We start from the raw sequence: 55,990 nt of genomic DNA, 5'->3' as shown, positions 1-55,990 counted from the left end.
TTCAGCATCCGGCTTTCAAACATCTTCTCCCGCCGTCTGGATTACCAAACCGACAGCTTTTTTATATCAAACAAACGGCGAACCGGACTTGGAAGTGAGTTTCTTAACGCGTCTTCCGGCATCAGGACGTGAAAAAGGCTTTTTTCGTGTGATGACGCCGCTCGGGGAACGGCTCATAAATGAAGCTGACGCAGACGAATTTCGGCATACAGAAGGGCGGGCCGCAGATGTCATCGAAACGGCAATGATGTTTCTTGGACTTCCGTATTTATGGGGAGGACTGAGCGGTTTTGGGTTTGATTGCTCCGGATTGATGTATTCGATATTTAAAGCAAACGGCTATACCCTTCCCCGAGATGCCCGGGACCAGGCAAAAGCGGGACGCGGCGCAGAAGTAAACGATATCCGGCCGGCTGACCTTTTGTTTTTCGCCTATGAAGAAGGAAAAGGCGCGATTCACCATGTCGGTTTGGCGCTTGGAGACGGCAGGATGCTGCACTCCCCGAAAACGGGAAAAGCCATCGAAGTGCTGCGTTTGAAAGGAACCGTCTATGAAAAAGAATTATGCACCGTACGCCGCTGTATAAGCGAAAAGGGGGAATGAATATGACGGCATCTCCGCTCCTTGAAGTCAGCGGGCTGAAAATGCATTTTGACGCCGGAAGAAAGAAAGCCGTCAAAGCAGTCGACGGTGTCAGTTTTCACATTCAAAGAGGGGAAACATTCGGACTCGTCGGAGAATCGGGATGCGGTAAATCGACGCTCGGAAGGGTTATTCTCCGTCTGTATGATCCGACGGCCGGGTCGGTATCATATGAAGGGACGGACATACACCGTGCCGCGGCAGAACAGCGGTCCGTCCTCTTCCGCAAGCTGCAGATGATTTTCCAAGACCCTTACGCCTCGTTAAATCCGCGTTTGACCGTACGGGAAATTATTATGGAGCCGATGGAAATCCATAATCTTTACAATACACGTAAAGCCCGGCTGATGATGGCCGATGAACTGCTTGAATCTGTCGGGCTTCATCCGGATTTCGGCAGCCGGTATCCCCACGAATTCAGCGGCGGACAGAGGCAGAGAATCGGGATTGCCAGAGCGCTTTCTCTGCACCCCGAGTTTATCGTGGCGGATGAGCCGATTTCCGCGCTTGATGTGTCCGTACAGGCCCAGGTCGTCAACCTTTTAAAAAGGCTTCAGAAAGAGAAAGGGCTGACATTTTTATTTATAGCCCACGATTTATCAATGGTTAAGCATATCAGCGACCGGATCGGCGTGATGTATTTGGGGCGCATGATGGAAATCACAGAAAGCGCTGCGCTTTATAAGGAACCGCTTCACCCTTACACGAAGGCGCTTTTATCCTCAATCCCGATTCCTGATCCGCTTCTTGAGGACAAGCGTGAACGGATCATTCTGAAAGGGGAGCTGCCGAGTCCCCTTAACCCGCCGAGCGGCTGTGTGTTCAGGACGCGATGTCCTGAAGCGATGGAGATCTGCGGCAGAATAACGCCTGAGCTTGAGGAAGTGAAGACAGGGCGTTTTGTCGCCTGCCACTTATACAAAAAAGAAAGCTGACCTTATGCCGTCAGCTTTCTTTTTGATTAAACCTGATGGAGAAATGACACGCAGACCGGATACGGAACCGGTACGTCGGATTGAAGCAGAGTCAGTCCGCCCGTTTCGGAGTCACGTTCAAACAAAACCAGATTTCCCGTTTCTTCATTTGACGCGACAAGGAATGTTTCGGACGGATCAAACGCGAAATCACGCGGCCAGTTTCCTTCTGTCGGCACCCATTCAAGAAGAGACAATTCACCGGAATACTGGTTGACCTTAAAGATGGCGATGCTGTCATGTCCGCGGTTGGCGGCATAAAGAAATCTGCCGTCTTTAGATATGCGGATCGCGCTGCCCTGCGATTTGTCCGTGAATCCTTCAGGCAAAGCGGAAATGACCTGCAGCTCTCTGAATTCACCTAAGGTCGGGTTGTATTCAAGCACAATGACTTCATTGCTGATTTCCGTCATGACATAGGCATATTTCTCCGCCGGATGGAAAACGATGTGGCGCGGCCCTGAACCGGGTGCGAAAGAATGGGTTTTCACCTCAGTGAGCGCACCGTTTTTCATTTGGTACGTATACAGCGTATCCGTCCCTAAATCGAGGGCTGCAATGTAGTTATGCTCAGGTGTATAGCCCGCGAAATGGGCATGCGGTTTCTCTTGTCTTTCATGAGGGCCAGTCCCCGTATGAGCGGCTTCGGCTGCCGGCTCCCGCAGGCTTCCGTCCTCATTGACCGGAAAGGCGTGCACTTTTCCGCTGTGGTAATTCGCGGTTAAAACGTATTCGTGTTTCTCATCAATGCTGACGTGGCACGGTGACGGGCCTTCAATCAGCTGATGGTTCACAAAAGTTAATTCCCCGCTGTTCTGATGAATCTGATAGGCTGCCACGCCGCCTTTACCGTCTGCTTTTTCAATGGAATACAGCATGCTGTTATCAGAGTTCGGTGTGACGTACGTCGGGTTGCCGAGCTTTGCAGCCAGCTTCGGCCGGCTGAGCCGTTTCGCTTCTGTATCAAGTTCAAAACAATAAATACCTTCGCTTCCGCCTTTTGTATATGTTCCCGCATATCCTATGTACTTAGCCATTCGGTTTCCCCCTTTAAGTCTTGTCTTCTCTATATTAACGTATCTTGAAGGAAACTGCCTTGTAAATGTTTAAGATGTTCTGACAAGCGGAAGGGTGCAGCAGCGGAAGGAACCGCCTGATTTAATAATTTCGGAAAACTCGGTTTCAATGACTTTATATCCTCTTTTTCTGAGCTCGCGGTTCGTATGACGGTGCTGGGGCAGGCTGATAATTGTCTGATTCCCGATAGACAGGATATTCGGGCCGAGCGTAAATTGCTCTTCTTCAGGCACTTCTATCAGCTCAAAACGTTCGGCGAGAAGATCAATTTCTTTTTGCCCCAAGCCATTTTTGCAGTATAGCGCCTCCGTTTCCGAGATCATATTAAATACACAGTCCAAATGTAAGAAATCCTCCTTGAGAGGGATCGGCACAACGGTCATCTCCGGCAGCGCTTCCTGCAGCTCCCGGACAGCCGTTTTATCCGTGCGCTCGCTCAGCCCGGCATAAACGGTGCCGTCTGCGATCATGACGTCGCCGCCTTCAATGTTCGCTTTTCTGAGCCGCGTATAAGGGATGTTCTCCTCGTCAAGCAGGTTTTGAAATACTTTTTCTTCTCCCTGCCTGACTGAAGCCGCCATGCTTGAAATAAACGCCGTCTCTCCTAAGACAAATCCGATATCCCGGGTGAATACCTGCTCGGGCAAACCGGGATCGGCGGGAAGCAGGACGACTTCAATCTGATGGGATTTTAAAATGTCAATAAATGCATCATGCTGTTTGAGGGCGGTGGGGATGTCAATATTTTCTTGTTTGAAATGTTTTTGTGTTCCGTTAATAATATCTTTGATGGCCATGTGTTCCGGCCGGCATAAGATAACGGTCTTCAAAGCATCATATTCACTTCGGCATGCCGGTTTCTGTGTGAATTTGGGAATGGATACGTCCATGTGACAGCCTCCTATCAGTAATCAATGTGCGTTTATTATTCCCGGATGCGATGAATAATGAAACATTTCTGATAGAATATCTAACCAACTTAACATTTAAAATTTTAGACAAAATGGTCAAATTATTGTTTAATAAGGTACAGATGCAGTACGACCAGACACAAAGGGGAGTTTAAATCATATGAAGTTGCCAGAATCAAGGTTTTGCAAAGAAACAAGGGTTGTCAAGACAAGCAGGGTTTTTCCGCTCGATACGAATAATCACAATACACTGTTTGGCGGAAAGCTGATGAGCTACATAGATGACATCGCCTCAATTTCCGCGGCCCGTCACTGCCGATGTGAAACAGTCACGGCCTCAATGGACTCTGTAGATTTTTTGCGCCCGATCGGCCAACAGGATTCCGTATGTCTTGAATCCTACGTCACATGGGTCGGCACATCGTCTATGGAGGTGTTTGTCAAAGTCATTAAAGAGCATCTGATGACGGGTGAACGCGAGCTTGCGGCAACGTCGTTTCTGACATTCGTCGCGCTCGATTCAAACGGGAAATCGGTGCCCGTTCCGCGGATCGTGCCTGAAACCGAGGAAGAAATTATGCTTCACAAGACGGCCGTTCAGCGCGCCGGAGAACGAAAAAACCGCTTAAAACACAGCAAGGCCCTGGCTGAGGCGCTCGGAACAGATAAGCCTTGGTAATCAATCGCCAAACCGCTTTTAAAAAAGCGGTTTTTTTACGCTGAAAAAGGACTTTTCCCGCCGGATCCATAATCTATTACAGGGAAAGGAGCGTGGCGTGTATGATGAAACATAAATCTTCCGGCACCATCCTGACAACCGGGCGTATCCGCCTGCGGACCATGCGGGATGACGATGAAGAAAATTTGTACGGGCTGTTTACCGACAAAGAGGTCATGAAATATTATCCTTCTCTTAAAAGCAGGCGTGAAACAAAGGAATGGATTGCCTGGAACAAACGTCTGGCCAAAGGATACGGCGTCAGTCTTTGGATCGCAGAGGATAAAGAGACGGGCGCATTTCTCGGTCAATGCGGAATCGTTCCGCAGACGGTAAACGGAAACACATTGATGGAAATCGGCTATATGGTTGCCCGCAGCTGCTGGGGATGCGGTTATGCGACGGAGGCTGCGAAAGCCTGTCTGAAGTATGGTTTTCACACGAAACAATACGGACGTATCGCGGCGCTGATTGACCCGAATAATCTTGCTTCCGTCCGCGTCGCGGAAAAAATCGGCATGGTGCCAGGCGAGACCGTTAATAAATGGGAAAGGCAGCTGACGGTTTTTGATATTACATCTGACATTGAACGTTTCAGCGAAGTGTAGTATGATACGAACAGACATGTTTTCTAGGGTTCCGCATGTTCATACATGGCCTGGTCCGAGAGAAAACACATATGCGGACATATTCCCGCATATGCACACGGAGGGAAAAAAGCCCGGGAGAGTCAATCTCATGTGAGACGACTATCCGGGCTTTTTTGTATTGTCCGGAACAAGAAAGGGTGAAGAACATGAAATGGGGTTTAGTGGTCATAGCCGCCGTATTTGAAGTGGTATGGGTCACCGGACTGAAACATGCTGATTCGGCACTGGCGTGGAGCGCCACGATTACGGGAATCATCATCAGTTTTTATCTATTAATCAAGGCGACAGACAGCCTGCCCGTAGGAACGGTATATGCGGTCTTTACCGGGCTCGGAACAGCCGGCACCGTGCTCAGTGAAATTCTGCTTTTCAAAGAGCAGGCCGATCCGGTGAAAATCGTGCTGATCGGCGTTTTGCTGATCGGTGTTATCGGATTAAAGCTGGTTACGCAGGATAAGCCAGAGACGAAGGAGGAGAAGGCGTAATGCATTGGATCAGCCTGATAGCCGCGGGTCTTTGTGAAATGCTCGGGGTCATTTTGATGAATCAATTTCAAAAAGAAAAGAAAGTCAAATGGATTCTTTTCATTATCGCAGGCTTTGCGGCTTCTTTTTCCTTGCTTTCTTATGCGATGGAGACGATTGCGATGGGAACGGCCTATGCGATCTGGACCGGTATCGGCACGGCGGGCGGCGCTTTAGCCGGCATTCTTTTCTACGGCGAGCAGAAGGATGCGAAGCGCATCTTTTTCATTGCGCTTATTTTGTGCGCAGCCGCAGGGCTGAAAATTCTTTCGTAAATTGATTTTTATCAAATTTTCAGTATAATCTATAATAAGTTACGAATTATGAAGATACGAGGGATTAAAGCATATGAATTCATATATGACACAGCGGCTGAAAGAATACCGCGACGGGAATGAGGAAAAAGGGCGCCTGCTTGTCAGCTGCCCCGATCAGCCGGGAATTGTATCGGCTGTGTCCGCGTTTTTGTTTGACCACGGCGCGAATATTATTGAATCAAATCAATATACGACTGACCCTGAAGGCGGACGTTTTTTTCTCAGGATTGAATTTGACTGCAAGGGCATTCGTGAGAAAAAAGAGGATTTAAAGCAGGCGTTCGCCTCAATCGCCCAGACATTCGGCATGACATGGAGCCTCTCTCTGGCAAGTGAGCTGAAGCGCGTGGCGATCTTTGTATCCAAAGAGCTGCACTGCCTTCATGAACTCATTTGGGAATGGCAAAGCGGCAATATGATGGCCGAAATTGCTGTCGTCATCAGCAACCATGAAGAGGCGAAAGAAGTGGTCGAGCCGCTGAATATTCCGTTCCATTACATGAAAGCTAACAAAGACATCCGCGCCGAAGTGGAGCGGCGCCAGCTTGAGCTGCTGGAGCGATATGAGATTGATGTGATCGTTCTTGCCCGCTACATGCAGATTTTGACGTCTGATTTTGTATCTGCCCATCCGAATCGGATTATTAATATCCACCATTCATTCCTGCCGGCCTTTATCGGCGCCAATCCGTATAAACGGGCTTATGAGCGCGGAGTGAAATTAATCGGGGCGACATCTCACTATGTGACGGACGATCTTGACGAAGGCCCGATTATTGAACAGGATATCGAACGCGTCGATCACAGAGACCACGCGGAGGATCTGAAGAATATCGGCAGAACCATTGAGCGCAGCGTGTTGGCGAGAGCTGTAAAATGGCACTTGGAAGACCGTGTCATCGTTCACGGAAACAAAACGATCGTATTTAATTGATAGCGGTCCGCCGGGGAGGCGGGCTGTTTTTATGGATAAAAATGTCTTGACAAGAACCTTTTTTCTTTGCATAATATAAAAAAATCATTGAGCGTTGAAGAGGATCAGTACGCAGAAATTTCTGTGACAGAGAGCAAAATGGCCCGCTGAAACATTTTGCCGCATGAAACCTGCCGAACCTGCCTTGGAGTCCTGAGGGGAAAACTCAGGCGCGATAACCTGGCGTTACAGGAAAGCGGGACGCGTGCAAAACGCGTTCAAACAAGGTGGTACCACGGAAAGCCCATTTCGTCCTTATTTTTCAGGACGGAATGGGCTTTTTTTATTGAAGAAAGCCGGTTTGGATTGATTGCCACGGAGGAGAAACGATGAAAAAGCAAAGAATTGTTGTGAAAATCGGGAGCAGCTCGCTCACCAACAGTAACGGAAGCATTGATGCAACCAAAATCAAAGAGCATACGGAAGCCATTTCATTATTAAAAGAAGACGGGCATGAAGTCATTCTCATTACCTCAGGCGCTGTGGCCGCGGGTTTTTCCGCTCTCGGCTATCCGTCGCGCCCCGTTACGATAAAAGGAAAGCAGGCGGCTGCCGCGGTCGGCCAGACGCTTTTAATGCAGCAATACATGGACCATTTAAAAAGATACGGACTGACGCCGGCGCAAATTTTATTAACAAGAAATGATTTCTCAAAAAGAGAGCGGTACAGAAATGCGTACGCTACGGTAATGGAGCTGCTGGAGCGGGGAGTCGTGCCGATTATCAATGAAAATGATTCCACATCTGTCGAAGAGCTGACGTTCGGTGATAACGACATGCTGTCGGCGCTTGTGAGCGGTTTGATTCATGCAGACCAATTAGTGATTCTCACAGACATTAACGGCCTGTACGATGCCAATCCGAATGAAAACCCGGACGCAAAGCGGTTTGACTATCTGAATGACATCACACCTGAATTGCTCGGATATGCCGGATCAACAGGCTCAAAAGTCGGCACAGGCGGCATGAAGTCAAAACTTCTCGCCGCCCAGACCGCATTGTCGCTCGGAGTGAAGGTGTTTATCGGAACCGGCTCCGGACGGGAAAAACTGAGGGTGATTTTAGACGGAAAAGGTGACGGCACATATATCGGCGATAAAGAGCTGTCCTCAGTGAATAATACACGGCAATGGATCATGTTTCATTCTCCGATATCAGGGGAAATCATCATTGATGGGGGAGCGGAGCAGGCGATGATCCATAACGGGTCAAGTCTGCTCCCGGCCGGTGTCGCCGATGTCTGGGGCAGTTTTCCGAAAGGGGCTGTGGTGGAAGTCAGAGGGCCCGGCGGCATCATCGGAAAAGGCCAGACGCTTTACTCATCCGATGAGATTTTAGAAGCTAAAGGGAAGCGGAGCGATCAGCTTCCGGGCACGAAGCAGGTGGAAGTGATTCACAGAGATGATTGGGTGAATTTATTTGACGAGGGGGAAAACAAATGAGTGAAGTATTGCAAAAAGCAGCCTTGGCAAAAGAAGCCGCTGCCGAAATGGTCATGAAAACGACGGCTGAAAAAAACGAAGCGCTCCAATGTATCGCAGACGGACTCAGAAATGAACGGCAGCTGATTTTAACAGAGAATCAGAAAGACATTGAAGCAGGACAGAAAAGAGGATTGACAGCTGACATTATTGACAGGCTGACTCTTGATGAAAAACGCCTGCTCGATATCGCGGACGCTGTGGAACTGTTAATCGGTCTTGAAGATCCCGTCGGTGAATCATTGGAGACCATTCAAAAAGAGAATGGATTATTCATTGAAAAAATCCGCGTGCCCCTCGGAGTAGTGGGTATGATCTATGAAGCCAGACCGAATGTTACCGTAGATGCTGCTACACTCTGCCTGAAAACCGGAAACGCGGTTGTCCTCAGAGGAAGTTCTTCAGCCATCCACAGCAACATAGCGCTTGTCAGTGTGATGAAACGCGCACTCGGGCTGTCAAAGCTTCCGATTGATGCCATTCAGCTCATAGAAGATACAAGCAAAGAAACCGCGAAACAGCTCTTTACATTAAATGACGGTCTGGATGTATTGATCCCGCGCGGCGGCAAAAATTTAATTGATCTTGTGGTCAGGGAATCCACCGTACCCGTGTTAGAAACCGGAGCGGGAAACTGCCACGTGTACATAGATGAGTCAGCAGATCCAGATATGGCAAGAGAAGTCGTCATCAACGCCAAAACACAGCGTCCTTCCGTCTGTAATGCGATTGAATCTCTTTTGATTCATGAAAAATGGGCGGAAGAACACGGGCGAAAACTGCTGCGCCAGCTGACAGAAAAAGGGGTGGAGCTTCGCGGAGATCAGGTGATTTGCGGACTGGAGCCTGCAGCGAAACAAGCCGAAGAAGCCGATTGGGGAGCTGAATACCTGGCGCCGATTCTCAGTGTAAAAACGGTGCAGGACGTACAGGAGGCGGTCCGCCATATTCAGCAGTACGGCACAAACCATTCAGAAGCCATTCTGACGGAAAACGGCGAGCATGCCGCATACTTCCAGACGGCCGTAGACGCCGCTGCCGTGTATCATAATGCTTCAACCCGGTTTACAGACGGCTTTGAATTCGGATACGGAGCCGAAATCGGCATCAGCACGCAAAAGCTTCACGCGAGAGGGCCGATGGGGCTTCCGGCGTTAACCTCTACAAAAATCATCATCAAAGGAAACGGACAAATCCGAGTATAGTCTATTAAGCTTATCCTGAAAAAGGGGTAGGCTTTTTTTTATACAGAAAGATTGACGAGTTACTTTATATTGTGTAAAATTAAATTGCACAAAATATAATAGAGGTGAATTCACATGACAAAACCATTATTTACAGCAACAGTATCAGCCGCCGGCGGACGGGAGGGAAAAGTCACGTCTTCTGACGGTGTGCTGAATCTTGATGTGGCCATGCCGGGAACGCCAAGAGCGAAACGTCTCGAACATGCGACAAACCCTGAACAGCTGTTTGCTGCAGGGTACTCAGCCTGCTTTGACAGCGCCCTTCAGCTCGTAGCGAGAAAAGAGCGCCTGAGTATTGAAACAGAAGTCACTGCGCATGTCAGTCTGCTGAAAGATGAAGCAGATCAAGGATATAAACTCGGCGTTACGCTTGAGGTTAACGCATCCGGCATTGAGAAACAGGAGCTGGAAGCACTTATCCAAAAAGCGCACGGTGTCTGCCCGTATTCAAAAGCGACGGCGGGAAATATAGAAGTAAAGCTTCTGGCAGCAGAATAAAAATAAGGATGCCCATTCGGGGCATCCTTATTTTTCGCTGTGCAGCGTTCTTAAAACCTCATAAAGCGACTGCTTTACCTGCTTTAATTCCTCTTTTGACAGTCCCGTCTGTTCCAGCATGGCAATGGGAATATCCGCCGCCGTTTTCTGCATGGCCCATCCTTCATCTGTCAGCCTGATCGTCACGGAGCGCTCATCTTCAGGCGACCGCCTTCTTATAATGATTCCGCGCTGCTCCATCCGTTTCAGCATCGGTGTCAGCGTTCCTGAATCCAGGTGCAAAAGCTCACCCATCCGTTTTACATTCAGTTCTTCATGCTCCCATAATAAAAGAAGCGCCAAATATTGCGGATAGGTCACATTGAGCTTATCAAGCAGCGGTTTGTACCGTTTCGTCATTTCCCTTGAGCTTGCATACAGCAAAAAGCAAAGCTGATTCTCCAGTTTCATATGTTCAAATTCTTTTTCTGCCATAACTTCTTCACCAACTCTTTGTTTGTTAACGTTACCCCTATTGTAGCCGAAAAACGGCCCATTTCCTATTCTAATATGTTTAAAAATATGAGCATGGGTAATATAAACAATAAGTACAATGAGGAGGCTGATAATTATGGCATTATTTACTGCAAAAGCGACCGCAGTCGGCGGACGGTCAGGACATATTAAATCCGAAGACGGAGTGCTGGATTTTGACATCATCATGCCGAATGCAAAAAAAGACGGAGAAACGGGCACAAACCCTGAACAGCTTTTTGCGGCAGGATATGCTGCCTGCTTCGGGGGAGCGCTTGAGCTCGCTGCCAAAAAACAGAATATCGACCTGACTTCTGAAATTGAAGGGCAGGTCAGCCTTTTAAAAGATGAGAGTGACGGAGGATACAAAATCGGCGTAACGCTCGTCATTGATACAAAAGACCTTGATAAAGAAACGGCGGAAAAGCTTGTACACGCCGCTCACGAGTTCTGCCCGTATTCAAAAGCAACAAGAGGAAATGTTGACGTAAAACTTGAACTCAAATAAATAAAGAACGAATATCCCGGATATATAAGATCCGGGATATTTTATTAACGAAACATCAGTAATGAACTCTTCTCTCCCGGAATAAGAATACGATATAGCACTTTTGCATAATGACACCAAGAGAAACGAGGGAGAAAACGATGTCTCTTCCAAATATCCCGAACATCACCCCCGACATTACACTTTCCAAATGTGAGACTGTGAACTTCCTTCTTTCATCTGTGGCTATGGAAGAAATCGGACTATCCCATATTCTGCAGGCGGAAGCAGATCGAATTCAAACGTTTCTCGGCGCTTCCGGCGATCCTTCTCTGGGGGAATTGTCAGCAATCAATCGAAGCACCGAACGGCTTCTGCGCACAGTCATGAAATCCCAGCTCCTTTTGCAGACAAAGCTTGAGGACATTATCTACTTACAGGATTCTGAAGCCTGCATGGATCCTGATGACCGAAGCGATCCTGATGATCCGGATGACCCGTGGGACCCAGATGAACCCTGCGATCCTGATGACCCGGATGACCCGTGGGATCCAGATGAACCCTGCGATCGTGATGATTCTGATGACCCGTGCGACGGTCTGTTTTACGGCCGCATTGGCTGCTGTGAGTGCGAGGATTGTGAGGAATGCGAATGGAGGAGGAAAGGCGGGGAGCGTTCATAAAGGAAGAGATGGGTGAAGCATATGCCGTATCCAAGCCTCTCAAAAGCGAAACAGACATCTTTTGAAGCGATGCATTGTCTCACGATTGCGCTGTTACATATATTAGCTGTGACCGTTGAAAAAAGAAAGGATTCAAATTACAAAGAAGAAATCAGGCTGTTCTCCGCATTGTGCCGCTGGCAGGCGGAAACAGGCGGGCGGCTGTTTTTAATGATCAGCATGGAAAGAGAGAAGAAGCGGATGTATGAGCGGCACTTTCACGAAATGAAGACAGTGACGGAACGAACGAAAAAATTCATTTCTGAAAGCCCGCCAGAATTCCGGACGCATCCCATTACGAAACGGGCGGTCAGGCAGCTTCGGGAATGGGATCCGGAATCATCTGCCGAACCTGCCGTCAGATGGGTGCGGCCTGTTTTCGTAACGATGAACGGCACTCCTGAGAAGCCTTGGTTCAATCAACAACTCCAAAAGCGGGAAAGGTGAGAACATGAGCGGAAATGCTGAATGTAAACTGACGCTTTGCATGATTGTAAAAAACGAGGAGAGATATATCTCCCGGTGTTTATCAAGTGTACAAGATATTGTGGACGAGATCGTCATTGTAGACACCGGGTCACAAGATAATACAAAAGATATCTGCAAAAGCTTTCAGGCCAGAGTGTTTGATTTAGAATGGGAGAATGATTTCGCCAAGGCGAGAAATTACGGCCTGCAGCATGCCGATGGGGATTGGATTTTAATGCTTGACGCGGATGAAGAGCTCGATCAGGAGAGCGGCCGCTTTATCACTTCGCTGCTTCATGATGAATTACCGAGCCGGGGTCTTTTAAAAATCATCAATTATACGGGGAAGCAGCTGGATGAAAATGAAGCGTTTGAAAGCATGCAGCCGAGACTGTTCCGCAATCATGAAGGCCTTCTGTACCGAGGCAGAATTCACGAAAATATCACCTCTTCCAATGAGGAAGAAAACAATGCGTTTTTTACGCTTCCTTGTGTGATTCATCACTACGGTTATTTGGAGCAGGAAGAAAAGATCAAACAAAAACATAAACGAAATATCAGCATTTTAAATGAAGAGCTTTCAGAAGAAAATCCGGATCCGTGGCTTATTTATCATTTGGCAAGCGAATGCTGCAGAATAAAAGACTATGAAAAAGCATTACATCTTGTCAACGGATCAATTTTTCAATTTTTAAGCGAAAAACGAATGCCTCCGTCTCTCTTGTATCATTTAAAATATACAATGTTGCTTGAACTCAAACGGTATGAAGAAGCGGAGCAAGGGATTGACAAGGTGCTCAGGCTTTATCCTGATTACAGCAATCTTCATTATTATAAGGGCCTTATATTATATCATTTGGAAAAGTACAGAGCGGCTATCAAAGCATTTGAAAACGGAACGAAGATTGAAGAAGAAAATGCTGGCCACTTACATTTAAAAGGTGCCGGCGATTTCAGAGCTTTTTATCATATGGCGAAATGCCATGCTGCATTAAACCATGATATGACGGCCGTCGCTTACGCCAAAAAATCCGTGAAATCTAATCCTCAATTTAAACCTGCACAAGAACTTCTGACACAATTAAAAAAGGATCAGCGGACAAACGCCTGATCCTTTTTTTGTTCCGTTAAGATAATCGAATAATGTTCAACGCCGCACCGGCACTTCCCCCAAGCAATGCCGCCTCACCTAATAATCCGAACAGCTGAAGCTGGATGGTGCTGCCTGCTGACAAATTCACAATGAAGGAGTTGTTGAAGTTTGCCAATGACACGGCAGGTGCAATAATTGAACTTGCAGGCGGGGTGCCGTTAATCAGGACCCGTGAACTTACAAGCTGGCCCGCTGCTAAATTAATCTGGTAGGAGATATAGTACCGTCCTGCCGGCGCAACGGTAAACACAGTATTAGCAGCATTAGCCGTAATATCCGGGGAAAGGTTTTGATCATTCGGCAAGGAAATGGCTGTGCCGCCGATAACAACAGCGACAACACCGCCGCCCGTATTACTTGCAAATCAGGAAGTCGCCGTTAAACTTGTTCCGGTGACACCCGCAGCGCCGGTGGCTCCAGTGATACCAGTGGGTCCAGTCGGCCCTGCCGCTCCAGTGGCCCCAGTAGTACCTGTGCCTCCGGGCGGTCCGATGGCTCCGGCAGCACCAGTGATGCCTGTGGGCCCCGAGACCCCTGTAGCTCCGGTAATTCCTATCGGTCCATTTTCTCCAGTAGCGCCAGTGGCCCCGGTAATCCCGGTCGGTCCAGTCGGCCCCGCCAGTGCAGAGATATTTGTGATACTGTCCAATTTTGAACCGAGAAGAAGCTCCTGTTTCATTAAACTGTCAAGCGTATGACGGACGCTCTCATTCAAGTTCAAAATATCCGCAAGACTTGACGGCGGCCCTGTTAATCCGGGAATCGTTCCGAGCGCATATTGGATTTTTTCTCCTTCTGCATCCAGAATATGGGCCATTCCCAGCTCTTCCATCGCAATTGATGAAAGAAGAAGGTCAATGGTATCGTCTCTGGAATGGATCACGACAGGGGTGATGTTAGGTACATTAGGCTGTGACACAATGTCCCTCCTTATGTGTTGACAGAAAATGTCTTCATTACGTATAAAGTCCCCGAAAAAAAGCGTAAAGCAGTACTTTATCAATATATTCACTTATGCTGTCCATTTTTCTGAAAGAATGATCTTAATTAACCAATTGCGTTCACGAAAAATAAACCTGCGTTGTGAGCAGGTTATTCTGGATTAATATACTTTTTTGCGGGCGGAAATTTTCCAGGCGTCAAAGGGGGCGGTATGATCGGAGAAGCTGAGATGATAAAAAGGAATTGATCTCTCCGTCCGCTGTTTCTTGATTTCATCATATATGAAGGTGTCATCAAAGCCTGCGTCAGAGGCATCTGAGTGGCTGGATGCGTAATATACCGCTTTTGGCCTCGCCCAATAAATGGCGCCTAAACACATAGGGCAGGGTTCACAGCTTGTGTAAATCACACAATCGTCAAGCTGATATGTTTGAAGCGTCCGGCACGCATTCCGGATCGCCGTTACTTCAGCATGGGCTGTCGGATCGTTGCAGGATGTCACATTGTTCTGCCCTTCGGCGATAATGACGCCGTTTTTAACGATGACGCAGCCAAAAGGCCCTCCGCCTTCATCCACGCTCTCAACTCCCAGCGTGACCGCCCGCTTTAAAAATGAAGTGTGCTGATTCATTTCAAATCCCCCTCGGTTGATCGAATACTTTAACTATAGCGGAAGATACATCGCAAAACATTGGCAAATCGGTCAAAATAACAGCTGGAAATGGGATCATATATATAAAGAAAGCTTTGTCTATATATCTTGTGCATGTCCTGCAAAAACTCTCTTTTTCATTTCCAGTTTTCTGTATAAAAGGGCAAGAAGCATAGAGGGGATCGTACAAACAACCATTCCGATAAAGGCATACCGGGGTTCAATTTCATATAAAAAACCTCCGAAAATAGTAAATACCGCAGTGCTCCAGCTGAGCGCAAGCGCTGAATATATGCCTTGGGCTTTCGGGACTTGCGCAGGGGAAATATGTTTAATTAAGTATTTCATAAATGCATAGTGTCCCATCGCGAATGAGCAGGCGTGCAGCGTCTGCGCGATGCAGAAAATGATGACATGCGGAAAGGCAAAGACGAGTATCCAGCGTACGGTAGCACCAAGCGCCGCCAAAGCGAGCAAAGCACCAGCCGTAAATTGATGAAAGCATCGGTCAGCGATTGCGAAGAAAATGATTTCCGCAATAACGGCGATGTTGATGATGATTCCGATTGCATATGCGGGTGCATGAATTTCCTGCAAAAAGAGATAACCGTAATTGTAGTAAGACGCATGTGCCGCCTGCAGCAAGATAACGATTGCGAGCACCAGACCGAAATGTTTGATGCGGAATAAGGCAAGCATACCCTCTTTTTTTGTGCAATCTGTTTCCGGCCGTTTTGAAAGAACAGCAGGCGCATGCATAAAGCTGAGGCATACGAATATCAGAGTGCCCAAAAGCAGTGCCCATAAAATCACTTGATCTCCAAATATACCTGTAAAGACGGACAGGATGACGCCGGCTGAAACAAATCCGGCGGACCCCCACTGCCGGCTGGTCCCGTAATCTCTTAATTCATTATGCTGTACCAAAACGCCGCAAGCGCTGTCCAAAGCAGGCATCAAAGCCGGATAAAACACATGCAGCCCTAATGTGACAAGAAGCAGGCTTAGAAAAGAGTCAGCCGGAATATAACATAAAAGCGCAAGAAATGTACCGATTCTGGCTCCGTTCAATATGGCTCTGCTGCTGAATTTTCCGGATAAATAAGGAAAGAAAAGTAATGTGGAAATTCCTCTTGCCGCCAGACCTAAGCTCATAATGAAACTGGCTTCGGATACGGAAACCCCTTTTATATGGACCATCCATCCCGTCCAATAGGGCAGAAAAATCCCCCATGTCATAAAAAAGCTAAAAAAATGCAGACTCATCCAGCGATATGCGTTCATTCCCGTTCCTCCTTTTCATTGGCATGTTATCATGTAAAACGTAAAGATAATATGAGATATCTCATATATTTCGGGGTGGACGATGGAAATTTATAAAGGTGAGAAAAAACGGCATCAGATAGAAAAACACTCAATCGCGCATTTATTTTCTTTTCCCGCTGAAGAGTATATGGAAGTGCGGGAATATCAGCGGGATGAATGGATTATTCAAGAGGGCATGAGGCCGGACTTCCTGTTTTACGTGATTGAAGGAAAAGCGAAAATATATGTAACCCATCAAAACGGAAAAGTATCGTTAATTAATTTTATCAACAAAAATGATTACATTGGAGAGATGGAACTATTACATGAAGTATATTACACAAAAGGCATTCAGGCCTCAGCGAAGACTGTGTGTTTCGCTCTGCCGATTTGCCGCTGCCGCGCGCAATTGCTGCAGGATGCGAATTTTCTGCGTGAATTGGCTAAGTTTTTAAGTGATAAAGCAACGCTTATGGCTTCAAAGTATTCACAAAGTCTGGCGTTCCCGGTTGAAAACCGGCTTGCTGATTTCATTTTGCAGACGGCTTATGAAGGATTTTATAAAGAGAAGCACGTAACGGTTTGTGATTATTTAGGTGTATCTTACCGTCATCTCTTGCATGTGCTGACGCAATTCTGCCAAAAAGGGTATTTGCAGAAAGAAGGGCGGGGCTATCAAATTAAGCAGCATGATTCACTAAGTGAACTTGCAGAGGCGCTGAAGAATAAGTAGCAAGCCCAAAAAAACAGCCATCCGCACATTAGGGATGGCTGTTTCTTTATTATACAAGCTGAGCTTGTTTTTTTCGCGCCTGTTTCGCAGCGTCGACCATATTTTTTAATGCCGCAACGGTTTCTTCCTGCTGTCTTGTTTTCAGCCCGCAGTCCGGGTTTACCCAGAAGCGGTCTGTCGGACACACTGCAAGCGCATCATCGATAATTTGATAGATTTCTTCAGTAGCCGGCACGCGCGGGCTGTGAATGTCGTATACACCGAGTCCGAGGCCTTTCACGTAAGGATGATCTTTCAGATATTCTAAAAATCCTCCGTGGCTTCGGCTGTGTTCGATTGTGATGACATCCGCATCAAGGTCATTGATCGTATCGACAATATCTTCAAAGTTGCTGTAACACATATGCGTATGAATCTGCGTCTCATTTTTCACAGAAGACGTCGTTAATCGGAAAGCTTCTGCGGCCCAAGTTAAATATTCATCCCAATCCTGCGTTTTTAACGGCAGTCCTTCGCGGAGCGCGGGTTCATCCACTTGGATAATCTGAATACCGGCATCTTCAAGCGCTTTTACTTCTTTTCTGAGGGCAAGCCCGATCTGGAAGGCGATTTCTTTTCTTGAAATATCCACGCGCGGGAATGACCAGTTTAAAATGGTGACAGGTCCCGTCAGCATGCCTTTCATGTGCTTTTCTGTCAGCGATTGGGCATAGACCGTATCTTTTACCGTCATCGGTTCGATAAATTCGACATCTCCGAAAATGACAGGCGGACGTACGCAGCGTGAACCGTAAGACTGCACCCATGCATATTTCGTAAAGGCGAACCCGGCCAGTTTTTCACCGAAGTATTCGACCATGTCCGTCCGTTCAAATTCTCCGTGAACGAGCACGTCTAAGCCGATTTCTTCCTGAATCTCAACCCAGCGCTTCGTTTCCGCATTAATAAACGCTTGATACTGTTCATCCGTCCAATCTTTTTTCCGCCATTTTTGCCGTGCGCTCCGCACTTCTGCAGATTGGGGGAAGCTTCCGATCGTCGTCGTCGGCAGAAGGGGAAGACCGAGTGATTCATTTTGCAGCGCCAATCGTTCTTCAAAGCTTGCAGGGCGGGAGAAATCTTTTTCTGTCAGCTGATTCAATTCTTCTTTTTGAGCTGAGTTCGCTCCTGTTGCGAATGCTTTCAAAGCTTTAAGTGCCGCTTTTGACTCTTCGATCTGCTCACTGACAGCCGCTTTGCCGGACAGAAGCCCTTCTTTTAAGACGCCGAGTTCCGCCAGTTTTTCTTTAGCGTATGACAGGCCGTTCAGCAAATCCTTTTCAAGATGCTCGTCAGGGTGTTTCGCCACCGGCACGTGCAGAAGGCTGCTTGAAGGCTGAATCCATAACTCCTCAACATCAGCGTGGCTGAGGATATCCAAAGCCGCATCAAGGCGTTCTTCAACATCGATTTTCCAAATGTTTCGGCCGTCGATCACACCGGCTGCCAGCACTTTATCTTTCGGGAAGCCGTGCTTTTTCAATTGCTCAAGGTTTCTGCCTTTATCATGCACGAAATCAAGCCCGATTCCCTGTACAGGATACGAAACGAGTTCTTCATATGCATCAACCGAATCGAAGTATGTCTGCAGGAGGACATTCAGCCCTGAAAGCTCTTTTGCAATAGATTCATAGAGTTCTTTTGCGGCGCGGACATCTTCAGCAGAGGCTGTCACAAGGGCTGGCTCATCAATCTGAACCCATTTGACGCCTTCTGCTTCAAGCTCTTTCAGCAGCTGCACATAAAGAGGAACAAGGCGCTTTTGAATCGCTTTCGCCTCTGATTCTTCGTATCCTTTCGCAAGCGTGACGAATGTGTACGGACCGACGATGACAGGTTTCGTTTCCGCTCCGAATTCTTCTTTGATCCGGCGGTAGTCGTCAAGCTGTTTGTTTCTCGTCAGACGGAATTCAATGCTTTCGTCATATTCAGGAACGATGTAATGGTAGTTGGTGTTGAACCATTTTGTCATTTCACTGGAAACGGCGTCTTTAACACCGCGGGCAATCGCGAAATATGTATCAACGGGATCTGTGATGCTGCGGAATCTTTCCGGAATCCAGTTAAAGCTGACAGCTGTATCAAGCACATGGTCATAATGAGTAAAATCAGAGACCGGCACGATATCGATATTTTGGTCAAGCTGTGTTTTGACAGCCGATAAGAATAAACCGTCAAGCTCTTTAAGAAACGTTTCTTTATCAGTGTTTCCTTTCCAATAAGCCTCAAGCGCTTTTTTCCATTCTCTGTTCAAGCCGATTCTCGGAAAACCGAGATTTGAAGTTTTGATTGTAGTCATTAAGTCTCCTCCTTTAAGTGAGATGTAACAAAAAAGCCTCTTTCTCATGAGAGAAAGAGGCTTTAACATCAAAATTCAAGCCTCTCTTATCTCTCAGATCATGTCTGATGGAATTAGCACCGTGCCTTATGAGACAATCGTCTCGGCGCAAAAATCACGCGCCCCATTTCACAATGGAATTACGGTCGGTTGCTGTTGGGGTCAAAAGGCCAATCCCTCGCCCAACTCTCGATAAGAGAAAATATTTCAATTTTTTTGAAAAGTTACATCATTTGTTGGTTATCTTATCAGCTTATTCAGATCACTGTCAATAGAAAATCTCACATTTTAAAAATTGGTGATTTTGACAAGCGGATCAATCATTATATGAGAAAAATATCAGAAAGACAGCAGCTGTGCCTGTTCGGCTCTTTCCATGAGCACATCAGGCGCGTCTAAATACAGAAACCCGTTCCCGGCCAATGTTTTGGAGATGTTCAAAGGAAGAGTACGCCGCACAAGCTGGGCATAAATTTCGGCTTCAGAAAGCGTCCGCTGAAACGAGTCCTGTTCAAGCCCTTTTATTAAGGCCAGCGCTCCGCTCACGTGCGGGGCGGCCATTGAAGTGCCCGTCAGCTTCCCGTATTTATGGTTGGGAAGGGTGGAGAGAATGTTTTCTCCGGGCGCCACGAGGTCAATTTCTTTATTTGCGTTTGAAAATTCTGACGATTTACGGGCGATTGAGACTGATCCGACGGCGATCACTTCGTTGTAAGCGGCCGGATACGACAGTTCTTCTGTCCGCTCGTCTCCGTCACCTTCATTTCCTGCTGCGCAAACGACCAGTACACCGCTTTTTACCGCATTTGAGACGGCTTCTTTCAGTTCAGGCACATCGTTCGGTCCGCCGAGTGACATGGAAATAATGTCCGCCTTTTGTTCAACGGCGTAGTTGATGCCGTTAATGATCCATTCGTATTTGCCGCTGCCGTTTTGACCGCCGAGAACTTTAACGATTAAAAGGCTCGCTTCCGGCGCAACACCTGAAATTCCGCCGTTTGAATCATTGGCGGCAATCGTTCCGGAAACATGTGTCCCGTGGCCGTTGTAATCGGAAATCGCGTCTTCTTTGCCTTCGTCATCATCGGTGAAGTTTTTTCCGCCGATAACCCGGTCTTTCAAATCAGGATGATTAATGTCGCAGCCTGTATCAAGCACCGCGATTTTAATATCCTTTCCTTTAAACCCTTTTGCCCACAATTCTGGCGCCTTAATCACTTTAATACCCTCAGGAAGCTCGTTCACATCCATGATCTGCTCATCCGTGACATAAGGAATCAACCGCATTTCACCATTCATAAAAAAGCCCTCCTTTTTTATGCTTGCGAGTGGATTCAAGGGTGTTGCTACTATTTTATGGCAGATTATGCCGTTCGGAAAGAGTCATTTGAAGCATTTTCATAAAAAAGGCGCAATCTATTGCACTAAATAATTTCAAATAATTGGATGGTTCAACGGCTTTTATTTTGATTCGGCACCAGCTGACGCTATAATTGGAAATGGGAAAGGAGAAGAGGTATGAAGATAAGTGAAGCATTGTACGACTATTTTTCCGAACGGGTGGATCAAATTGCGAAAGAATGGATTGAAACGATGGAAGATTCGGATCCGAATTCGATTTACTCTTTGACAAATCCCGTCATCATAGAAGAGCTGATGGAGCAAGATAAAGAATTTTACCGGCATATTAATAAAATGTATATCATGCCGGAAAAAGAATTTTTAGAAGAGTTCGAGCGATGGGTGATTGAGCTTGCGAAAGACCAGAAGCATCTGGATACCCCGGTCCAGTATGTGGTCCGTGAATTCATGAGAAACCGGAGACTGTACATCAGTTATTATGATGCGTTTGCCGATAAACATGAATCTTCGTTTGCCGAGGGAGAAAGGAAGAGATGGGAGAATTTAATCGTTCAAGTATTTGATTTTACGATTTACACCTTTGTCGATCACGCCGAATATAATTCGAAAATGCAGCTGAATGCGCAAAGAGAAATGATTTTAGAATTAAGCTCGCCGGTTATTACGCTGAGCAATCGGACGGGGCTTCTGCCGCTTGTCGGCAATATTGACACGGAACGCGCCAAATACATTCTTGAAAATACGCTGAGTACATGTGCAAACCGGCTGATTGAGCATCTGTTAATCGACTTGTCGGGCGTAGTGGTTGTCGATACAATGGTGGCGCACCAGATTTTTAAATTAATTGAAGCGCTGAACCTGATCGGCGTTTCGTCCACTTTATCCGGGATCAGGCCGGAAATTGCCCAAACCGCCGTACAGCTCGGCATTAATTTCTCGGATATTACGGTTAAATCCAACCTCGCCCAGGCTCTCAATTATCATCAGTAACATACATATAAGAACAGGCTGCCGAATCACTCCGGCGGCCTGTTTTTATACAAACAACAGTGAAATGAGACAGCTTGCGCCGAATAAAAGGAGCACGAGCATGAAAAAGAACCAGTCGGCGCGGCGCACAGTAACCGTTCTGTAAAACGTGCGGTTTCGGCTCCCTGTAAAGCCTTTAGATTCCATTGCGATCGCTGTGCGTTCCGCCTTTCTGATGGCGCCTGCCAAAAGCGGGATGGTAAAGCGCCTGAAGGCAAAGAGCTTTCCTTTCAGCCCGGAATCAGATGCCGCGCCTCTGATTCTGTGCGCCTGTCTGATAATCAGGATTTCATCTTTCAGAAGAGGAAGAAACCGGAACCCGGCGATCACGCCGTAAGCAAGCTTCGGCGGGAGCTTACATTGCTGAATCAGACTGAGCATAAACAGAATCGGATCGGTTGTGAAAAGAAACATCATCGACAAAGCGGAAAAACATAAAATACGAAACGCGATAGAAATCCCGAGCGCCGCATTATCACTGTTGACGGCAATCGGTCCGAGCTTAAACAGCAGATTGCTTTCGGTTGTCGGGACGTTTCCGAATACGACGGCTGTCCATAAAGAACCGAAGGCAAGAATGACAAACGGAACCGTAAACAGCAGCCATTTTTTCAGCGGCACACGTCCCGCCAAGAGGACGCCTCCGGCAATGATAATATAAAACAAAGCAGGCGTGTACGGGTTATAAATAAACGAAAGCATAACAACGCATAACAAAACAGCCGCCGCCTTAATTGACGGGTTAACAGCCTCCAGCCGCAGGTTCATTTCTCCGCCTCCTGTCGTGTTTCATCCATTCATACCGCAGGGGCAAAGCTAAATGCGCCCGCTCCGCGATTCCGATATGATCAGAAAACAATGAGTCGGGCGTTCCGCGGTACACCAGCTTCGTGCCGCAGAGCACAAGGATCGTATCGGCATAATCTGAGACGAGCTCCATATCATGTGTCACCATTAAAACGGCCGTTCCTTCCTTTTGGATCTCCTGAAGCATCAGCATGCACTCACGCGCCGTTTTTGCGTCCTGCCCGAAAGTCGGTTCATCAAGCAGCAAAACTTTCACCTGATGCATAAGCATCGTGGCGACGCTGAGCCTGCGTTTTTGTCCTTGGCTTAAAGAGAATGGATGCTGTGAGGCATAGCGTCTCAGGCCGAACCGGGTTAAGAGCTGAAGAGCTTTCTCCTTTGCGGCTTGACCGTTTTCAAAGCCGAACAGCAGCTCTTGAATGACGGAATCTGTGACAAACTGGTGTTCAGGATTTTGGAAAACATACCCCATCAGCCGCCGAAGCTCTTTTTCCGAATAGGAATCTACCGGTCTGCCGTCTATTTTGATGTCTCCGCTCACAGGACGGATGAGCTTGGCCGCGGCGGACAGGAGCGTTGATTTTCCGGTTCCGTTAGGGCCGGCAATCGCGGTGATTGACCCTTTTTTTACGGAAAAGCTCACGTCCTGAAAAATGATGTCTGTTCCTCTTATGAATGACAGCCCGTGAACACTCAGCGCGTCCTCTGCCGAAAGCGCGGCGGGCCGGGGGCCGGGAAAGGGCGGTACAGGTTCTTGAAACAGTCTTTCTTTGCACAATGTAAAAGGAATGCTGACGTGCTCCTGCAATGAGATCACCCGCGGAATCGGAATGCCGAGCTGCGTCAGCTCTTCAAGTTTTGTTTCAAAGATCGCGCCCGTCTCTCCGTCCATCACTTTCTGACCCGTTCCGTCAAGGACAATTGTCCTGTCCATCCACGGCGCCCAATGATCAAGCTGATGCTCGATAACAAGAAGTCCGAAGCCTTTTTGGGCCTGCAGTTCTTTGATCAGCCGCACCAATTCACGCACGGAATATGGATCAAGCTGTGCCGTCGGTTCGTCTAAAATAATGAGTTCCGGTTCCATCGCAATGATACAGGCGAGCGCGACCTTTTGTTTTGAACCGCCTGACAGCGAGGCGATCGTCCGTGTTTTCAGATGAGTGATTTCTAATTTTTCCAAAACGTCCTCAATAATTAAGTCCATCTCTTCTTTTGTATATTGCAAATTTTCCAGACCGAAGGCTATTTCATCTTCAACCGTCAGCATGCAAAACTGCTGATCCGGATCTTGAAACACGACCCCGATGGATCGGGCGGCGGGTTCTGACAGGTCCGAAAGAGGTGTTCCGTATAAGGAAACGGTTCCCGTTTGAACCGCATCGCAAGCTTCCGGGTACAGACCGTTTAAACAAAGTGCGAGCGAGCTTTTGCCGCATCCGCTCGGCCCGAGCAATAAAACCCGTTCTCCTTTGCGGAGCTGAAATGACACGTCTTGAAAAACCGGCTTCTCATCCTGCTCATAAGAAAAGGTAAGACGGCGGGCCGATAGAAGGGGTTCAGATGCCTGCATCTTGATTCACCTGTTTCTTTTTCTTCTTGAATTCTTTTCCGAGCGCCATGCCGTTCAGCACCCCTGTGTAAGCCAGCGCATCACTGATTGCTTTGCCGAGAAGGCCGGCAAGAAGCGCACCTGAGACCAGGCGGATGAGAAGCATGACGGCTAATAAACCCGGATTCAAAACAGAGTATCCGGAAATGAACAAGTCATAAATGAAGCTCGCAACAGAAGACCCCATACCGGATAAAAGGAGCACGGGCAGGGTATACACCCGCCAGCGTGTCGCAAAAAAGACCGCTTCCGCACCGATTCCCTGCGCGATGCCGATCAGAATTACCATCGGCCCTGACGGATTTCCGAGTAAACACTCCACAAACGCGGCGATGATTTCAGAAATGAGCGCCGCTCCCGGTTTTTGAATAATGTAGGCGGCAATCACCGAGACGATAAACCAAATACCGTAAATCGGTTCGTAGCTCATCCGGCCGAAAAACCCTGCCGCTATATTGCTTGCATGAGTTGATAATAAATAAACGACAGCAAATACAACACTGATGACGGACATGACGACAATTTCTCTCATTTTCCAATTTTTCATTGTGATCTCCTGCTTTCTTATCGGATAGTCGTATGTATGAAAGAGTTGATTTTACGAAAGACGATTGATCGTAAGTTTCATATTGCAGTGTCCTCCCCCGTTTTTTAATGAAAAATAAAAAACTGCATATCCGAGGGAATATGCAGCAGCAGAACGAAAACGCATGGAAAAAACCCTGCGCTCCGGTCAATCTGCACTTCCCCACGCTGGTATTATCCAGATCGGGTTATAAGGGATCAAAACACGCCTGCCGCATGTTTTATCTCAGCCGATAACAGCACCCCTAGTGCGTTTCCTATACAGTTTTTTATGATGACATCATCATAGTTGATCATGTCTGATTTGTAAACAGCCTTTCTCTAAACAGAGTTTGGAATCGGACCGGAAGATCATTCATAAAGATAAGAAGAGCCCTTTTGATCAAAAGGAAACGGAGGACATCTATGTTTGTTCATACAGTGCAGTCTGGCGACTCATTATTTTCCATCAGCAGAAAGTACGGATACCCTGTTGACAGCATCAGAAGCGTCAATGGGCTTGAGGAAACGAATATCGTACCGGGGCAGGCGCTTTTGATCCCTCTTAATGAATATACGGTTCAGCCGAATGATACGTATGCCGTTATCGCAAGTAAAACTTATGTGCCGCAGATGCAGCTGATGCAGGCAAACCCGGATATTCCGCCGAACCGGCTGCGGCCGGGTTTGAAAGTGAGAATTCCGGATATCTCCAACTATCTGGCGGGAACCCTGCAATTTTATGTCATTCGGACACCTGAAGCGGACAGAGAGCTCATTAATGATTTTGCACCCTATTCATCGGCGATTTCTTTGTTTGAATATCATTTTGGCCCGAACGGAGATATCATGAATGATTTAAACGACAGAACCGCGATAGAAACCACATGGCAAAACAGGGTGCGGCCGCTTGCGGTTATCACGAATCTGACAGAAGGAGGGTTCAGCCCGGAATTAGCCCATCAAGTCCTGCAGAACCCGACGGCGAGAACGAACCTCGTCAATAATATCGTCTACCTGACCGTAAGAAAGGGATACGGCGGTGTCAATATTGATTTTGAACGGATCAGGGAAGCCGACCGGGACCTGTTTACAGGATTTCTCCGGCAGTTAAAAACCAGGCTCTCAGAGCATCAGCTCGCGCTAACGATATCGGTTCCGGCGAAAACAAATGAAGCGGTGCCGTGGCTGAGGGGATATGATTACGGCGGAATCGGAGCCGTCGTCGATTATATGTTCATCATGGCGTACGACTGGCACCACGCCGGCAGTGAGCCGGGACCCGTAGCGCCTTTGACGGAGGTCAGAGAAACCATCCATTTTGCCATCAGCAGGGTGCCGAGAAGAAAGGTGATTCTCGGTGTGCCGCTGTACGGATATGATTGGGTGATTCCGTACAGCCCCGGGACGATCGGATCGGCGATCTCCAATCAGCGCGCCATGGAAACCGCCATGAAATATCAATCAGTGATCCGCTACTCTCAGAGGGATCGCTCCCCTTACTTCCGGTATACGGATGAAAATGGAAGAACGCATGAAGTATGGTTCGAGGATGTGCGAAGCATGAGTGAAAAAATGGTTCTCGTGCGGGAATTCGGACTGCAGGCGATCGGCGCGTGGCAATTAACGCTCGGCTTCAAACCGGGTCCGTGGCTGTTGCGGAACTTTTTCACCATCCGAAAGATATGACTGCATTGCCCCGCTTTTGCGGAGAGTTTTTCTTTCTTATGATAACGGATCTTCTTTTGGACAATCTAAAGTTGAAAAGGAGGTCTGTTCTGTGAAGAAAAGGGAAGAGCAGTATATCAACGAGGCTGAGTATGTACCGCACCCGACAAAAGAAGGGGAATACGCGCTCATGCTGCATGAATCATATCATTTACTTTCAGAAGAAGATGAAAGCAATTTGCCGGAATAAGGGCTTTATGCCTTTATTCCGTTTATTTTATAGGCATATGCTGAAATAACAATTTAAAGGTTGACACATTCCTTTTTTTTCTGTAATCTCAGTGTGTCAATTCAAATAACAACTTCGTTAGGTGAGGCTCCTGTATGGAGATACGCTGCTGCCCAAAAATGTCCAAAGACGCCAATGGGTCAACAGGAATCATCGACATAAGGTGATTCTTAACGCAGCTGGATGATTGTCCTATGCCATACAGTGCTAAAGCTCTACGAATGAAGGCCCCGCACGTTTATTTGCCGTGCTTGTTTTCGCCTTCATTTCGGAAGGTTTTTTTTATGCCTCAAAACGTACATGACTGAGCATGATAAGGAGGTGCGGAGTATGGATTCTCCCCATTCGAGTATGTCAGAAGAAGTACCCATATACAGCCAGATAACCAGTGACGACATGATGAGGAGACAAACCGCCGCACTTCCCTTGACGGACGGCGCGTCTCCGTAAAGGAGGTACGAGTCCCGATGGTCCAAAACATGACCTATGACGAACTCATATTACGCATTATCATTTTATTGCGGGACGGAAAAATAAAAGAATTCCGAAACATGATAGACGAGCTTCAGCCCTATGATATGGCCTTTTTATTTAAAGAAATGCCGGAAAAGCACCGGGCACGCTATCTGTCATATATGACGGTTGATGACATCACCGATATGATCGGAGAGCTGGAGCGGGAATTTCAGCTTGCCGTTCTCCATAAAGTCGGTAAAACGAAAGCCACTCTCGCAATGAATAAAATGGATAACGACGATCTCGCCGCTTTGCTGGAAGAGATGGATGAAGAGCTGAAAGAGCAGCTTTTGTCCAGCATGGAGGCCGAGGAATCAAAGGCCGTACAGCTTTTGATGAACTATCCGCAAGAATCCGCGGGCCGGATGATGACGAACCGCTTCGTCTGGATTCCCCAGCATTATACAGTAAAAGATGCGGTCGTGAAGCTGAAAAGCTTTGCGGAAATCGCAGAATCAATTAACTACTTGTACGTGATTAATGACAGCAAGCAGCTTGTCGGGGTGCTCTCTTACAGAGATTTAATTCTCGGCGAGCCTGAAGATAAAGTGCAGGATCTCATGTTTACGCGTGTCATCTCGGCCGGGGTGCTCCAGGATCAGGAAGAAGTCGCCCGGCTGATCCAGCGGTATGACTTTTTAGCCATTCCCATCGTTGAAGAAAATAATGTGCTTGTCGGCATCGTCACTGTCGATGATATTATCGACGTCGTGATTAAAGAGGCTGATGAAGATTACGAAAAATTCGCCGCCTCCGGTAAGGCGATTACATTTGATACGAAAGCGTACGTGGCGGCGTACCGCCGCTTGCCGTGGCTCATTCTCCTTTTGTTTATCGGATTGATTTCCGGAAGCATCCTGAATTATTTTGAAGATACATTGCAAAAAGTAGTCGCCCTCGCATTTTTCATGCCGATGATCGCGGGAACGACGGGAAATACAGGCACACAGTCGCTCGCTGTCGTTATCAGAGGATTGGCTAAAGAAGAAATGAATAAAAAAACCATCTTTAAACTGATTTTCCGGGAATTAAGAGCCGGCATCTACATCGGTATTGTCTGTGCGATTGCGATTACAATTGTCGCAACCGTCTGGCAGAAAGACTTAACGCTCGGTTTTGTCGTCGGTTCATCGCTGCTTGCAACGCTGATTATCGGTACGATGGCCGGAACGATCGTCCCTATTATTCTTCATAAACTGAACATAGACCCGGCGATTGCATCCGGGCCGCTGATTACGACGCTGAACGATATTTTGTCCTTATTAATTTATTTCGGCATTGCAACTGCATTTCTTCATGCTTTATAAAAAAAGGTCCGTCTCATTAGGAGGCGGACTTTTTTTGTCAGCGGTTTTTATATTTAAAATGGGCATTAAGCTGTCCTTCCAGCATTTTCTTGCGGAGCTGCGGGTCGTTTTTGAGGGCCTGCTCTTTTTTGCGCATGTCTTTTAAAATCTCAGCCGTCTGCACGCCGTCCTCACGCTTGTTGGCAATATCCATCAGCCGCTCAACGTCCGCGAAGGAATATTTTCTCGTTCCCCGCGATGAGCGCTGCGGGTAAATTAATTTCCGTTCTTCATAGTATCTGATCTGCCTGACTGACAATCCGGTTAATTCGCTTACAATGCCGATCGAGATTACTTTTTTATCTTTGTAAGATTGTTCGTCTGTCGTCATTTTTCCACCCCTGGATGTCTTTTACTCATATTATATAAGAAAAAAAGAGAAAAAACCTGACGCTTGTCAGGTTTTCTGACGTGAAATAGAAGATTTTAGAAAAAAAGCGTCAGAAAAATTAACAAGGTTAATGCATGGCTCTGTATCCCGTTTTATGCTTACTTTACAGATACAATGAGAGGAAGGATATGAATGGAGAAAGAAAAAGCGGTTTCGCTGGCAAAAGAAATCATTGAATTAGATATGAAACGCGATGAAATGCTCGAGACGTTTATGCAGATTGCCGGGGAACATGCTTTTCCGCTGCTCAGAGCTGTCCAGAACGGACTTTACCGAAAAACATCATAATTCCACATAAGTTTTACAATGGCTTCATACGTCATTGAAATAAAAGCGGTATTCTGATCATAGAATAACGGAAAACAAAGGAGGGCGTCATGAGTCATTTGTTTCAAAATGCACTGGACAAAGAGAGAAACCATTATTCCAAAAAGCTTCTTCAGATCGGAGTCTATACGAAAGAAATACTGAACTCCATGACAATCACGGAGCTGAGAAAGGAATACGCGTATTTTTTCCGGAACATTCCCTATAAAGAACGAAACCCTTATACAAATTAAATGATGTATAAGGGTATTTTTTTATATAAAAAAGAAGGAATTCTGAAAAACGGCACGAATAGAATATAAAACAAAGAACGACTCTTATGAATTGTAAGGGTTTACATTATTTTTTTATAAAAATCTTAAATACGGGGTAGATATGATGAGATTATCATTTAATGAAGAAGAAGTGATGCGTTCGATGAATTTGTACAAAGTTTTTGCAAGGGCTTTCAAAAGTGTATCTGAACACAGCATCCGCGACAGTAAAGAACACGGTTTTAATCCGACTGAATTTGCCGTTTTGGAGCTGCTGTATACGAGAGGCCCGCAAAAGCTCCAGCAAATCGGGTCGCGTCTTTTGCTTGTCAGCGGGAATGTCACCTATGTCATCGACAAGCTTGAAAGAAACGGGTTTTTGGTCAGAGAACAAGACCCGAAGGACAAACGGTCTGTTTACGCCCATTTAACTGATAAAGGAAATGAGTATTTAGACAAAATTTATCCGATTCATTCATTGAGAATTGCGAGAGCGTTTTCAGGACTTATGCCTGAGGAACAGGAACAGCTGATTGCCTTATTGAAAAAAGCGGGGATTCACAGCCAGCACTTGCTTTTCCGTTAAAAGAAAGCGGATACAAACACTCTTCTTCAAGGAGAGTGTTTTTTTCTGTCCGACGGTAGAGCCTGAAGCCGATTTTGCATATGCTGATACAGGGCGGCATCATTATTTACCAATCATAATGTGACATGCCCCATGCCAAAATATGAAAGTGCTTTGAATATAAAGAAGGTGAACGTGTGAGAAGCTGTCTGCTGACTATATGGTACTTACTTGATCCGCTTTATTTCTTCTTTACCCGGCTGACGCTGATTGATAAACAGCAATCGAATGTATTCCGCGTTCGTTTGACAAGATATAAAGGGAAAGAGGTCATCCTGAGCGACGGAACCAGAATTAAAAAAAATGACGTGTTAGTCAAGATTCATCTTCATAACGTCAAACTCCTGAAAGAGCTGCAGCCTATTGAAAGCGCGGTCAGAAGGGGGATTATGCTATATCAAAAGGTTTATCAATCCATGCCTCATTTAGCTGATTATATTAATCAGCATAAACGGAAAGACGAGATTAAAGGCGTCGTCGGCATTACGATGCTTCATAAAGGGGCGGCAAGACTCGGATTTGATGTGATAAAGCCGTCCAGCTGCTGCTACAGGCTGTTTAAAAAAGCGGCACATATTCCGATATTATATTTTACTGAAAAACAGCTCACCCTCAAAAACATTCCTTATTCCTGCTATTTATTCATTTCCAAAGAAAAACTGATGTGCACGTATCAGACTGAAAAGAGCTGACGAAAAGCGTCAGCTCTTTCTCTTGATTTGCTCAAGCACGTTTGAAAGCGGGCCGTCCTGCGGATTCCGGTAAAAATCATAAAACGGATCTCCCTCTGTCCTGACCCGATTCACCACTGTATCAATCGTATAATCATCGGGTGTTAAAGAGGAGTTGACTTCGTTCCAATAAAGAGGGGCGGCAACCGTTCCTAGTTCATTGCCCCGGGTCGAATAAGGAGCGATGATCGTTTTTCCTTCGGCATGCTGCAAATAATCAAGGTAGAGCCTGCCGTTTCGGTTTTTGATAAACCGCTCTGTCGTAAAAAGATCCGGACGCGTCCTGACGCAATAATCGGCGATGAGCATTGTGAACGCGCGGGTCTCCTCATAGGTGAATGCTTCCGGTGAAAGCGGGATGTAGAGCTGAATGCCTTTATTCCCGGAAAGTTTCGGGAATGATGTAATGCTGAATGAGTCAAACAGCTGTTTCAGCACATGCGCCGCCTCCACGGCCATAGGAAAATCGTTCCTTGACGGAGGATCAAGGTCAATGACGATTTCTGCGGGCCTTTCAGAATGCACGGTCTGAAACGGAACGTGAAATTCCAGCGCCAGCTGATTGGCGAGCCATAAAAGAGACGGTATGCTGCTGCATACGATGTGTTCGTGGCTCCCGTCAAATACGCTTGAGACAAAGTCCGGTGTGTAATCCGGTTTGTTTTTTTGAAAAAAAGATTCGCCCGGCGCCCCATGCGGATAACGGATCACCGTGACGGCCCGATCTTTGAGAAAGGGTATAAGAAAATCGCTCATCTTCACCATATAGCAAAGGAAATCCTCTTTCTTTTTTTCAGCCTTCTTAAAAACGGTCTTGTCCAGGCTTGTGAACTGCAGTTTCGGCGGCAGCGTTTTAGAACGGAGGATAAGCTGCTGATACGTACATTCAGTCCAATCCATTTCAAACTTAAAAGAAACAAAAGACACTTCACGCAGCGTGTCCTGCAATATGGTTAAATACTGCACGGTCATACAGATGGAAGGCTCAAGTATATACTCGCCGCTTTTTTGTTTTTTGCCGTGAGTCTCCATAATGGTTCTGACGGCGTTTTTTTCTTCCGCCTGCATGCCGTGGGAAACGGAAGCGATCGGGACAATGGTGCCGTCTTTTAATACCGAGGCCGTCACATACCCGTTCTTCGGATTAAACCCGGTTAATAGCACGTGAGCCGTTTTCATATGTTTATACTTCTGCCAGTCGGGAGACCGTTTATTTTCCGCCCAGCCGCTTGATGCTTTTTTTGCTACTATTCCTTCTCCGTCATACCGGACGACCTTGTCCCAGAGCGCTTCAAAGTCAGTGTGCTCTGGAATGTACTGAATCGCTTCCTCCGCTAAGTGATGGGGGCTTTTCGGAAGATTGGCTTCTTCAAACAGTTTGAAAAGGGCGCGCTTCCGCTTCACATACGGCAATGAGACGATGCCGGCACCTTCCAGAACTAAGAGATCAAATGCCAGAAAGCGGCACGGCCGTCTATGGGCGGTGGTTTCAATGGCTTCTGCCCGTTTTAAACGCCCGCGGATTTGAATATGTTCAAAGTCCGCTCTGTACGGATTGATTAAATAGACAAGCTCTCCGTCAAGCGTAATGGGGAACCGGTCTTTCATGTGCTGAAAACACCGTGCCGCAAAAGCCGTGATTTCCGGAAATTGATTCGTCAGCGTCTGGCCGTTTCTGCTGGTCAATGTGACGCCGCTTTCGTCTATGCGGAGAAGACAGCGGAATCCGTCATACTTTACCTCATAGCGCCACTCACTGCCTATGGGCGGTGAAGAGGTCAAAATCGGCTGCATCGTCAGCACCATGATTAAGACGTTCCGGCTTTTTGTCTGGTCGTCTTCCGCTTTTTGCCTTCGCCGCCTGCAGGTGCGGCGTCTTTTGTCCGTGCCGGTGCAGCCTGCTCGCGATTCGGCCGCTTCGTCCGGTCGATGCTTGCCTGAAGGGCGCTGACAAGATCAATGACATCTTCGCGCGGGCCGGCAGCAGCCGGTGTTACGCCCGCTTCTTCATGTTCAAGCTTATCATTAATTTTGGCGAGAAGGGCTTTCCGGTATGTGTCTTCGTATTGCTCTGGCTCAAACTCGGTTGTCAGCTCATTAATTAACGTAATCGCCGTCTGCAGCTCTTTTTCATTAACGGCTGTCTGCTCCGGAACGCCTGGCACATGTCCGGCGTTTCTGACTTCATCCGGATAATGAATGGATTCCATCACGATGCAGTTGTCATACACCCGAAGAATCGCAAGCTGCTGCTTAGAACGGATCGTAATAGAGGCAATCCCGATTTTACCGGTCGTCCTCAGCGCTTCCCGCAAAAGTGTATAGGCTTTTGTGCCGTTGTCTCCAGGGCCGACATAATAAGACCGGTTAAAATAAATCGGATCAATCTCTTGCAGCTGGACAAAGTCAACAATCTCAACCGCTTTTTCTTCGTGTTCCTGTTTTACGTCTTTCAGGTCTTCGTCTGTCAAAATGACGTATTTTCCCTTTACATACTCATAGCCTTTAGCGATTTCATCCGGCTCCAGACTCTTTTCACACCCGGTACAGATCTTTTCGTATTTAATCGGCGCATGATCTTCTTTATGAAGACTGCGGAATTTTATATCTTTATCTTCAGTGGCCGCAAAGAGCTTGACCGGGATATTGACGAGGCCGAAACTGATCGAACCCTTCCACATCGTGTGCATGAATAAAAACTCCTTTTTTCTTTATTGTGGATAATCGGGTCCGTTCCATGTGTAGAAACTTATGGGTGGCGCGGCGCTTCATTGAGGAGCCGTTCAATCTCCTCAGGAGGCAATGGCCTGCTGAAATAGTATCCCTGAAGAAAATCGCATCCTTTTTCATCTAAAATCTTTTTTTGCATCGCCGTTTCAACCCCTTCAGCAACGACTAGAAGAGAAAGCTGATGGCCCATGGCAATAATGGCGCCGGTGATCTGCGCAGATTTAGGATGTGTCTGGAGATCATCTATAAATGATTTATCTATTTTCAATCTGTGAATCGGAAAGTCCTTCAAGTAGCTGAGAGAACTGTGACCCGTTCCGAAATCATCGATGCTTACACTGATTCCCAGCTCAGTTAGTGCGGTAAGCACTTTTTTGCTGTGCTCGTGATCCTCCATTGTCATGCTTTCGGTCACTTCTGCTTCAAGCAGCCGGGGAGGAAGCTTGTAATGGGAAAGTGTTTTCTGAATAAACGGAACCAGTTCTTCTGATTGAAACTGTTTGGCCGAAATATTAATGGCGACTGGAAGGTGGTATCCTTTTTCATGCCACTCCTTCGCCTGCCGGCACGCCTCGGTAATGATCCATTTGCCGAGGTCAATAATCAGCCCGGTTTCTTCGGCGGCCTGAATAAAGTCTCCGGGATTCTTCAGTTTCCCATCCGCGCCGGCCACTCTCAGAAGCGCTTCAGCTCCCGTGATGAGCTGATCAGAAGAGCTGTATTGAGGCTGATAATGAAGGACGAACCTTTTTTTCTCAATCGCTTCTCTCAGCTCCATCTCAAGCCGAAGCTTTTTCGCTTCTTTTTCTCCGATTTGGGCAGAGTAATATTTGTATTTGCTTTTGTTTCGGTCTTTACAGGCGTACATCGCCATATCGGCTTTTTTCATCAGTTCCATCCCGTCCGACCCGTCTTTTGGAGAGACAGCGATTCCGATGCTGACGGAGGTGATCAGCTCATGCTCCTGAATGGTAAACGGTTTTTCGAACTGCAGGATGATCTGTTTTGCTAAATCATCAATGTCATCGTTCTCAGAAGGGACGTCAGTTAAAATAATAATAAATTCATCACCGCCAAGACGGGCGATAAAACCATTATCCGGGATGATGGAGGAGAGCCTCTGAGCCGCTGATTGAAGAAGTCCGTCTCCGGCATTGTGCCCGAGCGCATCGTTAATAATTTTAAACCGATTTAAATCGAGAAAGAACACAACGGTCAAGCGTCCGAATGAATGATCTCTTTCCAGAACTTCTGTCAACCGCTGAACGGCATGCCGGCGGTTCGGCAGGTCTGTCAAAGAATCATAATGCGCCATACGGTGAATGTCCTTCTCGGCTTTCCGCTGTTTGGTCATGTCTTTGCAGATGACATATACACTGTCCAGTCCGTTATCGACCAAAACGGGGATAAAGGTAACATTAATATAAAATAAGCCGATGTCTGTTTTCAGATCAGCATCAATATGCAGGGCCTGCTGTTCTTTTTTTACCTGTTTAAAATAGGTTTTCAGCTGTCTGCTGATATGCCTGCGCCAATTTTGGCTGTCCAGTCCGAAATTGTGTTTCATCTCGGCTCCTGCTTCATTAGAGTAAAGAATTTTACCGTCAGGAGATAGGATGAAAATAGGGTCAATATTATGATTGATTAATGATTGGAACCGCTGTTCATGGTCTTTCATCCGTTCATTGTGGCGGAAGAACTGACGATCGAAATGTGAGCTGAAAAACAATAACATCTGAAAACAAAAGATGATCAGCGTAATAAAAACGGACCAATGAAACGAATGAATTTCCATATCGTTTTCCGGCTTTCTCATGTCTTCATAAAATGAGGCAGCCATCATTCCGGTATAATGCATCCCTGAAACGGCCGCGCCCATGAAAACAGAACCGATGATTTTGTGAAAAGTAAAAGGTTCCGTCGGTTTTTTCGCTGCCAAACCGAAAAATACTTTCAGCGAAATGAAAGAAGAAGCCATGGCAATCAGAATAGACATACAGAACAAAAAGGGATTATACATAATCATTACCCGGGAAATGGCCGACATTCCCATGTAATGCATGAGAGAAATTCCCGCGCCCATAAAAACAGATCCGGTAATCAGCCGGCTGAATGTTAAGATTCTCCGGCTGACAATGTATAAAGCCGCAAAAGATCCGGAAATCGCGGCGGCTGCAGAAAAGAACATCGGCACAGCTTCATAATTCATATGCATGTTCATATAAACGGCAAGCATTCCGACAAAGTGCATTGACCATATGCCGAAACCCATGATAACTGAACCCGCAAACAGCCACAGCTTACTGTGAATCCCCGTTTTGAGCGTTATTTTTCTGGAAATTTCAAGTGAAGTAAACGCCGCCAGACAAGCAATCAGGATGGATAGCCCGACAAGCGGGACATTGTATTGTACATGTAATTCCAAAAGATGATTCCTCCTACTACTACCGATCTGAAACGATCCTCATTTATATCGGCGCGGCATAAAAATATTTCAGTTTCGAGGTTTTGTGTTAAAATGCTTCTTAAGATTCAGAATACAAATGCCTGGAGTGATAAATCATCGAAGGTTTTATCATATCAATAATAGAAGCGTTTAAAAGCTTATCCTACGCCGGAATTTTTTTGGCGCTGAGTATAGAATTCATCCCGGCGGAAATTGTACTTCCGCTTGCAGGCTACTGGGTGTCAAAAGGGGATATGACGCTTGCCGGAGCCGTGATTGCCGGATCGCTCGGCGGTGTTTCGGGTCCGCTGGTCTTATATGGAATCGGAAGGCTGGGGGGCCGGCCGTTTTTGCTGAAGTATGGAAAGTATATATGGATAAAGCCCGAATCTCTTCAGAAATCAGACCATTTCTTTCAGAAACACGGAGGTTTGGTAGCGTTCAGCGGCCGTTTTATACCGGGGGTCAGGACGCTGATTTCTCTGCCGTGCGGAATTGCGAAAATGAATGTCTGGGTGTTTTCTCTTTATACATATGCAGTGATGCTCCCGATTACGTTTGTTTACGTATACCTCGGAATGAAGCTCGGGGAAAATTGGAAAAGCGTCGGTTCCATTCTTGATCAATATATGCTGCCGCTCGGTATATTCATTGTCTTGCTTCTTGTCTTTTATCTGCTTTTAAAGAGAGGAAAGCATCGGGATAAAACAGAAAAAATTTCTCAATTTGTTAAAAAAGTTAAGCGTTGACAAATGATGAAACAGGCTTTATCATGAGCGTATAAACAAAATATTTCTTGAAATCCCAAAGGGGAGTAGCGTCCGGATGTTCCGGAAACAAAGTCGTCAATTCATGGATCATATCCATCGGCTTTGTTGGCATGCCAATCATTCATGTCTAGCAAGACCTTTGCCTTATATCGGCAAAGGTCTTTTTTGCGTAAAAAAACGCCGGTATAAGCTCGGATGATAGAAATGAAACGGAGGGAATGGATTGGACTTTGCATTATTATTGGAGTATGGATGGGTTCTTCTCGTTTTAATCGGGCTGGAAGGGATTTTAGCGGCGGATAATGCGCTGGTGATGGCTGTGATGGTGAAGCATCTTCCGGAAAAACAAAGGAAGAAGGCTTTATTTTACGGATTGGCGGGCGCATTTATTTTGCGTTTCGGGTCGCTGTTTGCCATTTCTTTTCTGGTGAATGTCTGGCAGGTTCAGGCCCTGGGCGCCTTATATCTCCTTTACATCGCGGTCAGTCATTTGCTGAAGCGGTATGTATTCAAACATAGCACAGAGCAGAAAACGCAGAAAGAGAGCGGATTTTGGCAGACTGTATTGAAAGTGGAGCTGGCTGACATCGCTTTTGCCGTTGACTCCATTTTAGCGGCGGTCGCGCTTGCCGTAACGCTTCCGGAAACGCCGCTTCCTGCCATTGGCGGCTTGGATGGCGGTCAGTTTCTCGTTATTTTAGCCGGCGGTGTTATCGGTTTAATCATCATGCGCTTTGCGGCGTCTATGTTTGTTTCCTTATTAAAAACCAGACCGAGCCTTGAAACGGCGGCATTTGTTATTGTCGGGTGGGTAGGCGTGAAGCTCGCTCTTTATACTCTGGCTCATGAGGAACTCGGCGTAATTCCGGCGGATGTTATTCATTCTGCGGCTTGGAAAATCATTTTCTGGACGGTTTTGGCAGCCATTGCGGTTTGCGGATGGTTTATGTCAGGAAGAAAACAAATAGAGCAGGACGCGGCATCGGCGGAAAGAGAACACGCATAAAAGGAATCTTAGGGGACTGTTTTTTTAAAAAAACAGGTTCCCTTTTTTATTTGAAACGCTTACATTTAAGACATATGATAACAATTTTATAACAGCCTTGTTACAAAAAACACAGAGAAAACCCCCTTAATTCTGCCCGAGCGCACGAAATCATGTATAGTACGTCTTATTGGCTTGTCATAATTGAGACAAATGAAATCGATTTCTCTTTTTCTTCCTTTGCGAATCCCTACTAAATTAGCTATGATTATGAGTAGTTATAGGGAGGAACTGAGGTGAAACCAGTGCTTAGCCTTTTGTTTAAATTGGGAAAAAAGAAGCAAACGCTTGAAACATCTGTTGAAAAAATACAAAAAGGCGACAAAGATCTGCAGAACGATTTAATACAGCAATATAAGCCTTTTATCGCGAAGACGGTTTCATCCGTTTGTAAACGATATATAGATGAAAAAGACGACGAATTCAGCATCGGGCTGATCGCGTTTAACGAAGCCATTGAAAAATATTCGGCTGAAAAAGGTAATTCGCTGCTTGCATTTGCAGAGCTGATTATAAAAAGAAAAGTAATAGATTATATCAGAAAAGAAGCAAGAGCCGCCCAGCATATCAATATGGATGTGCAGGAAGGCGACGACCAGGAGTCTTCGCAAAGCCTTATTGAAGCGGAGCTTTCCATTGATGAATACCGCAAACAGATAGAACAGGAGCAGCGCCGGGAAGAAATTCTTTTTTTTCAGAAGCAGCTGCAAGAATACGGTCTGTCCTTTAAAGAGCTGCTGGAACAATCGCCGAAGCATACAGATGCGAGGCAGAATGCGATTAAGGTAGCCTACACGCTTGTGGAAAATGAAGAGCTGGCGTCTATTTTGCACCAGAAGAAACAGCTTCCGGTCAAACAGCTGGAGCAGCTCGTGTCGGTGAGCAGAAAAACGATCGAACGGAACCGAAAATATATCATCGCCATGAGTATTATTATTTCCGGTGATTATATTTATTTAAAAGATTATCTTAAAGGGGTGTTGCACTCATGAGAAGAGGGATCATAGTAGAGAAAAATAAAAAATTCGTCACGTTGCTAACCCCTGACGGACAATTTTTGAAAACAAAAAATGATCACCGCGCTTGTGAAATTGGAGAGGAAATTACGTTTGAAGGCGAAACGCGTATGGGAAGAAGGGCCAGCTTTTTTGATCTTCTGAAACTGCGCCCTTTTAAATTGGGAGTGTTTACAATGACTGCTATTATCCTATTTATTTTAATCATGCTCCCGGTTTTTTCTGATAACAAAGCTTACGCGTATATGACGCTTGACATTAATCCAAGCATTGAAATGGCTTTAAACAGCAAATACGAAGTCATTGAACTCACACCGCTGAACCATGACGCCCAAAAGGTCATAAGTGACATCGGAGACTGGAAAAGCAGCGATTTTAAGGAAGTCATCAGTAATATTATTACCGATTGCAGCAAGCATGGATATGTAAAGGAATCAAAAGAGATTTTAATTTCCACGGTTTACGAAAATACAGATGACAATACATATAAAAAAGGCGTTAAAAAACAGCTGGCTGACATGACTGAAAAATATAAGGGCACCTACCAGCTTCAATCTCTTGAATCGGATATGGAAACAAGGGAAAAAGCAAAACAGGAAGGGATGTCAACAGGCAGCTACATAAGAAGAAACGAAAAGAAAACAGAAGATAAACAGCCTGAAAAGAAAACCGACGATAGTGAAAACGAACAGAAAAACACTGAAACAGATACCGATCAAAATAAGCAGCCGGACACAGAAAAACCGGCGGCTGATGACAACACGGCTCCTGATGAAGAAAAGGCAGCAGAGCAGCCGGAAAACAATGAAACAACGCCCGGCACGGAAGATGCGAAGCCGGACAGTCAAGACGGCAATCAGCAAAATGAAAAAAATGCAGTTTCCGGATCAGAGGAAAATACTCAGAAGGAACAAGATGGGGAAACAGAGCAGCCCCCAACACAAAATCCTCAGGAAAACGGAAATGACAAAGAGCCTAAGCAGAGGTATAACAATCATTACTGGAATCATGAACGAAATGAACATTGGGAATCCTATCGGCGCCATGAAGATCCGTCAGACCGAAGGAACCCGAACGGCTACCGGCACGGAAGGGAGAATGCCGATAAACATCAAAATTCGCCGAGAAATCCCGGCGAATAAGCTGCATTATTGAGTTTTGCCGTTTAATTGTGATTGAGCCTGCTGTACAAGCCGCTTTGTCATTTCCCCGCCTACAGAGCCGTTTGCGCGTGCTGCTGTATCAGAGCTAAGGTTCACGCCGAATTCTTGAGCCACTTCGTATTTAAATTGGTCAAGTGCCTGCTCAGCCCCTGGAACTAAGAGTTTATTTCTGCTCGCCATCTTTTTCATCTCCTTTTCTCTGGCAAGATGTTTTTACGCGTTTTAGTTTCAAACGGAACGGTATTGATTATGCTGGCAATTGTTGTGCACCTGAAAAAACCCCGGCGCAGACACCGGGGCAAAAAAACGTATGAATTATAATAAATGGCTGGTCATTTTGTAGGCGGAGGCTTGGATATGGAAAGTCAAAACGGAGAGCACGGTAACCGCGAGTATGGCCCTGATATTGTTCCATTGCCCGCTTTCGAGTTCTTGAAAGCAGCCTCTGAGCTTGTCCGTCTGCTGTTCAACAAGCTCCTGCAGGCTCGTTTCCTTCATCGGCGGGTTTGTCTTATGATGAAGATAATCAATTACCTGGGCGCAGCTCTCATAATAGCTGATCGGGCTGATGACGTCATCTGATCTGTCGGTGATCGTGTTAAAAGCGATTTTTAATATGGCGCGTATATGTTCGAAGTCATAAATTGATTTTAAATCACGTACAATGAGAAGGATGACAGCTTGTTCAATTGTATATTTTTTTCCGAGTAAAGGGTGTCCGATTAAATCTTTAATATCGCGCTTCACCCAGTTTTGAACAGCGGTTGATTTTAAAGACGTCAGCTCGCACAGGTTTCCCAGCTCGACAATCTCGTTTGTTGAAAGCCCGTATTCCTTTTTCTCTTTTTTTCGTTCGAATCTCGTCAGAAATTCAGGGATGTGCAGCCGGCTTTCCGCTTCATCCAATGTCATGTCCGCTGATTGCAGTAAGATTTGGAGAGGGGTTGCGTCTCCTTGGCCTTTTAACGCGTAAAGAAGCCGCACCATATCGGTTCGGGTCAGTTTAAACGTGTTCATAATTCACCTCTGATTGATTACGTGTTCACTTTCTTATATCACTGAGAATTACATTAACATCATACGTCGAAATTGTTGCATTTTCAAACAGATCATTTATAATTTAATTAAATAAGTTCTTTTGATCTTAAAAAAGACGGAGGTAATTATGGCGAAAAGAATATTTCTGTTTATTTTAACGAACCTTTTGGTCATTACGACAATCGGAATTGTGCTTACGATTATTACAAGCGTTACCGGTGTCGGCTCGTATATACAAAATGGCCGCGTCGATCTGATGGCATTGCTCGTGTTCAGTCTTGTCGTCGGTTTTGTCGGTTCTTTTATTTCTCTCGGTATGTCCAGATGGATGGCAAAAACGATGATGGGCGTCCGGGTGTTAAATCCGAAGAAGCAGTCACTCAGCTATGAAGAGCAGCAATTGGTTGACCGTGTACACAGATTGTCCCGTGCAGCGGGGATGACAAAAATGCCTGAGGTCGGCATTTATCATTCACCTGAGGTTAATGCCTTTGCGACCGGGCCTTCTAAGCGCCGCTCGCTTGTCGCAGTTTCCTCAGGTTTATTACAGCAGATGGATGATGCTGCGGTGGAAGGGGTTCTTGCCCATGAAGTCGCACACATTACAAACGGTGACATGGTCACGATGACGCTGCTTCAGGGAATCGTCAATACGTTCGTCGTATTCCTTTCCCGTATCGCTGCATGGATTGCGAGCCGCTTTGTCAAAGAAGATCTCGCGCCGGTCGTGCATTTTATCGCGATAATCGTGTTTCAGATTATTTTTTCCATTCTCGGCAGTCTTGTCGTCTTCGCATACTCGCGTCATAGAGAGTTCCACGCTGACCGCGGCGGTGCCGACCTTGCCGGAAAGGATAAAATGATTCACGCCCTGCGTACGCTGAAGTCTTATACGGGACATGTGAATGAAGAGGACCAGACGGCGGTGCAGACGTTAAAAATTAACGGCAAAAAGCATTCGTCACTGTTCTCCACACACCCTGATCTGGATGAGCGCATCCGCAGGCTGGAAGCCAAATAATCAACAAAACCTCTGACAATCGTTTCAGAGGTTTTTTGTTTAAAGATCGGCAAATTACATAAGGTAATGAAAAATCTTTCTAAAAAGCCCTTTAAAAAATCTCCCAATATCATTAGAATAATTACGTACTACATTTGAGAGGCAGAAGGAACTATCTTATGAAATTAAAGCTGAAGAAATTCATACAGGTTTTGTCGCCTGCACAGCTGATCGCGTTATATTATTTTCTTGCTGTGACGGTGGCATTTATTTTGTTAAGTCTTCCGGCCGCCCACAAACAAGGGGCCAGCTGGTCGTTTATAGACGCGCTGTTTACGGCGGTCAGCTCAGTCAGTGTCACCGGTTTAACGGTCGTCAACACGGCTGACACGTTCAGTACGGCCGGAATTGTCATTTTGGCTTTCGTGCTGCAATTCGGCGGAATCGGCATTATGACGCTCGGAACATTCGTCTGGCTCATTATGGGCAAACGGATCGGTTTGCGGGAACGGAAGCTCATTATGGTGGACCAGAATCAATCGCAGTTTTCCGGTATCGTCAACTTGATGAAGCAAGTGCTGTTTTTGATTTTATTAATCGAGTTTTTAGGCGGCATCATTTTAGGAACATATTTTTTAACGTACTATGATTCGTTTGAACAGGCGTACTTGCACGGCTTCTTTGCAAGCGTCAGCGCCACGACAAACGGCGGTTTTGATATTACGGGAAATTCACTCGTTCCGTTCAGGCATGACTATTTCGTGCAGTTTATTACGATGCTTCTGATTGTTTTCGGTGCGATCGGGTTTCCGGTGCTCGTAGAAGTGAAGGACTTTTTGTTTTCAAAACAGCGCAGATACTCATTTACGCTGTTCACGAAAATCACGACCGTAACGTTCGGACTGCTCGTTTTGTTCGGGTCTGTCGGAATATACGCGCTTGAAGCCAGCCATGTCATGAAGGGAAAAAGCTGGCATGATGTTTTATTTTTATGTCTCTTTCAATCAACCGCTACGAGAAGCGGCGGGCTTGCGACGATTGATATCAGCCAGCTGTCCGCGCCGACATTATTTTTCATTTGCGCCCTTATGTTCATCGGCGCATCGCCGAGCTCGGTCGGCGGCGGAATCCGTACGACGACATTCGCGCTCAATCTTCTTGCCCTGTTTCATTTTGCCCGCGGAAATAAAGCGGTCAAGGTCTTTAAGCGTGAGCTTCATCAGGCTGATGTCATAAAGTCGCTGGTTGTTACGATGATGGCGATTCTGCTCGTGTTTGGGTCAACGCTGATTTTGGCAGTGACGGAGAAAAATCAGACGCTGCTGGGCCTGCTGTTTGAAGTTTGTTCCGCTTTCGGAACGACCGGGCTTTCGCTGGGAATCACTCCGCATTTAAGCGACATCGGAAAATGCGTGATCATGGTGGTCATGTTTATCGGCCGAATCGGTATTTTGACGTTCCTTTATTTAATCGGCAGAAAAGAAATCGAAGCAAATTATCACTATCCGAAGGAAAGAATCATTATCGGCTGACACCGCTTTTTGAAAAGCGGTGTTTTTTTATTACCGGAAAATGGATGGGTGGAAACTGTTTTGTTGGAGATTCTAATTCGTAAAGAGGTGACGTCATTGCTTGCCGTTTTTTGGAAATCTTTGATTATGATAGCTGTCGGTACCTTTTTATTGCGAATTGCCGGACGGAAATCGATCAGCCAGCTGTCGGTGACTCAGACGGTCATCATGATTTCCATCGGCTCGATTATTATTCAGCCGTTTATTGAACATAATTTATGGGAAACCATTTTCGCGGCGTCGATTTTTATCGCAGTACTGATTCTGATGGAATATTTAGAAATCAAATCAAACTTTTTTGAGTTTTTGTTTTCGGGGAAAACCGTCGCCGTTGTCAGAGACGGAAAAGTCATCCCGGAAAATTTAAAAAAGATGCGTTTCACCGAGGCGCAGCTCTCCATGCGGATCAGGCAGGAAGGCCTTGGGGACATAGAGGATTTTAAATATGTGCTGCTTGAGCCGAACGGACAGATCGGCTATGAGCTCATTGATGATGCCAAAAATGTGACAGTGCGCGACCTTAAAAAAATGTTTGATGAATTCAAAACAGATCTGCAGACAGAAGGAGGAAATCAAATGAAACGAAAAGCAGCGAAGAACGAAGCTTTGACCAACAACAATACACCGACTGAGAGCATGGATAAAGATGCATACAAAACACAATATGACGGCGATCCCGGACTGAGAGGGGCAAACCGCAAATCAAAGCACGGCAGACAAGGGGGCGAATAATGTGACGAAAACAAACCGGCACAGCAAAGACATGCAAAATCATAAAAAGCCGATGGACCCTAAATTGCTTGAAGAAGAATTTTCAAGTGAGCTCGGAGATTATAACGCCGGAAAATGGATTGAAACGCTTGAACAGACGAAGCCAAAGAAAAAAGAAGACGGCAAAAAATAAAAAATACCTCTTAGGCGATAACGCTTAAGAGGTATTTCACATTATTTCGAATAAGCCCCGTTCCTTGTTCCTTTAATCGCTTCAAGCCAGCCGGTAATCCGCAATTCAATAAACGGCTGTGCGGCCGTTTTCACCGCATTGCTGGAGAGAATGGACGTGAGGGCGGCCGTTAAAATCAAGAGCATGACCAAATTCTGGTAATCAGACAGATGATCTTCAAGCCCGATCTGCCGCAGCGTTTTTATAATGAATCCATGCAGCAGATAGACGTAAAACGTTCTCGTCCCCCACTTCGTAAAGAAATAACGCTTTTGCGGAACGAGCGCCAAAAAGCTGAAGGTGGCGGCAAAGGCCAATACATACCAGCCGATCCGCGACAGACCGCTCAAAAGCGTCACTGTGCCGAATGTAGAATAAGGCTCCGATCCGAACAGCCACGAGTAATCAAAATCAATGCACCAGCATAAGAGGAAAACAATGCCCAGTACGCCCGCGGCAATCTGCCTGCCCCTTTTAGCCCGAAGTAAATCAAAGTGCTGTTTCTTCAAATAAAACCCGACGAGGAACATCGGAAGAAAGACAAACGTCCGTGAAAGACTCAGCGTGCTGCTGACGAAATCGAGATACCCGATCATGACGGCAAGCCCGCAGCTTGCCCCAAGCGCCCACATTTTCGGCAGCTTCGTAAAGGGATACAGCAGCAGATTCCAAAAGAATAAGCTGACTAAAAACCAGAGAGACCACTGCGGATCAATCGGATTGACGCTCGTCATGCTTTCATCCTGAATCAAATAGTAAAAAACCGAGTAGATGCCCTGAAAAATCAGGTACGGAATAATCAGCTTCACAGCCAGCTTTTTTACATAACCTTTCCGCTTAAAGTTTTTTGCGAAGTAGCCGGAAACCAGAATAAAGGCCGGCATATGAAAAGTATAAATGAATTTGTAGAGATGGAGCATAAACTCATTTCCGTTAATAAATGACCGGAGGATATGGCCGAACACCACCAGAAAAATCAAGATAAACTTGGCGTTGTCAAAATAACTGTCTCGCGATTTTGTCATAGCATCACCTTCTCTTCAAAAATCATCCACTGCATGATTATTTCCTGATGATGTTCATTTTAAAATAAAAAACAAAAAATTGAAGGAGGAAAAAAGGGATTGTTAGGATGATGTAACGGGGAGGTAAGGATCGTAGAAAAAGACTCTAACTTGTCATATCATTGAAATTTTCTGAAATGTATAGGGCGAATGAAGGAAGATGAGGTATTTTGTAGAAATATTGAAGGATAGGTTTTTGAAGAAGGAGTGTACTGAATGGCTGAAACTCTGGATTTGCAGACAAAGGAGTCGCTGAAAGAGCAGCTGAAGCGGCTGAAGGAGGAAAATGACCGCCTGAAGAGTGATTTGAACCGGTATCATGTGATTATGAATAACACGCTTGATGCCATTTTTATATGCCATAAGGAAATGAAAATCGTCCAGGCGAACGAGGCCGCGGCCCGGATGATGCAGATTGAGGCAGAGAGCCTCATGAACCGCTCCGTTCTGGACTTTTTATATTCCGTGCCTCAGGAAGAACTGAATAAGGCCGTGAAAAAATTTTTGAAAAAAGGCTATCTGTGGAAAGAGGTGCCGATTAAGCTTGACAGCGGCGCGACAAAATACATTGAATTCCTCGCCAGAGACGGAATTGGGGAGGATTATTTTTTTGTGGTAATGAGGGATATCTCCTCTAAAAAAATCTTAGAGCGTGAATTCTCCATGAACGAGCAGCTGTTCAAAGATTTGTTTGACAGAGCTGTCGACGGCATCGTGCTGTTTGATAAGGACGGCGGTTTTATTGATGCGAACCTCTCTTTTTGCAAAAGCTTTGAGATCGGCCAGAATGAACTGTCCCATCTGTCGCTCCGCCATTTTACCGACGGAGAAAACAAAAAGCACCTGAAAGAAATCTGGGACACCCTCCGGAGAAAAGGAAACGCCAAAGGAGAACTGCCGGTCAAGCTTCGGTCGGGCGAGGAGAAGCTGTTTGAGTTTACGATTACGTCCAACTTAATCAGCGGGTTTTACATGTCTATTATGAGAGACATAACGGAGAAACGGTCGATGGAATTGAAACTTTTTAAAAGCGAAGAGCGCTTCCGCGAAATCTTTGAAAACGCCATGGACGCGATTGTCATTTGGTCTGATGACGGAAAAATCGCCAAAGCAAACGAGTCGGCGTGCCGCATTTTCGAGCTGCCGATGGATAAGCTGGTGGAGACGAATTTATGTACGTTTATTGTTGATCCGCAGAAAAAATACAAGCAGATTAAGAAGAAATATGAAAAATACGGGGAAATCCGGGAAGAGATGCTGTTTCAAATGGCAAACGGCCAATACAAAGAGCTTGAGTTCACATCAAAACGAACCATACTCGAAGGTCAGCATTTAACCATTTTAAGAAATGTCAGCGATCGTAAGCGGATGGAAAAAGAATTGCGGGAAAGCGAGCTGAAGTTCAGAAAAGTATTCAACGGCTCAATGGACGGAAAAGTCTTGTTTGACAACCAATTCTGCATAATTGACGCGAATCCTCTCGCAAGCCGTATACTCGGCATGCCCGATGATGAGCTGAGAGCGCATACCGTTCCGGATATTCTTTCTTTATTTGAAATTGAAAACGCGGGTGTACCCGCCAAAAAGATCGATCTGGAAGGAATGGATAATGAAATCCCCTTCCTGTTAAGCAGCAGTGACAGCCGCAAATTGGAATTTTCCTTCAAAAGGAATATCATTCAAAATATGAACCTGGCCATCTTTAAAGATGTCACCGAGGCCAAAGAGCTTGAGGAGAGGCTGCGGAAATCTGACACTCTTCACGTCGTAGGGGAGCTGGCGGCCGGCATCGCCCACGAAATCAGAAATCCGATGACGGCGCTGAAAGGGTTCATTCAGCTTCTGCAAGGAAGCATTGAAGGCGAATATTCCCTGTACTTTAACGTCATTACCTCAGAATTAAAACGCATCGAGTCTATCATTACCGAATTTTTAATTTTAGCGAAACCTCAGGCAATATTATATGAAGAAAAAGACGTGACGCAGATTATGAAAGACACGGCTGATCTCTTGAATGCCCAGGCCAATCTTGTCAATGTGCAGATCCATTTGAACCAGAACGGGAACATCCCGCCGATTTACTGTGAGCCGAATCAATTAAAACAGGTGTTTATCAATATTTTAAAAAACGCCATTGAAGTCATGCCGGGCGGCGGCAATATCTACGTGACGATCCAGCCTTCTGATAAAGACCACATTCTGATATCCCTTCAAGATGAAGGAACAGGCATTTCTGAAGATAAATTAAAACGTCTGGGCGAGCCATTCTACACGACAAAAGACAGGGGGACGGGTCTCGGTCTCATGGTCAGTTATAAAATCATCGAAGAGCATCAGGGCCGCATTCATGTGGAAAGTGAAGAAGGGAAGGGAACGGTTTTTCATTTGACGCTTCCGATCCGGCAGAATACCGAAGAAAGAAGGAGCGGCGAATGATCTGCTTTACAAGTGTGAAAGCACCGTTTGGAACGGTCAGTCTGACGGAGGAAGAGGGCTTTATTACCGGCCTGTTTCTCACCGGGGAAGATTTTGAGGAGTGGCGGAAAGATACGCCCGGCGTGAAATTTTGCGAAACCGATGTGCTGTCGGAGGCGAAACAGCAGCTGACATCATATTTTTCCGGAGAGAGAAAGCATTTCTCTCTGCCTCTGAAACAACAAGGCACACTCTTTCAGGAAAAGGTATGGAACGCGCTGGCGATGATTCCTTACGGTGAATCACGAAGCTATGGTGATGTAGCTGAAGCTATCGGCAAGCCGAACGCGGTGCGCGCCATCGGACAGGCCAATAAACGCAACCGGCTGCCGATTTTTGTCCCGTGCCATCGGGTAATCGGCAAAAACAGCGCCTTAACGGGATACGCGGGCACGAAGACGGATGTGAAAGCGGCGCTGCTGAACATCGAACAAATATCCTATAAAGAAAAATAAAGCATATGGCACGTTCCGTTTTTTCACGCCCGACATATCATTTTATTAAGTGAAAAAAGTTGGTCTGATGAAAAAGGAGGACGAAGCCTGATGAAAATGAGCCGTCCGCAAAAGATAGCCGGTTATGCAGAGCTGTTTTTTAAAATGCATCTGATTTCAGCCGCCCAAAAAGATGAAGTGCTGACATTATGCAGACAAAAAAACCGCTGACATTGCCTGAGGCAACATCATCAGCGGTTTTTCAGCTCAGCTGGCAGTCTGCGAATAATTGTTCAATTTCTTCCGTGTAAGAACCCGTCACAATTCCTTTCTCGGTGATAATGCCTGAAATCAGGCTGCCCGGTGTGATGTCAAAGGCCGGATTGAAGACCGGCACATCTTCGGGAGCGGTGCGTATGCCGGAGATTTGTCTGACTTCATCCGGATCTCTTTCTTCAATCGGAATCTGATCGCCGTTTTCAATCTGCAAGTCAAAGGTCGAAAGCGGTGCGGCCACAAAAAACGGAATCTGAAAGGCGTTTGCCAAGATCGCGAGGCCGTACGTTCCGATTTTGTTGGCCGTATCTCCGTTTTTAGCAATTCTGTCAGCGCCGACAATGACTGCTGAAATCTGTTTTTCCTTCATTGTATGGGCGGCCATGCTGTCAGTAATGAGCGTGACATCAATCCCGCCCTGCATCAGCTCCCACGCCGTCAGCCGCGATCCTTGGAGAACGGGCCTTGTTTCACATGCGTAAATATGAAGGCCGAGGTCTTTTTGTTTCGCTAAGTAAAAGGGAGCAAGCGCCGTACCGTACCGGCTTGTGGCAATTGAACCCGCATTGCAGATGGTCATGATCTGGTCGCCTTTTTTAAAAAGGTGCAGCGCATTTTGGCCGATCATCCGGCATGTTTCTTCATCTTCAACCTGAATTTGAATGGCTTCATGAACGAGCGTTGTCTTCGCTTCATTGATTGAGATTGCATTCCTGATGGAATCCGTCAGTCTGTCAAGCGCCCAAGCGAGATTGACGGCAGTCGGTCTTGAGCTGTTTAAATATGCTTTGACATCGGCCAGCTGACGGCGGAAATCAGAAAGATCGCGTGTTTCAAACGATTTGGCGGCAAGCGCGAGTCCGAACGCCGCAGTTATACCGATGGCCGGAGCGCCCCTTACTTTCAGTGTGACAATCGCGTCGAATACATCTTCCTTTGTTTCAAGATCCGCATACTCAGTGACATCAGGGAGCTTTTGCTGATTTAAAATGCGGATGTGTGTTTCTTTCCATTCCACGGAACGGGGGATGGCAAATTCATTTGTCATGCTGCATCATTCCTTTACACGGAGCTTAAATTGATCCAGAACCTCAGTGATATGCTTCAGTTCTTTTCTGTTTTCGATATAATAGGCGCCGATTTCAAGCGCCAGCTTCTTCCGTTCAATTCGTTTATCAAACGGAGTGATTTCATCCAAGTCAGCCACATGGGCGAGCCCGATCGTGCGCCGGATCAGTTCGCATCCCGCAAAACCGACCGCTTCCTCAAACGCGTTTTTCAGTGTATCTTCCAGCAGGTGTCTGCAGGAAGGCAGGCAGTCTTTCTCCCATGCTTCACTGAATGTTTTTACAAATGTGTCCCATACGGCGGAGGTGTGGTCATATAATGGCTGTCTGTCGTCACCGTCCCGGCTGAGGGCGTTTAACAGCAGATTTGCAATAAATTGGCCGATGTCAAAGCCGATCGGTCCGAAGAAAGCAAACTCGGGATCAATGACCTTTGTTTCATGTTCATTGGCGAAGATGCTTCCCGTATGCAGATCGCCGTGAACCAATGTTTCCGCGGAATTCAGAAAGACGGCTTTCAATTCATCAGCGCCTTCTTTCAGGCGGGAATTGTTCCAAATTTTTTCTGCGTATGGGCGCAGCTCCTCTTCAAAATCGTTTGTTTCATGGTCGAGAAACGGTTCTGTAAACACAAGCCTTTCTGTAATATTGCAAAGTTCGGGATTTGTAAACTGCTTTGCGAGCTGCTGTTTTACTTTCGCATCAAGCGCATAATCGGATGAGTAAAAGAGCGTTTTTCCCAGAAATTCACCGATATGGGCTGATAAATTCGGATAATGTTTTCCTTCCATCAGTCCTTTTCTTGAGATCTTCAGATGCGAAAGGTCTTCCATTACCGTGACCGCCATTTCAGTATCGGAATAGTAAACGGCCGGAACGAGATGGGGCACGTGTTCGCCCTGGCGGATGAGGGCGCTGCTTTCGATTCTCGCCCGGTCAATCGTAAGCGGCCAGCTTTCCCCGACGATTTTCGCGTAAGGAATCGCCTGTTTGATAATCAGTCCCTTTTTGTTTTCTTTATCGAAAACGTGAAAGACGTAATTTAAATTGCCGTCGCCGATTTCACGGCATGTGAGAGTGCTTTTGCTTTGAAATAAGCCGAGCTTCACAGCTAACGCTGCGGCGGAGCTTTCCGTTAATTGTTCATAAAGACTTGTTTTAGTTGCAGACATGGATTTACCCTCCAATTATGTAGTGGCAGTAAGAGATCGTGACGGAGAATACGCCCGAAAAAAAGCCTCCTTCTCTGAAAGAGAAGGAGGCCGAAACAGTGCAGTCCGCCTCTTATCTCTCAGATAACATCTGATGGAATTAGCACCGTGCCCTATGAGACAATCGTCTCGGCGCAAAATGTACGCGCCCCATTTCACAATGGAATTACGGTCGGTTGCTGTTGGGGTCAAAAGGCCAATCCCTCGCCCAACTCTCGATAAGAGAAAAATATATTGATTTGTATCACAATTCGGATTAATCAGTTGATGAAAATATTAGCAGGTGCCGGATATTCTTGTCAACATTTTTTTGAAAATTAATATAAATCACGCCGCAAATCTTTGAAAACCGGGATGGTCTCGCGTACGGACGCGCTTTCTGAAACATCGATTTCCGCCCGGACTGCGCCTTCCGTCCGATCTCCTTCGGCTAAAATCCGGCCCCACGGGTCAATAATCAGGCTGTGGCCGGCAAATTCATTATCGGGATTTGACCCCGTGCAGTTAGAGGCTGCGACAAAACATTGGTTTTCAATGGCTCTGGCGACAAGCAGACTCCGCCAATGATCGAGGCGGGGAAGAGGCCATTCAGCAGAGATAAACAGGACATTCGCTCCTTGGGACGTATGTTTTCTGATCCATTCGGGGAAACGGATATCATAGCAGATCAGCCCGGCGCACTTGACACCGTCAAACTCAAAGGAACCGTCACTGTTTCCTGCTGTCAGATACAGATGTTCGCCCATCAGCTGAAACAGATGGGCTTTCTGATAGCGCTTCACGATCTGCCCGCTGTTATCGGCGATGTACATAGTGTTATAGACATTTTCGCCTTCTTTGACCGCAAAAGATCCGGCAACGAGGTGTACGTTGTATGCTTTGGCCGTTTTTTTAAGCCATTGTTCCGAAACTTCGCCGTTTTCATCCGCCAGCTGGTCAAGCCGTGTGAGATCATAGCCGGTCGTCCACAGCTCAGGAAGCACGATGACATCAGCATGACGGCTTTCTTGCTCAATCAAAGATTCTGCTTTTTTGAAGTTTTCTGAAGGATTTCCGTATGAAATATCAAATTGCAAACAGGAAACGGTCCATTTCATTTTTTATACACCTCAAGTTTCTCTTTACTTTTTTTATTTAACCATATATGATGATGGACTATCATTTCAAGACATTTTTAGAAGGTGAAAATATGAACTTTGAAGTCTCAGATGTACTCAAACAGCTGCCGGAACAATTTTTTGCATCTTTGGTGCAAAAGGTCAATCAAAAGCTGAAAGAAGGCAAAGACATCATCAATTTAGGACAGGGGAACCCCGATCAGCCGACACCTCCGCATATCGTTGAAGAAATGAAGCGTGCCGTCGAAAGGCCGGAAAATCATAAATACTCATCATTCCGGGGCGCTTACAGCTTCAAAAAAGCAGCGGCTGAATTTTATGAAAGGGAGTACGGGGTGACGCTTGATCCGGAAACGGAAGTAGCCGTGCTGTTCGGAGGCAAGGCGGGGCTTGTTGAGCTTCCGCAATGTCTTTTGAACCCGGGAGATACCATTCTTGTGCCTGATCCCGGATATCCTGACTACTGGTCGGGGGTCGCCCTTGCGAAAGCGAAAATGGAAATGATGCCGCTGACGGAAGATAAAGGGTTTCTCCCCGATTACAGCGCAATTCCTGAAAAGGTGCAGAACGAGGCGAAGCTGCTGTATCTCAATTATCCGAATAATCCGACCGGTGCTGTGGCAACAGAGGCGTTTTTCGAGGAGACGGTCAGCTTTGCGGAACAAAACGGCATTTGTGTCGTTCATGATTTCGCATACGGGGCTGTCGGTTTTGACGGGCATAAACCGCTGAGCTTTTTGCAGACAGAAGGCGCAAAAGAAACGGGGATTGAAATCTATACTTTGTCCAAAACGTATAACATGGCGGGCTGGCGGGTCGGATTTGCCGTCGGAAACGCGTCTGTCATCGAAGCGATCAATCTTTATCAAGATCATATGTTTGTCAGCCTGTTTCCCGCGGCGCAGCAGGCGGCAGCCGCCGCTCTTTTGGCGGATCAGACGTGCGTCGCAGCGCAAAATGACAGATATGAGTCGAGACGCAATGCCTGGATTGCAGCCTGCCGTGATATCGGCTGGGATGTGACGGCTCCGGCGGGTTCCTTTTTTGCATGGCTTCCGGTGCCGGACGGATATACGTCGCAGTCGTTTTCAGATCTGCTTTTGGAAAAAGCGGATGTCGCGGTCGCAGCCGGAAACGGGTTCGGAAAATTCGGAGAAGGCTATATAAGAGTCGGTCTTCTGACAAGTGAAGAAAGACTTAAAGAAGCTGCGGAACGGATCGGGAAGCTGAATCTTTTCACCCGAAAAAGCATTGACATATCAGGATAACAATGCGATAATTCAAAATACTTTATAAAATCATTATTCTTATCAAGAGCAGGCAGAGGGACGAGCCCGATGAAGCCCGGCAACCGACTGATAAAGCACGGTGCTAATTCTTGCAGCAGGAGCTGAGAGATAAGATTCGGACATAACACGAAGCCTCTTTCTGCTCTTAAGGAAGAGGCTTTTTTATGTTTTGCGAAAGAAAGAGAGGCGTTCACGCATGAGCGAAGTATTGGCAACATATCTTCTGACAGACACAACGGACAGTGAAAAGCGGGCGGAACAGATTGCGGCGGGGCTGACGGTAGGCTCCTGGACGGATCTGCCCCTGGTGAAACAGGAACAGCTCAGAAAGCATAAAGGCCGGGTCGTGAAAGTTGAGGAAAAAGAAGGGGCCAAAGAAAACGAAACACAATCCGTCATCACCATCGCCTATCCTGAGGCGAATTTTTCAAGAGATATTCCGGCCGTCCTGACGACGGTATTCGGAAAGCTGTCACTGGACGGAAAAATAAAATTGACTGATCTGGAATTTTCCGAAGGGTTTAAACGCTCCCTTCCCGGGCCGAAATTCGGTATATACGGCATCCGCAAACTGCTGGGCGAATTTGAAAGACCGCTTCTGATGAGCATCTTTAAAGGCGTGATCGGACGGGATCTTGCCGACATTAAAGAGCAGCTCAGACAGCAGGCGCTCGGCGGCGTGGATCTTATTAAAGATGACGAAATTTTCTTTGAAAATGAACTGGCTCCGTTTGAAACCCGCATTATCGAAGGAAAACAAGTCCTGAAGGAAACGCGGGAGGAGACGGGGCATAACACGCTGTACGCCGTAAACCTGACGGGGAGGACTTCTGAATTGCGGGATAAAGCGAGACGCGCGGCAGAACTCGGGGCAGACGCCCTCTTACTGAATGTGTTCGCCTACGGCTTAGACGTCATGCAAAGTCTTGCTGAAGATGGGGAAATCCCGCTTCCGATTATGGCGCATCCGGCGGTCAGCGGCGCGTTTACATCATCTCCCGTTTACGGTTTATCGCACGCACTTTTGCTCGGCAAGCTGAACCGCTATTGCGGCGCCGATTTCAGCTTATTTCCGTCACCATACGGATCCGTCGCTCTTCCGAAGGAGTCCGCACTTGCGATCCATCATGAATGTGTAAAGGAAGACGTCTTTCACCCGACGTTTGCCGTCCCGTCAGCAGGCATTCATCCCGGCATGGTGCCATTGTTAATGCGTGATTTCGGTATTGATCACATCATCAATGCAGGCGGAGGCATTCACGGCCATCCGAAAGGAGCCGAGGGCGGCGGAAGAGCGTTTCGCGCCATTATTGATGCGGTGCTTGAAGCACAGCCGATTGAAGAAAAAGCCGCGTCGTGCAAAGATCTTCAGCTCGCATTAGACAAATGGGGAAAGGCGGAATCCGTATGACCCGCACACCGCTGATTATTTGTGATTTCGACGGAACAGTCACCATGAACGACAACATTGTCAGCATGATGAAAGAATTCGCGCCCCCTGAGTGGCTTGAATTAAAAGACGGTGTTCTGTCTAAAAGCATATCAATTCAGGAAGGAGTCGGCCGGATGTTCGGGCTGCTGCCGAGCAGCTTAAAAGATGAGCTGACGGACTTTATTCTGGAGGATGCGAAAATACGGGACGGCTTTTTGGATTTTGTTTCGTTTGTCCGGTCAAACGATCTCCCGTTTTATATCGTAAGCGGGGGAATGGACTTTTTTGTGCATCCGCTTTTAGAAGGCATCGTAGAAAAAGAGCGGATCTTTTGCAATCATGCATCCTTTGACAATGAATATATTCATATCAATTGGCCGCACGCCTGTGACGAAGCCTGCACGAATCAGTGCGGCTGCTGCAAACCGTCAGTCATCCGGAAGCTATCCGACCGACAGAAATTTCTCATTATGATCGGTGATTCGGTGACGGATGTCGAGGCTGCAAAGTTATCCGGTATGTGTTTTGCGAGAGATTATCTTTTGACTGAATGCAAAGAGCTTGGTCTTCGGCATCAGCCTTTTCAAGATTTTCATGAAGTGAAAGCAGGCATCGAAAATATCGGGGAGGTGCAGGCATGGCTGCAAAAGAAGAACGCTGGCGCGAACTTGCCGAAGTAAAGCGCGAGCTGGCTGAAAGAGACTGGTTCCCGGCAACAAGCGGGAATCTTTCCATCAAAGTATCCGACGGGCCGCTGACTTTTCTCGTTACGGCAAGCGGAAAAGACAAACGAAAAGAAACAGACGAAGATTTTCTCTTAGTCGATGAGAACGGGGAGCCCGCTGAGACCGGCCATTCCTTAAAACCCTCGGCAGAGACGCTTCTCCATACGTACTTATACCAAAAGACAGACGCGGGCTGCTGTCTGCATGTCCATACCGTTAATAATAATGTCATCTCAGAGCTCTACGGGGATGAAAAACAAATCACTTTTCAGGGGCAGGAAATGATTAAGG

General features: G+C 46.5%; 57 protein-coding genes, 1 pseudogene, 6 riboswitches and 1 other annotated feature (2 of these 65 running past the window's edge). Of the genes and pseudogenes, 37 read left to right on the top strand and 21 right to left on the bottom strand.

Translation table 11 applies throughout. The features are described from left to right. Both Y79_RS0103280 and Y79_RS0103275 read left to right on the top strand, forming a co-directional pair. A protein-coding gene (locus Y79_RS0103280) for a C40 family peptidase (protein ID WP_016936411.1) crosses the window boundary here: on the top strand, positions 1–604 show its 3' portion. It extends 296 nt beyond the left edge of the window; only the last 604 of its 900 coding nucleotides appear in the window; its start codon lies beyond the left edge, outside the window; it ends in the stop codon at positions 602–604. Positions 605–606: 2 nt separating this feature from the next. Next, complete coding sequence (locus tag Y79_RS0103275) at positions 607–1,578, top strand: ABC transporter ATP-binding protein (RefSeq protein ID WP_016936410.1); 972 nt, start codon at positions 607–609, stop codon at positions 1,576–1,578. A 26-nt stretch (positions 1,579–1,604) separates the two neighbouring features. Here Y79_RS0103275 and Y79_RS0103270 read toward each other — a convergent pair whose 3' ends face one another. Next, positions 1,605–2,654 (bottom strand): lactonase family protein, encoded by a 1,050-nt coding sequence (locus tag Y79_RS0103270; protein WP_016936409.1) that lies wholly within the window; start codon positions 2,652–2,654, stop codon positions 1,605–1,607. Positions 2,655–2,723: 69 nt separating this feature from the next. After that, positions 2,724–3,584 carry a dimethylarginine dimethylaminohydrolase family protein gene (locus tag Y79_RS0103265; protein ID WP_016936408.1) on the bottom strand — a complete coding sequence of 287 codons (861 nt, stop codon included), beginning with the start codon at positions 3,582–3,584 and terminating at the stop codon, positions 2,724–2,726. A 181-nt stretch (positions 3,585–3,765) separates the two neighbouring features. Here Y79_RS0103265 and Y79_RS0103260 point away from each other — a divergent pair, with 181 nt between their 5' ends. The 8 genes from Y79_RS0103260 (at position 3,766) to Y79_RS0103225 (ending at position 10,013) form a co-directional block, all read left to right on the top strand. Then, positions 3,766–4,284: an acyl-CoA thioesterase gene (locus Y79_RS0103260; protein ID WP_016936407.1), complete on the top strand. Its 519-nt coding sequence runs from the start codon at positions 3,766–3,768 to the stop codon at positions 4,282–4,284. A gap of 101 nt (positions 4,285–4,385) precedes the next feature. After that, positions 4,386–4,931: a GNAT family N-acetyltransferase gene (locus Y79_RS0103255; RefSeq protein WP_016936406.1), complete on the top strand. Its 546-nt coding sequence runs from the start codon at positions 4,386–4,388 to the stop codon at positions 4,929–4,931. A gap of 12 nt (positions 4,932–4,943) precedes the next feature. Then, a riboswitch (guanidine-I (ykkC/yxkD leader) is annotated at positions 4,944–5,053 on the top strand. A 66-nt stretch (positions 5,054–5,119) separates the two neighbouring features. Continuing rightward, positions 5,120–5,458 (top strand): DMT family transporter, encoded by a 339-nt coding sequence (locus Y79_RS0103250; RefSeq protein WP_029575216.1) that lies wholly within the window; start codon positions 5,120–5,122, stop codon positions 5,456–5,458. Next, entirely contained in the window at positions 5,458–5,772 is a 315-nt protein-coding gene (locus Y79_RS0103245) for a DMT family transporter (protein ID WP_016936404.1), read from the top strand. Before Y79_RS0103250 ends, Y79_RS0103245 begins: the two co-directional genes overlap by 1 nt. Positions 5,773–5,845: 73 nt before the next feature. Continuing rightward, positions 5,846–6,748 (top strand): formyltetrahydrofolate deformylase, encoded by a 903-nt coding sequence (gene purU / locus Y79_RS0103240; RefSeq protein WP_016936403.1) that lies wholly within the window; start codon positions 5,846–5,848, stop codon positions 6,746–6,748. 85 nt (positions 6,749–6,833) lie between these two features. Next, positions 6,834–7,047 (top strand) — a binding site (T-box leader). A 69-nt stretch (positions 7,048–7,116) separates the two neighbouring features. Then, positions 7,117–8,229, top strand: coding sequence for a glutamate 5-kinase (gene proB / locus Y79_RS0103235; RefSeq protein ID WP_016936402.1), 1,113 nt, complete (start codon positions 7,117–7,119; stop codon positions 8,227–8,229). Next, entirely contained in the window at positions 8,226–9,473 is a 1,248-nt protein-coding gene (locus Y79_RS0103230; RefSeq protein WP_016936401.1) for a glutamate-5-semialdehyde dehydrogenase, read from the top strand. Before proB ends, Y79_RS0103230 begins: the two co-directional genes overlap by 4 nt. A 114-nt stretch (positions 9,474–9,587) precedes the next feature. Beyond that, the gene (locus tag Y79_RS0103225) at positions 9,588–10,013 is read left to right on the top strand and encodes an organic hydroperoxide resistance protein (RefSeq protein WP_016936400.1); all 426 of its coding nucleotides are present in this window, start codon (positions 9,588–9,590) and stop codon (positions 10,011–10,013) included. Between the two features lie 27 nt (positions 10,014–10,040). On the opposite strand, the gene Y79_RS0103220 is transcribed toward Y79_RS0103225, so the two are convergent. Beyond that, positions 10,041–10,487 (bottom strand): MarR family winged helix-turn-helix transcriptional regulator, encoded by a 447-nt coding sequence (locus Y79_RS0103220; RefSeq protein WP_029575215.1) that lies wholly within the window; start codon positions 10,485–10,487, stop codon positions 10,041–10,043. Positions 10,488–10,623: 136 nt separating this feature from the next. On the opposite strand from Y79_RS0103220, the gene ohrB reads away from it, so the two are divergent. From ohrB to Y79_RS0103200, 4 genes are all read left to right on the top strand, one after another. Further along, on the top strand, positions 10,624–11,034 hold the full coding sequence (ohrB, locus tag Y79_RS0103215; protein ID WP_016936399.1) for an organic hydroperoxide resistance protein OhrB: 411 nt from the start codon (positions 10,624–10,626) through the stop codon (positions 11,032–11,034). Positions 11,035–11,174: 140 nt separating this feature from the next. Continuing rightward, positions 11,175–11,696 (top strand): alpha-helical endospore appendage domain-containing protein, encoded by a 522-nt coding sequence (locus tag Y79_RS0103210; RefSeq protein ID WP_016936398.1) that lies wholly within the window; start codon positions 11,175–11,177, stop codon positions 11,694–11,696. Between the two features lie 21 nt (positions 11,697–11,717). Beyond that, a complete protein-coding gene (locus Y79_RS0103205) occupies positions 11,718–12,182 on the top strand; it encodes a hypothetical protein (RefSeq protein ID WP_029575214.1) in 465 nt (154 codons plus the stop codon). Between the two features lie 4 nt (positions 12,183–12,186). After that, positions 12,187–13,314, top strand: a complete 1,128-nt coding sequence (locus Y79_RS0103200; protein WP_016936396.1) for a glycosyltransferase family 2 protein — start codon at positions 12,187–12,189, stop codon at positions 13,312–13,314. A 16-nt stretch (positions 13,315–13,330) separates the two neighbouring features. Here Y79_RS0103200 and Y79_RS1000000121865 read toward each other — a convergent pair. From Y79_RS1000000121865 to Y79_RS0103185, 3 genes and pseudogenes are all read right to left on the bottom strand, one after another. After that, a pseudogene (locus Y79_RS1000000121865) lies at positions 13,331–14,275 on the bottom strand (BclA C-terminal domain-containing protein). 183 nt (positions 14,276–14,458) lie between these two features. Continuing rightward, positions 14,459–14,929, bottom strand: coding sequence for a nucleoside deaminase (locus Y79_RS0103190; protein ID WP_016936393.1), 471 nt, complete (start codon positions 14,927–14,929; stop codon positions 14,459–14,461). 120 nt (positions 14,930–15,049) lie between these two features. After that, entirely contained in the window at positions 15,050–16,234 is a 1,185-nt protein-coding gene (locus Y79_RS0103185) for an MFS transporter (RefSeq protein WP_016936392.1), read from the bottom strand. A gap of 82 nt (positions 16,235–16,316) precedes the next feature. Between Y79_RS0103185 and yeiL the strand changes: the two genes are divergently transcribed. Then, positions 16,317–16,988, top strand: coding sequence for a transcriptional regulator YeiL (yeiL, locus tag Y79_RS0103180; protein WP_016936391.1), 672 nt, complete (start codon positions 16,317–16,319; stop codon positions 16,986–16,988). Between the two features lie 49 nt (positions 16,989–17,037). Here the strand turns inward: yeiL and metE are convergent, their stop codons facing one another. Both metE and Y79_RS0103170 read right to left on the bottom strand, forming a co-directional pair. Further along, the gene (gene metE, locus Y79_RS0103175; RefSeq protein ID WP_016936390.1) at positions 17,038–19,326 is read right to left on the bottom strand and encodes a 5-methyltetrahydropteroyltriglutamate--homocysteine S-methyltransferase; all 2,289 of its coding nucleotides are present in this window, start codon (positions 19,324–19,326) and stop codon (positions 17,038–17,040) included. An 83-nt stretch (positions 19,327–19,409) separates the two neighbouring features. Continuing rightward, a riboswitch (SAM riboswitch) is annotated at positions 19,410–19,564 on the bottom strand. A gap of 140 nt (positions 19,565–19,704) precedes the next feature. Then, complete coding sequence (locus Y79_RS0103170; RefSeq protein ID WP_016936389.1) at positions 19,705–20,664, bottom strand: S8 family peptidase; 960 nt, start codon at positions 20,662–20,664, stop codon at positions 19,705–19,707. A gap of 219 nt (positions 20,665–20,883) precedes the next feature. Here Y79_RS0103170 and Y79_RS0103165 point away from each other — a divergent pair, with 219 nt between their 5' ends. Then, on the top strand, positions 20,884–21,717 hold the full coding sequence (locus Y79_RS0103165) for an STAS domain-containing protein (RefSeq protein WP_016936388.1): 834 nt from the start codon (positions 20,884–20,886) through the stop codon (positions 21,715–21,717). A 45-nt stretch (positions 21,718–21,762) separates the two neighbouring features. Here the strand turns inward: Y79_RS0103165 and Y79_RS0103160 are convergent, their stop codons facing one another. The 3 genes from Y79_RS0103160 to Y79_RS0103150 are packed head-to-tail and all read right to left on the bottom strand — an operon-like array spanning position 21,763 to position 24,722. After that, positions 21,763–22,524 (bottom strand): energy-coupling factor transporter transmembrane component T family protein, encoded by a 762-nt coding sequence (locus tag Y79_RS0103160; RefSeq protein WP_016936387.1) that lies wholly within the window; start codon positions 22,522–22,524, stop codon positions 21,763–21,765. Next, positions 22,499–24,136 carry an ABC transporter ATP-binding protein gene (locus tag Y79_RS0103155; RefSeq protein WP_016936386.1) on the bottom strand — a complete coding sequence of 546 codons (1,638 nt, stop codon included), beginning with the start codon at positions 24,134–24,136 and terminating at the stop codon, positions 22,499–22,501. The genes Y79_RS0103160 and Y79_RS0103155 overlap by 26 nt, the downstream gene beginning before the upstream one ends. Continuing rightward, positions 24,123–24,722, bottom strand: coding sequence for an ECF transporter S component (locus tag Y79_RS0103150; protein ID WP_016936385.1), 600 nt, complete (start codon positions 24,720–24,722; stop codon positions 24,123–24,125). Before Y79_RS0103150 ends, Y79_RS0103155 begins: the two co-directional genes overlap by 14 nt. Before the next feature lie 181 nt (positions 24,723–24,903). Beyond that, positions 24,904–25,017, bottom strand: a riboswitch (TPP riboswitch). Positions 25,018–25,165: 148 nt separating this feature from the next. On the opposite strand from Y79_RS0103150, the gene Y79_RS0103145 reads away from it, so the two are divergent. From Y79_RS0103145 to mgtE, 3 genes are all read left to right on the top strand, one after another. Further along, positions 25,166–26,428 carry a glycoside hydrolase family 18 protein gene (locus Y79_RS0103145; RefSeq protein ID WP_016936384.1) on the top strand — a complete coding sequence of 421 codons (1,263 nt, stop codon included), beginning with the start codon at positions 25,166–25,168 and terminating at the stop codon, positions 26,426–26,428. A gap of 91 nt (positions 26,429–26,519) precedes the next feature. Further along, positions 26,520–26,657, top strand: a complete 138-nt coding sequence (locus Y79_RS1000000121145) for a transcriptional regulator SplA domain-containing protein (protein ID WP_016936383.1) — start codon at positions 26,520–26,522, stop codon at positions 26,655–26,657. A gap of 106 nt (positions 26,658–26,763) precedes the next feature. Next, positions 26,764–26,929, top strand: a riboswitch (M-box (ykoK) riboswitch). A gap of 234 nt (positions 26,930–27,163) precedes the next feature. Further along, positions 27,164–28,519: a magnesium transporter gene (mgtE, locus tag Y79_RS0103130; RefSeq protein ID WP_016936382.1), complete on the top strand. Its 1,356-nt coding sequence runs from the start codon at positions 27,164–27,166 to the stop codon at positions 28,517–28,519. Positions 28,520–28,556: 37 nt separating this feature from the next. Here mgtE and tnrA read toward each other — a convergent pair whose 3' ends face one another. After that, on the bottom strand, positions 28,557–28,889 hold the full coding sequence (tnrA, locus tag Y79_RS0103125) for a MerR family transcriptional regulator (RefSeq protein WP_003154734.1): 333 nt from the start codon (positions 28,887–28,889) through the stop codon (positions 28,557–28,559). A 192-nt stretch (positions 28,890–29,081) separates the two neighbouring features. On the opposite strand from tnrA, the gene Y79_RS1000000121140 reads away from it, so the two are divergent. From Y79_RS1000000121140 to Y79_RS0103105, 4 genes are all read left to right on the top strand, one after another. Further along, on the top strand, positions 29,082–29,237 hold the full coding sequence (locus tag Y79_RS1000000121140; protein ID WP_016936381.1) for a hypothetical protein: 156 nt from the start codon (positions 29,082–29,084) through the stop codon (positions 29,235–29,237). 89 nt (positions 29,238–29,326) lie between these two features. Then, positions 29,327–29,509 carry a Fur-regulated basic protein FbpA gene (fbpA, locus tag Y79_RS0103115; RefSeq protein WP_016936380.1) on the top strand — a complete coding sequence of 61 codons (183 nt, stop codon included), beginning with the start codon at positions 29,327–29,329 and terminating at the stop codon, positions 29,507–29,509. A gap of 142 nt (positions 29,510–29,651) precedes the next feature. Beyond that, positions 29,652–30,116, top strand: a complete 465-nt coding sequence (locus Y79_RS0103110) for a MarR family winged helix-turn-helix transcriptional regulator (RefSeq protein WP_007610911.1) — start codon at positions 29,652–29,654, stop codon at positions 30,114–30,116. Between the two features lie 176 nt (positions 30,117–30,292). Beyond that, the gene (locus Y79_RS0103105) at positions 30,293–30,847 is read left to right on the top strand and encodes a YkoP family protein (protein ID WP_016936379.1); all 555 of its coding nucleotides are present in this window, start codon (positions 30,293–30,295) and stop codon (positions 30,845–30,847) included. Between the two features lie 9 nt (positions 30,848–30,856). Here Y79_RS0103105 and Y79_RS0103100 read toward each other — a convergent pair whose 3' ends face one another. Genes Y79_RS0103100 through Y79_RS0103090 form a run of 3 tightly spaced genes read right to left on the bottom strand, consistent with a single transcriptional unit; the run spans position 30,857 to position 36,041 of the window. After that, entirely contained in the window at positions 30,857–32,692 is a 1,836-nt protein-coding gene (locus Y79_RS0103100) for a DNA ligase D (RefSeq protein WP_016936378.1), read from the bottom strand. Between the two features lie 2 nt (positions 32,693–32,694). After that, positions 32,695–33,576, bottom strand: a complete 882-nt coding sequence (ku, locus tag Y79_RS0103095; protein WP_016936377.1) for a non-homologous end joining protein Ku — start codon at positions 33,574–33,576, stop codon at positions 32,695–32,697. A 59-nt stretch (positions 33,577–33,635) separates the two neighbouring features. Next, positions 33,636–36,041: a bifunctional diguanylate cyclase/phosphodiesterase gene (locus tag Y79_RS0103090; RefSeq protein ID WP_016936376.1), complete on the bottom strand. Its 2,406-nt coding sequence runs from the start codon at positions 36,039–36,041 to the stop codon at positions 33,636–33,638. Positions 36,042–36,175: 134 nt separating this feature from the next. Between Y79_RS0103090 and Y79_RS0103085 the strand changes: the two genes are divergently transcribed. The 4 genes from Y79_RS0103085 (at position 36,176) to Y79_RS0103065 (ending at position 40,035) form a co-directional block, all read left to right on the top strand. After that, positions 36,176–36,811 (top strand): DedA family protein, encoded by a 636-nt coding sequence (locus Y79_RS0103085; protein ID WP_415272849.1) that lies wholly within the window; start codon positions 36,176–36,178, stop codon positions 36,809–36,811. Between the two features lie 244 nt (positions 36,812–37,055). Then, the gene (locus Y79_RS0103075; protein ID WP_016936373.1) at positions 37,056–37,838 is read left to right on the top strand and encodes a TerC family protein; all 783 of its coding nucleotides are present in this window, start codon (positions 37,056–37,058) and stop codon (positions 37,836–37,838) included. A 275-nt stretch (positions 37,839–38,113) separates the two neighbouring features. Continuing rightward, positions 38,114–38,869, top strand: a complete 756-nt coding sequence (gene sigI, locus Y79_RS0103070; RefSeq protein WP_016936372.1) for an RNA polymerase sigma factor SigI — start codon at positions 38,114–38,116, stop codon at positions 38,867–38,869. Beyond that, positions 38,866–40,035 (top strand): anti-sigma-I factor RsgI family protein, encoded by a 1,170-nt coding sequence (locus Y79_RS0103065; protein ID WP_016936371.1) that lies wholly within the window; start codon positions 38,866–38,868, stop codon positions 40,033–40,035. Before sigI ends, Y79_RS0103065 begins: the two co-directional genes overlap by 4 nt. Positions 40,036–40,041: 6 nt before the next feature. Here the strand turns inward: Y79_RS0103065 and Y79_RS0103060 are convergent, their stop codons facing one another. Then, positions 40,042–40,236, bottom strand: coding sequence for an alpha/beta-type small acid-soluble spore protein (locus Y79_RS0103060; RefSeq protein WP_013352019.1), 195 nt, complete (start codon positions 40,234–40,236; stop codon positions 40,042–40,044). A 135-nt stretch (positions 40,237–40,371) separates the two neighbouring features. Continuing rightward, positions 40,372–41,073: a DUF1836 domain-containing protein gene (locus tag Y79_RS0103055; protein ID WP_016936370.1), complete on the bottom strand. Its 702-nt coding sequence runs from the start codon at positions 41,071–41,073 to the stop codon at positions 40,372–40,374. Between the two features lie 148 nt (positions 41,074–41,221). Here Y79_RS0103055 and htpX point away from each other — a divergent pair, with 148 nt between their 5' ends. The 4 genes from htpX (at position 41,222) to Y79_RS1000000121135 (ending at position 44,569) form a co-directional block, all read left to right on the top strand. Beyond that, a complete protein-coding gene (htpX, locus tag Y79_RS0103050) occupies positions 41,222–42,115 on the top strand; it encodes a protease HtpX (RefSeq protein ID WP_016936369.1) in 894 nt (297 codons plus the stop codon). A 158-nt stretch (positions 42,116–42,273) separates the two neighbouring features. Further along, the gene (locus Y79_RS0103045; protein ID WP_016936368.1) at positions 42,274–43,626 is read left to right on the top strand and encodes a TrkH family potassium uptake protein; all 1,353 of its coding nucleotides are present in this window, start codon (positions 42,274–42,276) and stop codon (positions 43,624–43,626) included. 96 nt (positions 43,627–43,722) lie between these two features. After that, positions 43,723–44,397 carry a DUF421 domain-containing protein gene (locus Y79_RS0103040; protein ID WP_016936367.1) on the top strand — a complete coding sequence of 225 codons (675 nt, stop codon included), beginning with the start codon at positions 43,723–43,725 and terminating at the stop codon, positions 44,395–44,397. A gap of 31 nt (positions 44,398–44,428) precedes the next feature. Next, positions 44,429–44,569, top strand: coding sequence for a hypothetical protein (locus tag Y79_RS1000000121135; protein ID WP_095240833.1), 141 nt, complete (start codon positions 44,429–44,431; stop codon positions 44,567–44,569). A 41-nt stretch (positions 44,570–44,610) separates the two neighbouring features. On the opposite strand, the gene Y79_RS0103030 is transcribed toward Y79_RS1000000121135, so the two are convergent. Beyond that, the gene (locus Y79_RS0103030) at positions 44,611–45,633 is read right to left on the bottom strand and encodes an acyltransferase family protein (protein ID WP_016936365.1); all 1,023 of its coding nucleotides are present in this window, start codon (positions 45,631–45,633) and stop codon (positions 44,611–44,613) included. Between the two features lie 255 nt (positions 45,634–45,888). Here Y79_RS0103030 and Y79_RS0103025 point away from each other — a divergent pair, with 255 nt between their 5' ends. Both Y79_RS0103025 and Y79_RS0103020 read left to right on the top strand, forming a co-directional pair. Beyond that, entirely contained in the window at positions 45,889–48,108 is a 2,220-nt protein-coding gene (locus Y79_RS0103025; RefSeq protein ID WP_016936364.1) for a PAS domain-containing sensor histidine kinase, read from the top strand. After that, positions 48,105–48,602 (top strand): methylated-DNA--[protein]-cysteine S-methyltransferase, encoded by a 498-nt coding sequence (locus Y79_RS0103020; RefSeq protein ID WP_016936363.1) that lies wholly within the window; start codon positions 48,105–48,107, stop codon positions 48,600–48,602. The genes Y79_RS0103025 and Y79_RS0103020 overlap by 4 nt, the downstream gene beginning before the upstream one ends. 241 nt (positions 48,603–48,843) lie before the next feature. On the opposite strand, the gene mtnA is transcribed toward Y79_RS0103020, so the two are convergent. The 3 genes from mtnA to Y79_RS0103000 form a co-directional block, all read right to left on the bottom strand. Beyond that, entirely contained in the window at positions 48,844–49,905 is a 1,062-nt protein-coding gene (gene mtnA / locus Y79_RS0103010) for an S-methyl-5-thioribose-1-phosphate isomerase (protein ID WP_016936361.1), read from the bottom strand. 6 nt (positions 49,906–49,911) lie between these two features. After that, positions 49,912–51,096: an S-methyl-5-thioribose kinase gene (gene mtnK / locus Y79_RS0103005; RefSeq protein ID WP_016936360.1), complete on the bottom strand. Its 1,185-nt coding sequence runs from the start codon at positions 51,094–51,096 to the stop codon at positions 49,912–49,914. A 109-nt stretch (positions 51,097–51,205) separates the two neighbouring features. Then, a riboswitch (SAM riboswitch) is annotated at positions 51,206–51,360 on the bottom strand. A gap of 92 nt (positions 51,361–51,452) precedes the next feature. Continuing rightward, entirely contained in the window at positions 51,453–52,232 is a 780-nt protein-coding gene (locus Y79_RS0103000) for a carbon-nitrogen family hydrolase (RefSeq protein WP_016936359.1), read from the bottom strand. A 92-nt stretch (positions 52,233–52,324) separates the two neighbouring features. On the opposite strand from Y79_RS0103000, the gene Y79_RS0102995 reads away from it, so the two are divergent. From Y79_RS0102995 to Y79_RS0102980, 4 genes are all read left to right on the top strand, one after another. Further along, positions 52,325–53,521, top strand: a complete 1,197-nt coding sequence (locus Y79_RS0102995; RefSeq protein ID WP_016936358.1) for a pyridoxal phosphate-dependent aminotransferase — start codon at positions 52,325–52,327, stop codon at positions 53,519–53,521. Between the two features lie 36 nt (positions 53,522–53,557). After that, positions 53,558–53,657: riboswitch (SAM riboswitch) on the top strand. An 81-nt stretch (positions 53,658–53,738) separates the two neighbouring features. Beyond that, positions 53,739–54,953, top strand: coding sequence for a 2,3-diketo-5-methylthiopentyl-1-phosphate enolase (mtnW, locus tag Y79_RS0102990; RefSeq protein ID WP_016936357.1), 1,215 nt, complete (start codon positions 53,739–53,741; stop codon positions 54,951–54,953). Continuing rightward, positions 54,950–55,654: a 2-hydroxy-3-keto-5-methylthiopentenyl-1-phosphate phosphatase gene (gene mtnX, locus Y79_RS0102985; protein WP_016936356.1), complete on the top strand. Its 705-nt coding sequence runs from the start codon at positions 54,950–54,952 to the stop codon at positions 55,652–55,654. Before mtnW ends, mtnX begins: the two co-directional genes overlap by 4 nt. After that, positions 55,612–55,990: the 5' portion of a methylthioribulose 1-phosphate dehydratase gene (locus Y79_RS0102980; RefSeq protein WP_016936355.1), read on the top strand. Its footprint extends 251 nt past the window's final position; 379 of the gene's 630 nt are visible here — the first part of the coding sequence; the start codon lies at positions 55,612–55,614; the stop codon falls past the right edge of the window. Before mtnX ends, Y79_RS0102980 begins: the two co-directional genes overlap by 43 nt.

This window comes from Bacillus siamensis KCTC 13613, assembly GCF_000262045.1.
GTDB lineage: Bacteria > Bacillota > Bacilli > Bacillales > Bacillaceae > Bacillus > Bacillus siamensis.
The sequence above is the reverse complement of the archived record's forward strand: the minus strand, read 5'-3'. Positions and strand labels throughout refer to the sequence as shown.

Bases quoted from the DNA above. Each gene is read 5' to 3' on its own strand.
- Y79_RS0103275 (WP_016936410.1), top strand. From the start codon at position 607: ATGACGGCATCTCCGCTCCTTGAAGTCAGCGGGCTGAAAATGCATTTT.
- Y79_RS0103270 (WP_016936409.1), bottom strand. From the start codon at position 2,654: ATGGCTAAGTACATAGGATATGCGGGAACATATACAAAAGGCGGAAGC.
- Y79_RS0103265 (WP_016936408.1), bottom strand. From the start codon at position 3,584: ATGGACGTATCCATTCCCAAATTCACACAGAAACCGGCATGCCGAAGT.
- Y79_RS0103260 (WP_016936407.1), top strand. From the start codon at position 3,766: ATGAAGTTGCCAGAATCAAGGTTTTGCAAAGAAACAAGGGTTGTCAAG.
- Y79_RS0103255 (WP_016936406.1), top strand. From the start codon at position 4,386: ATGATGAAACATAAATCTTCCGGCACCATCCTGACAACCGGGCGTATC.
- Y79_RS0103250 (WP_029575216.1), top strand. From the start codon at position 5,120: ATGAAATGGGGTTTAGTGGTCATAGCCGCCGTATTTGAAGTGGTATGG.
- Y79_RS0103245 (WP_016936404.1), top strand. From the start codon at position 5,458: ATGCATTGGATCAGCCTGATAGCCGCGGGTCTTTGTGAAATGCTCGGG.
- purU (WP_016936403.1), top strand. From the start codon at position 5,846: ATGAATTCATATATGACACAGCGGCTGAAAGAATACCGCGACGGGAAT.
- proB (WP_016936402.1), top strand. From the start codon at position 7,117: ATGAAAAAGCAAAGAATTGTTGTGAAAATCGGGAGCAGCTCGCTCACC.
- Y79_RS0103230 (WP_016936401.1), top strand. From the start codon at position 8,226: ATGAGTGAAGTATTGCAAAAAGCAGCCTTGGCAAAAGAAGCCGCTGCC.
- Y79_RS0103225 (WP_016936400.1), top strand. From the start codon at position 9,588: ATGACAAAACCATTATTTACAGCAACAGTATCAGCCGCCGGCGGACGG.
- Y79_RS0103220 (WP_029575215.1), bottom strand. From the start codon at position 10,487: ATGGCAGAAAAAGAATTTGAACATATGAAACTGGAGAATCAGCTTTGC.
- ohrB (WP_016936399.1), top strand. From the start codon at position 10,624: ATGGCATTATTTACTGCAAAAGCGACCGCAGTCGGCGGACGGTCAGGA.
- Y79_RS0103210 (WP_016936398.1), top strand. From the start codon at position 11,175: ATGTCTCTTCCAAATATCCCGAACATCACCCCCGACATTACACTTTCC.
- Y79_RS0103205 (WP_029575214.1), top strand. From the start codon at position 11,718: ATGCCGTATCCAAGCCTCTCAAAAGCGAAACAGACATCTTTTGAAGCG.
- Y79_RS0103200 (WP_016936396.1), top strand. From the start codon at position 12,187: ATGAGCGGAAATGCTGAATGTAAACTGACGCTTTGCATGATTGTAAAA.
- Y79_RS0103190 (WP_016936393.1), bottom strand. From the start codon at position 14,929: ATGAATCAGCACACTTCATTTTTAAAGCGGGCGGTCACGCTGGGAGTT.
- Y79_RS0103185 (WP_016936392.1), bottom strand. From the start codon at position 16,234: ATGAACGCATATCGCTGGATGAGTCTGCATTTTTTTAGCTTTTTTATG.
- yeiL (WP_016936391.1), top strand. From the start codon at position 16,317: ATGGAAATTTATAAAGGTGAGAAAAAACGGCATCAGATAGAAAAACAC.
- metE (WP_016936390.1), bottom strand. From the start codon at position 19,326: ATGACTACAATCAAAACTTCAAATCTCGGTTTTCCGAGAATCGGCTTG.
- Y79_RS0103170 (WP_016936389.1), bottom strand. From the start codon at position 20,664: ATGAATGGTGAAATGCGGTTGATTCCTTATGTCACGGATGAGCAGATC.
- Y79_RS0103165 (WP_016936388.1), top strand. From the start codon at position 20,884: ATGAAGATAAGTGAAGCATTGTACGACTATTTTTCCGAACGGGTGGAT.
- Y79_RS0103160 (WP_016936387.1), bottom strand. From the start codon at position 22,524: ATGAACCTGCGGCTGGAGGCTGTTAACCCGTCAATTAAGGCGGCGGCT.
- Y79_RS0103155 (WP_016936386.1), bottom strand. From the start codon at position 24,136: ATGCAGGCATCTGAACCCCTTCTATCGGCCCGCCGTCTTACCTTTTCT.
- Y79_RS0103150 (WP_016936385.1), bottom strand. From the start codon at position 24,722: ATGAAAAATTGGAAAATGAGAGAAATTGTCGTCATGTCCGTCATCAGT.
- Y79_RS0103145 (WP_016936384.1), top strand. From the start codon at position 25,166: ATGTTTGTTCATACAGTGCAGTCTGGCGACTCATTATTTTCCATCAGC.
- mgtE (WP_016936382.1), top strand. From the start codon at position 27,164: ATGGTCCAAAACATGACCTATGACGAACTCATATTACGCATTATCATT.
- tnrA (WP_003154734.1), bottom strand. From the start codon at position 28,889: ATGACGACAGACGAACAATCTTACAAAGATAAAAAAGTAATCTCGATC.
- Y79_RS1000000121140 (WP_016936381.1), top strand. From the start codon at position 29,082: ATGGAGAAAGAAAAAGCGGTTTCGCTGGCAAAAGAAATCATTGAATTA.
- fbpA (WP_016936380.1), top strand. From the start codon at position 29,327: ATGAGTCATTTGTTTCAAAATGCACTGGACAAAGAGAGAAACCATTAT.
- Y79_RS0103110 (WP_007610911.1), top strand. From the start codon at position 29,652: ATGATGAGATTATCATTTAATGAAGAAGAAGTGATGCGTTCGATGAAT.
- Y79_RS0103100 (WP_016936378.1), bottom strand. From the start codon at position 32,692: ATGGTGCTGACGATGCAGCCGATTTTGACCTCTTCACCGCCCATAGGC.
- ku (WP_016936377.1), bottom strand. From the start codon at position 33,576: ATGCACACGATGTGGAAGGGTTCGATCAGTTTCGGCCTCGTCAATATC.
- Y79_RS0103065 (WP_016936371.1), top strand. From the start codon at position 38,866: ATGAGAAGAGGGATCATAGTAGAGAAAAATAAAAAATTCGTCACGTTG.
- Y79_RS0103060 (WP_013352019.1), bottom strand. From the start codon at position 40,236: ATGGCGAGCAGAAATAAACTCTTAGTTCCAGGGGCTGAGCAGGCACTT.
- Y79_RS0103055 (WP_016936370.1), bottom strand. From the start codon at position 41,073: ATGAACACGTTTAAACTGACCCGAACCGATATGGTGCGGCTTCTTTAC.
- htpX (WP_016936369.1), top strand. From the start codon at position 41,222: ATGGCGAAAAGAATATTTCTGTTTATTTTAACGAACCTTTTGGTCATT.
- Y79_RS0103045 (WP_016936368.1), top strand. From the start codon at position 42,274: ATGAAATTAAAGCTGAAGAAATTCATACAGGTTTTGTCGCCTGCACAG.
- Y79_RS1000000121135 (WP_095240833.1), top strand. From the start codon at position 44,429: ATGCAAAATCATAAAAAGCCGATGGACCCTAAATTGCTTGAAGAAGAA.
- Y79_RS0103030 (WP_016936365.1), bottom strand. From the start codon at position 45,633: ATGACAAAATCGCGAGACAGTTATTTTGACAACGCCAAGTTTATCTTG.
- Y79_RS0103025 (WP_016936364.1), top strand. From the start codon at position 45,889: ATGGCTGAAACTCTGGATTTGCAGACAAAGGAGTCGCTGAAAGAGCAG.
- Y79_RS0103020 (WP_016936363.1), top strand. From the start codon at position 48,105: ATGATCTGCTTTACAAGTGTGAAAGCACCGTTTGGAACGGTCAGTCTG.
- mtnA (WP_016936361.1), bottom strand. From the start codon at position 49,905: ATGACAAATGAATTTGCCATCCCCCGTTCCGTGGAATGGAAAGAAACA.
- mtnK (WP_016936360.1), bottom strand. From the start codon at position 51,096: ATGTCTGCAACTAAAACAAGTCTTTATGAACAATTAACGGAAAGCTCC.
- Y79_RS0103000 (WP_016936359.1), bottom strand. From the start codon at position 52,232: ATGAAATGGACCGTTTCCTGTTTGCAATTTGATATTTCATACGGAAAT.
- Y79_RS0102995 (WP_016936358.1), top strand. From the start codon at position 52,325: ATGAACTTTGAAGTCTCAGATGTACTCAAACAGCTGCCGGAACAATTT.
- mtnW (WP_016936357.1), top strand. From the start codon at position 53,739: ATGAGCGAAGTATTGGCAACATATCTTCTGACAGACACAACGGACAGT.
- mtnX (WP_016936356.1), top strand. From the start codon at position 54,950: ATGACCCGCACACCGCTGATTATTTGTGATTTCGACGGAACAGTCACC.